General features: G+C 64.8%; 46 protein-coding genes and 2 pseudogenes (2 of these 48 cut by a window edge). 23 read left to right on the forward strand and 25 right to left on the reverse strand.

Going from position 1 to position 57,671, the window contains the following annotated elements; all coding sequences use genetic code 11:
* Positions 1-593: the 5' portion of an arylesterase gene (locus tag OU800_RS13720; RefSeq protein WP_268177843.1), read on the reverse strand. 13 nt of this gene lie to the left of the window's left edge; the window shows 593 of its 606 coding nt (coding positions 1-593); the start codon lies at positions 591-593; its stop codon lies off the left edge, out of view.
* 10 nt (positions 594-603) lie between these two features.
* Here OU800_RS13720 and OU800_RS13725 point away from each other — a divergent pair, with 10 nt between their 5' ends.
* The 3 genes from OU800_RS13725 (at position 604) to greB (ending at position 4,486) form a co-directional block, all read left to right on the forward strand.
* Positions 604-1,287 carry an ABC transporter ATP-binding protein gene (locus OU800_RS13725; RefSeq protein ID WP_268177844.1) on the forward strand — a complete coding sequence of 228 codons (684 nt, stop codon included), beginning with the start codon at positions 604-606 and terminating at the stop codon, positions 1,285-1,287.
* Entirely contained in the window at positions 1,287-3,791 is a 2,505-nt protein-coding gene (locus OU800_RS13730; RefSeq protein ID WP_268177845.1) for an ABC transporter permease, read from the forward strand. The genes OU800_RS13725 and OU800_RS13730 overlap by 1 nt, the downstream gene beginning before the upstream one ends.
* A 197-nt stretch (positions 3,792-3,988) precedes the next feature.
* Positions 3,989-4,486, forward strand: a complete 498-nt coding sequence (gene greB, locus OU800_RS13735; RefSeq protein ID WP_268177846.1) for a transcription elongation factor GreB — start codon at positions 3,989-3,991, stop codon at positions 4,484-4,486.
* A gap of 83 nt (positions 4,487-4,569) precedes the next feature.
* Here greB and OU800_RS13740 read toward each other — a convergent pair whose 3' ends face one another.
* The gene (locus OU800_RS13740; RefSeq protein ID WP_268177847.1) at positions 4,570-4,878 is read right to left on the reverse strand and encodes a class I SAM-dependent methyltransferase; all 309 of its coding nucleotides are present in this window, start codon (positions 4,876-4,878) and stop codon (positions 4,570-4,572) included.
* A gap of 485 nt (positions 4,879-5,363) precedes the next feature.
* Between OU800_RS13740 and OU800_RS13745 the strand changes: the two genes are divergently transcribed.
* Positions 5,364-6,326, forward strand: a complete 963-nt coding sequence (locus OU800_RS13745) for a triacylglycerol lipase (RefSeq protein ID WP_268177848.1) — start codon at positions 5,364-5,366, stop codon at positions 6,324-6,326.
* A 61-nt stretch (positions 6,327-6,387) separates the two neighbouring features.
* Positions 6,388-7,425, forward strand: coding sequence for a lipase secretion chaperone (locus OU800_RS13750; RefSeq protein ID WP_268177849.1), 1,038 nt, complete (start codon positions 6,388-6,390; stop codon positions 7,423-7,425).
* Between the two features lie 188 nt (positions 7,426-7,613).
* Here OU800_RS13750 and OU800_RS13755 read toward each other — a convergent pair whose 3' ends face one another.
* The 5 genes from OU800_RS13755 to OU800_RS13775 form a co-directional block, all read right to left on the reverse strand.
* Positions 7,614-8,741, reverse strand: coding sequence for an acyl-CoA dehydrogenase family protein (locus tag OU800_RS13755; protein ID WP_268177850.1), 1,128 nt, complete (start codon positions 8,739-8,741; stop codon positions 7,614-7,616).
* Positions 8,742-8,825: 84 nt separating this feature from the next.
* Positions 8,826-10,016 (reverse strand): acetyl-CoA C-acyltransferase, encoded by a 1,191-nt coding sequence (locus OU800_RS13760; protein ID WP_268177852.1) that lies wholly within the window; start codon positions 10,014-10,016, stop codon positions 8,826-8,828.
* A 78-nt stretch (positions 10,017-10,094) separates the two neighbouring features.
* Positions 10,095-10,862, reverse strand: a complete 768-nt coding sequence (locus OU800_RS13765; protein ID WP_268177853.1) for a 3-hydroxyacyl-CoA dehydrogenase — start codon at positions 10,860-10,862, stop codon at positions 10,095-10,097.
* Positions 10,863-10,877: 15 nt separating this feature from the next.
* Positions 10,878-12,500 (reverse strand): acyl-CoA synthetase, encoded by a 1,623-nt coding sequence (locus OU800_RS13770; protein WP_268177855.1) that lies wholly within the window; start codon positions 12,498-12,500, stop codon positions 10,878-10,880.
* Between the two features lie 117 nt (positions 12,501-12,617).
* Entirely contained in the window at positions 12,618-13,646 is a 1,029-nt protein-coding gene (locus tag OU800_RS13775; protein ID WP_268177857.1) for an AraC family transcriptional regulator, read from the reverse strand.
* A 158-nt stretch (positions 13,647-13,804) separates the two neighbouring features.
* On the opposite strand from OU800_RS13775, the gene OU800_RS13780 reads away from it, so the two are divergent.
* The 8 genes from OU800_RS13780 (at position 13,805) to OU800_RS13815 (ending at position 24,070) form a co-directional block, all read left to right on the forward strand.
* Entirely contained in the window at positions 13,805-14,191 is a 387-nt protein-coding gene (locus OU800_RS13780) for a MerR family transcriptional regulator (protein ID WP_268177859.1), read from the forward strand.
* 49 nt (positions 14,192-14,240) lie between these two features.
* Positions 14,241-15,404: an isovaleryl-CoA dehydrogenase gene (locus OU800_RS13785; protein ID WP_268177861.1), complete on the forward strand. Its 1,164-nt coding sequence runs from the start codon at positions 14,241-14,243 to the stop codon at positions 15,402-15,404.
* 96 nt (positions 15,405-15,500) lie between these two features.
* Complete coding sequence (locus OU800_RS13790; protein WP_268177862.1) at positions 15,501-17,108, forward strand: carboxyl transferase domain-containing protein; 1,608 nt, start codon at positions 15,501-15,503, stop codon at positions 17,106-17,108.
* Between the two features lie 61 nt (positions 17,109-17,169).
* A complete protein-coding gene (locus OU800_RS13795) occupies positions 17,170-17,964 on the forward strand; it encodes a gamma-carboxygeranoyl-CoA hydratase (RefSeq protein ID WP_268177863.1) in 795 nt (264 codons plus the stop codon).
* A 2-nt stretch (positions 17,965-17,966) separates the two neighbouring features.
* Positions 17,967-19,895: an acetyl/propionyl/methylcrotonyl-CoA carboxylase subunit alpha gene (locus OU800_RS13800; RefSeq protein WP_330221388.1), complete on the forward strand. Its 1,929-nt coding sequence runs from the start codon at positions 17,967-17,969 to the stop codon at positions 19,893-19,895.
* Between the two features lie 216 nt (positions 19,896-20,111).
* Positions 20,112-21,011, forward strand: coding sequence for a hydroxymethylglutaryl-CoA lyase (locus OU800_RS13805; RefSeq protein WP_268177865.1), 900 nt, complete (start codon positions 20,112-20,114; stop codon positions 21,009-21,011).
* Positions 21,012-21,201: 190 nt separating this feature from the next.
* Positions 21,202-23,157 (forward strand): acetoacetate--CoA ligase, encoded by a 1,956-nt coding sequence (locus OU800_RS13810; RefSeq protein ID WP_268177866.1) that lies wholly within the window; start codon positions 21,202-21,204, stop codon positions 23,155-23,157.
* Positions 23,158-23,320: 163 nt separating this feature from the next.
* Positions 23,321-24,070: a substrate-binding periplasmic protein gene (locus OU800_RS13815; protein ID WP_268177867.1), complete on the forward strand. Its 750-nt coding sequence runs from the start codon at positions 23,321-23,323 to the stop codon at positions 24,068-24,070.
* On the opposite strand, the gene OU800_RS13820 is transcribed toward OU800_RS13815, so the two are convergent.
* Complete coding sequence (locus OU800_RS13820; RefSeq protein ID WP_268177868.1) at positions 24,067-25,269, reverse strand: PilT/PilU family type 4a pilus ATPase; 1,203 nt, start codon at positions 25,267-25,269, stop codon at positions 24,067-24,069. The two genes, OU800_RS13815 and OU800_RS13820, sit on opposite strands and share 4 nt — an antisense overlap.
* Before the next feature lie 147 nt (positions 25,270-25,416).
* Between OU800_RS13820 and OU800_RS13825 the strand changes: the two genes are divergently transcribed.
* The 3 genes from OU800_RS13825 to OU800_RS13835 all read left to right on the forward strand — a co-directional run bounded on the left by OU800_RS13825 (position 25,417) and on the right by OU800_RS13835 (position 29,926).
* Entirely contained in the window at positions 25,417-25,695 is a 279-nt protein-coding gene (locus OU800_RS13825; RefSeq protein WP_017362973.1) for a peptidylprolyl isomerase, read from the forward strand.
* Positions 25,696-25,936: 241 nt separating this feature from the next.
* Complete coding sequence (locus OU800_RS13830) at positions 25,937-27,832, forward strand: patatin-like phospholipase family protein (RefSeq protein WP_268177869.1); 1,896 nt, start codon at positions 25,937-25,939, stop codon at positions 27,830-27,832.
* Between the two features lie 1,155 nt (positions 27,833-28,987).
* Complete coding sequence (locus OU800_RS13835) at positions 28,988-29,926, forward strand: L-threonylcarbamoyladenylate synthase (protein ID WP_268177870.1); 939 nt, start codon at positions 28,988-28,990, stop codon at positions 29,924-29,926.
* Positions 29,927-29,940: 14 nt separating this feature from the next.
* Here the strand turns inward: OU800_RS13835 and OU800_RS13840 are convergent, their stop codons facing one another.
* Together OU800_RS13840 and OU800_RS13845 are read right to left on the reverse strand one after the other, a co-directional pair.
* On the reverse strand, positions 29,941-32,385 hold the full coding sequence (locus OU800_RS13840; protein WP_268177871.1) for a YbcC family protein: 2,445 nt from the start codon (positions 32,383-32,385) through the stop codon (positions 29,941-29,943).
* Positions 32,382-33,920, reverse strand: a complete 1,539-nt coding sequence (locus tag OU800_RS13845) for an NADH-quinone oxidoreductase subunit L (protein ID WP_268177872.1) — start codon at positions 33,918-33,920, stop codon at positions 32,382-32,384. The genes OU800_RS13840 and OU800_RS13845 overlap by 4 nt, the downstream gene beginning before the upstream one ends.
* Before the next feature lie 102 nt (positions 33,921-34,022).
* Between OU800_RS13845 and OU800_RS13850 the strand changes: the two genes are divergently transcribed.
* Complete coding sequence (locus OU800_RS13850; protein ID WP_268177873.1) at positions 34,023-34,883, forward strand: LysR family transcriptional regulator; 861 nt, start codon at positions 34,023-34,025, stop codon at positions 34,881-34,883.
* A gap of 34 nt (positions 34,884-34,917) precedes the next feature.
* Here OU800_RS13850 and OU800_RS13855 read toward each other — a convergent pair whose 3' ends face one another.
* From OU800_RS13855 to OU800_RS13880, 6 genes are read right to left on the reverse strand one after another with little or no spacing between them, the layout of a single operon-like run.
* Positions 34,918-35,859 carry a D-2-hydroxyacid dehydrogenase family protein gene (locus OU800_RS13855; RefSeq protein ID WP_268177874.1) on the reverse strand — a complete coding sequence of 314 codons (942 nt, stop codon included), beginning with the start codon at positions 35,857-35,859 and terminating at the stop codon, positions 34,918-34,920.
* A gap of 20 nt (positions 35,860-35,879) precedes the next feature.
* Complete coding sequence (locus OU800_RS13860; RefSeq protein WP_268177875.1) at positions 35,880-37,397, reverse strand: tripartite tricarboxylate transporter permease; 1,518 nt, start codon at positions 37,395-37,397, stop codon at positions 35,880-35,882.
* 3 nt (positions 37,398-37,400) lie between these two features.
* The gene (locus OU800_RS13865; RefSeq protein ID WP_268177876.1) at positions 37,401-37,853 is read right to left on the reverse strand and encodes a tripartite tricarboxylate transporter TctB family protein; all 453 of its coding nucleotides are present in this window, start codon (positions 37,851-37,853) and stop codon (positions 37,401-37,403) included.
* Between the two features lie 48 nt (positions 37,854-37,901).
* Positions 37,902-38,882 (reverse strand): Bug family tripartite tricarboxylate transporter substrate binding protein, encoded by a 981-nt coding sequence (locus OU800_RS13870; RefSeq protein ID WP_268177877.1) that lies wholly within the window; start codon positions 38,880-38,882, stop codon positions 37,902-37,904.
* Between the two features lie 41 nt (positions 38,883-38,923).
* The gene (locus OU800_RS13875; protein WP_268177878.1) at positions 38,924-40,168 is read right to left on the reverse strand and encodes an OprD family porin; all 1,245 of its coding nucleotides are present in this window, start codon (positions 40,166-40,168) and stop codon (positions 38,924-38,926) included.
* Positions 40,169-40,207: 39 nt separating this feature from the next.
* Positions 40,208-41,284, reverse strand: a complete 1,077-nt coding sequence (locus tag OU800_RS13880) for a 4-oxalomesaconate tautomerase (protein ID WP_268177879.1) — start codon at positions 41,282-41,284, stop codon at positions 40,208-40,210.
* A gap of 213 nt (positions 41,285-41,497) precedes the next feature.
* On the opposite strand from OU800_RS13880, the gene OU800_RS13885 reads away from it, so the two are divergent.
* On the forward strand, positions 41,498-42,436 hold the full coding sequence (locus OU800_RS13885; RefSeq protein ID WP_268177880.1) for a LysR family transcriptional regulator: 939 nt from the start codon (positions 41,498-41,500) through the stop codon (positions 42,434-42,436).
* Between the two features lie 4 nt (positions 42,437-42,440).
* Here the strand turns inward: OU800_RS13885 and OU800_RS13890 are convergent, their stop codons facing one another.
* Positions 42,441-43,370 carry a LysR family transcriptional regulator gene (locus OU800_RS13890; protein WP_268177881.1) on the reverse strand — a complete coding sequence of 310 codons (930 nt, stop codon included), beginning with the start codon at positions 43,368-43,370 and terminating at the stop codon, positions 42,441-42,443.
* 142 nt (positions 43,371-43,512) lie between these two features.
* On the opposite strand from OU800_RS13890, the gene OU800_RS13895 reads away from it, so the two are divergent.
* Positions 43,513-43,908 (forward strand): RidA family protein, encoded by a 396-nt coding sequence (locus OU800_RS13895; RefSeq protein ID WP_268177882.1) that lies wholly within the window; start codon positions 43,513-43,515, stop codon positions 43,906-43,908.
* Positions 43,909-43,951: 43 nt separating this feature from the next.
* Here the strand turns inward: OU800_RS13895 and nfsB are convergent, their stop codons facing one another.
* The 3 genes from nfsB to OU800_RS13910 all read right to left on the reverse strand — a co-directional run bounded on the left by nfsB (position 43,952) and on the right by OU800_RS13910 (position 46,226).
* A complete protein-coding gene (gene nfsB / locus OU800_RS13900) occupies positions 43,952-44,602 on the reverse strand; it encodes an oxygen-insensitive NAD(P)H nitroreductase (RefSeq protein ID WP_268177883.1) in 651 nt (216 codons plus the stop codon).
* 62 nt (positions 44,603-44,664) lie between these two features.
* Entirely contained in the window at positions 44,665-45,537 is an 873-nt protein-coding gene (gene pdxY / locus OU800_RS13905) for a pyridoxal kinase PdxY (RefSeq protein ID WP_268177884.1), read from the reverse strand.
* Between the two features lie 359 nt (positions 45,538-45,896).
* On the reverse strand, positions 45,897-46,226 hold the full coding sequence (locus OU800_RS13910) for a four-helix bundle copper-binding protein (RefSeq protein ID WP_268177885.1): 330 nt from the start codon (positions 46,224-46,226) through the stop codon (positions 45,897-45,899).
* Between the two features lie 466 nt (positions 46,227-46,692).
* Between OU800_RS13910 and OU800_RS13915 the strand changes: the two genes are divergently transcribed.
* Together OU800_RS13915 and OU800_RS13920 are read left to right on the forward strand one after the other, a co-directional pair.
* Positions 46,693-47,676: an SDR family oxidoreductase gene (locus OU800_RS13915; RefSeq protein WP_268177886.1), complete on the forward strand. Its 984-nt coding sequence runs from the start codon at positions 46,693-46,695 to the stop codon at positions 47,674-47,676.
* A 593-nt stretch (positions 47,677-48,269) separates the two neighbouring features.
* Positions 48,270-49,856: an ABC-F family ATPase gene (locus OU800_RS13920; protein ID WP_268177887.1), complete on the forward strand. Its 1,587-nt coding sequence runs from the start codon at positions 48,270-48,272 to the stop codon at positions 49,854-49,856.
* Positions 49,857-49,926: 70 nt separating this feature from the next.
* On the opposite strand, the pseudogene OU800_RS24380 reads toward OU800_RS13920, so the two are convergent.
* The 3 genes and pseudogenes from OU800_RS24380 to OU800_RS13930 form a co-directional block, all read right to left on the reverse strand.
* Positions 49,927-50,925 (reverse strand): annotated as a pseudogene (locus OU800_RS24380) (methyl-accepting chemotaxis protein); the annotation flags it as partial.
* 156 nt (positions 50,926-51,081) lie between these two features.
* Positions 51,082-51,609: pseudogene (locus OU800_RS24385) on the reverse strand (cache domain-containing protein); the annotation flags it as partial.
* Between the two features lie 118 nt (positions 51,610-51,727).
* Entirely contained in the window at positions 51,728-53,047 is a 1,320-nt protein-coding gene (locus tag OU800_RS13930) for a Na+/H+ antiporter family protein (protein WP_268177889.1), read from the reverse strand.
* 202 nt (positions 53,048-53,249) lie between these two features.
* Here OU800_RS13930 and OU800_RS13935 point away from each other — a divergent pair, with 202 nt between their 5' ends.
* Positions 53,250-55,394 carry a methyl-accepting chemotaxis protein gene (locus OU800_RS13935; protein ID WP_268177890.1) on the forward strand — a complete coding sequence of 715 codons (2,145 nt, stop codon included), beginning with the start codon at positions 53,250-53,252 and terminating at the stop codon, positions 55,392-55,394.
* Positions 55,395-55,482: 88 nt separating this feature from the next.
* Positions 55,483-56,079 (forward strand): NADPH-dependent FMN reductase, encoded by a 597-nt coding sequence (locus OU800_RS13940; RefSeq protein WP_268177891.1) that lies wholly within the window; start codon positions 55,483-55,485, stop codon positions 56,077-56,079.
* Positions 56,080-56,322: 243 nt separating this feature from the next.
* Here the strand turns inward: OU800_RS13940 and OU800_RS13945 are convergent, their stop codons facing one another.
* Both OU800_RS13945 and OU800_RS13950 read right to left on the reverse strand, forming a co-directional pair.
* A complete protein-coding gene (locus OU800_RS13945) occupies positions 56,323-57,636 on the reverse strand; it encodes a sensor histidine kinase (RefSeq protein ID WP_268177892.1) in 1,314 nt (437 codons plus the stop codon).
* Positions 57,633-57,671: the end of a response regulator transcription factor gene (locus OU800_RS13950; RefSeq protein ID WP_268177893.1), read on the reverse strand. The gene runs 630 nt beyond the window's last position; only the last 39 of its 669 coding nucleotides appear in the window; its start codon lies beyond the right edge, outside the window; its stop codon occupies positions 57,633-57,635. The genes OU800_RS13945 and OU800_RS13950 overlap by 4 nt, the downstream gene beginning before the upstream one ends.

A 57,671-nucleotide genomic window follows, 5' to 3' on the forward strand; every position in this document is an offset into this window, starting at 1 on the left:
TCGAGAGCTGGCCAAGCGTTATCGAGCAGTACTGGCTGAGCCGCGACATTCGGATGGATGCCATCGGCCTGCATCATCCCCGGCACCCCGCCGACGCCCTCGAGGAAGAACGGCACCAGGGCGACCTGATACGCCTGCGCCACGTCATCGAACACCTGAGCGAAGGCGGCGGTGTAACGCGCGCCATAATTCGGTGGCAACCTCATCCCCAAAATGAGTACCTTGGCCCCAGCCTGCTGCGACTGCTCGACCATCGACGCAAGATTCTGTTGCAATTGCGCAGGCGGCTGGCCACGCAGGCCATCGTTACCTCCCAATTCGATGATCACCACTTCAGGGTGATGCTCAGCGAGCAGCGCTGGCAGCCGCGCCAAGCCGCCTGCGCTGGTATCGCCACTGATCGAGGCATTGACCACGCGATGGTCGAAACCCTCGTCCGAAAGGCGTTTTTCCAGCAACGCCAGCCAACCCTGGCGACTATCCAGGCCAAAAGCGGCGCTGATACTATCGCCGACCACAAGCAGGGTGCCTGCAACCGCCCCCTGGGCCCAGAACAGCAGGGCCAAGGCACCACTCAGCCACCATGCACGCATTGGATTCTCCATGACTTCGAGCATTCTCGCTGCGCGGAACCTTAGCAAAGTGGTCAGCAGCGCGGAAGGCGAGCTGACCATCCTCCATGATCTCGACCTGAACCTGGAAAAGGGCGACAGCCTGGCCATCGTCGGCAGTTCCGGCTCGGGCAAGTCCACCCTGCTCGGCCTGCTCGCCGGGCTAGACCTGCCCAGCGCCGGCAGCGTGCTGCTGGCCGGCCAGGACCTCAGCCAGCTCGACGAGGATCGGCGCGCCCGCCTGCGTGCCGAGCATGTCGGCTTCGTGTTCCAGTCCTTCCAGTTGCTCGACAGCCTCAATGCGCTGGAAAATGTCATGCTGCCGATGGAGCTCGAAGGCCACGCCGATGCCCGCCAGCGTGCCCGCGCCCTGCTCGAACGAGTCGGCCTGGGCCAGCGCCTGTCGCACTACCCGCGCCAGTTGTCCGGTGGCGAGCAGCAGCGCGTGGCCATCGCCCGCGCCTTCGCCGCAGACCCGGACGTGCTGTTCGCCGACGAACCCACCGGCAACCTCGACACCCAGACCGGCGAGCGCATCAGCGATCTACTGTTCGCCCTCAATCAGGAGCGCGGTACCACCCTGGTGCTGGTTACCCATGACGAACGCCTGGCTCATCGCTGCCAGCGCCTGATCCGCCTCGAAGCCGGCCACCTGATCGACCAGGTACAGCCCTGATGACCCGCCTGTCCTTCGCCCGCCTGCTGACACTGGCCAGCCGCCAGTTGTGGCGTGAGGCTCGCTCCGGCGAGTTGCGCGTACTGTTCTTCGCCTTGCTGGTGGCCGTGGCAGCCAGTAGCGCCATCGGCTATTTCAGCGCACGGCTGAACGATGCCATGCTCCTGCGCGCCAGCGAGTTCCTCGCCGCCGACCTGCGCCTGAGCGGCAGCACGCCGGCCACGGAAGAACAGATCGAGGCCGGCAAACGCCTGGGCCTGCAGCACTCACACCTGGTCGAGTTCTCCAGCGTGGTGGCCGCCGGCGACGGCATTCAGCTTGCCAGCATCAAGGCAGCCGACGAGGCCTACCCCCTGCGCGGCGAGTTGCGCAGTGCCGCCGCCCCCTACCAGGCACAGCGCCCCGGGCAGCTTCCCGCCCCCGGCGAAGCCTGGGCCGAAGCGCGTCTGATGGTGGCCTTGGGCATTGCCGTGGGCGACGAGATCGAGATTGGCGCCAAACGCCTGCGCCTGAGTCGGGTGCTGACCTACGACCCAGCCAACGCTGGCGACTTTTATAGCCTCACGCCGAGAGTGCTGATCAACCTCGCCGACCTGGCTGCCACCGAAGTGGTGCAACCAGGCAGCCGCGTCACCTACCGAGAACTCTGGCGCGGCGACGGCCAGGCCCTGGCAGCCTATCGGCAAGCCGTGGAACCCGGCCTGCAACCCAACCAGCGCCTGGAGGACGCCCGCGTCGGCAATCGCCAGGTGGGCGGTGCCCTGGGCCGCGCCGAGCGCTATTTGAATCTGGCCAGCCTGGCCGCCGTACTGCTCGCGGGGGTTGCCGTGGCCCTGTCGGCCTCACGCTTCGCCAGCCGACGCTTCGATGCCAGCGCCCTGCTGCGCTGCCTGGGCCTGTCACGCCGTGAAGCCCTCGGCCTGTTCAGCCTGCAACTGGCCTTGCTGGGGCTGCTGGCCTGCCTGCTCGGCGCCCTGATCGGCTGGTTCGGCCAGTACGTGCTGTTTCACCTGCTGCGCGGCCTGGTGCCGGATGATCTGCCGCCTGCCGGTATCTGGCCGGCGCTGGCGGGCATGGCTACCGGTCTGGTGGCGCTGGCGGGCTTCGCCCTGCCGCCACTGGCCGCGCTGGGCCGGGTGCCACCGCTGCGCGTGCTGCGTCGCGACGTGCTGCCAGTACCGGCCAGTTCCTGGTTGATCTACGGCGCAGCTTTGCTGGCGCTGGGCCTGATCATGTGGCGCCTGAGTCTGGATCTGCGCCTGACCCTGGCGCTGCTCGGCGGTGGGCTAATCACCACGCTCCTGCTCGGTGGCTTGCTGCTCGCCGGCCTGCAGAGCCTGCGTCGCCTGCTGCAACGCTCCGCCCTGCCCTGGCGCCTGGGCCTGGGCCAGTTGCTACGCCACCCGCTGGCAGCAGCCGGGCAAGCCCTGGCCTTCGGCCTGATCCTGCTGGCCATGGCGCTGATCGCCCTGTTGCGTGGCGAGTTGCTCGACACCTGGCAGGAACAGTTGCCCGCCGATGCCCCCAATCATTTCGCCCTCAACGTGCTGCCAGCCGAGCGCGATGCCTTCGCCGCGCGCCTGGCCGAACTGTCGCCACACCCAGCGCCGCTGTACCCGGTGGTACCGGGCCGCCTGGTAGCGATCAACGACGAGCCGGTCAGGCAGATCGTCAGCAAGGACAGCCGTGGCGAGCGCGCCGTGCAGCGCGATCTGAGCCTGACCTGGGCCGAGCAGTTGCCGAGCAGCAACCGCATCAGCAGCGGCCAGTGGTGGTCGCCGGAAAGTCACAGTGAACTGCCAGGCGTATCGGTGGAAGCCGAACTGGCCGAAAGCCTGAAACTCAAGCTGGGTGACCGCCTGCGCTTCAACGTCGGCGGCATCGAGCGCGAAGCCCAGGTCAGCAGCCTGCGCGAGGTGGACTGGGACAGCTTCCAGCCCAACTTCTACATGATCTTCGAGCCGCAGACTTTGCAGGATCTGCCGACCACCTACCTCACCAGCTTCTACCTGCCGCCCGGCCATGATGCTGACCTGGTCGCCCTCAGCCGCGCTTTCCCCAGCGTCACCCTGCTGCAGGTCGAGGCCGTGCTGGGGCAACTGCGCAGCATCCTCGCCCAGGTCACCCTGGCCATCGAATACGTGCTGTTGTTCGTCCTGGCGGCCGGCGTCACCGTGTTGCTCGCGGGCCTGCAATCCACACTCGACGAGCGCATCCGCCAGGGTGCCCTGTTGCGTGCCCTGGGGGCCGAGCGGCGCCTGCTGATGCAGGCCCGAAGGGCCGAGTTCGGCCTGCTCGGCGCGGCGGCGGGACTGTTGGCGGCACTGGGCTGCGAGCTGGTGAGCCTGCTGCTGTACCGCTATGCCTTCGATATCGCCTGGCAACCACACCCCTGGTTATTGCTGCTGCCTGTGATCGGCGCCTTGCTGGTAGGCAGCGCCGGTGTACTGGGTACGCGCCGTGCGCTCAACGCCAGCCCGCTCAACGTGTTGCGCGAAGGTTAAGGCTAGCAGGCTGTTGAAAAACTACCTACGTTGCCATTGCTGCGTTAAAAACAGCCTCAAAATGCTCATTTACAACACGTAAACTGCGCTTTTTCGGCTGTTTTTGCCTTGCACTGACTGCCTCACCTACGTTTTTTCAACGGCCTGCTAGACAAGGGGTTTGCTAGACTGGCGCCCCCTTCAGCAGCCGAGTCGCCATGAGCCGTTATCGCCCCCCCCGCCCTGCCGGTACACCGCTGATCACCCCCGAAGGCGAAGCGCGCCTGCGCGCCGAGCTGCACGAGCTCTGGCATGTGCGTCGCCCCCAGGTAACCCAGGCCGTCAGCGAGGCCGCCGCACAAGGGGATCGCTCGGAGAACGCCGAGTACACCTACGGCAAGAAGATGCTGCGCGAGATCGACAGCCGTGTGCGTTTTCTCAGCAAGCGCCTGGAAAAGCTCAAGGTGGTCAGCGAACGGCCATCGGATCCCAACAAGGTCTACTTCGGCGCCTGGGTCACCATCGAGGACGAAGAAGGCGAACAGTCACGCTACCGCATCGTCGGCCCGGACGAGCTGGATCTCAAGCTGGGCCTGATCAGCATCGATTCACCGCTGGCGCGCGCCCTGGTCGGCAAGCCCCTGGACGCCGAAGTGCGAGTACACACGCCAACCGGCGAGAAGACCTGCTATATCGTCGAGATCGACTACCCCTAGACTCCGGGAGCGAGCCCGATTCGCGAACATTGGCGCTCATGAAGCTTCGCGAGCAGAACTCGCTCCTACACCTAGGGCAAGGATCAGCGCCGGGTGATCAGCCCCTGACGCGCCACCCTGACCAGCTCGGCGATGGTCGCGTCCCGCTGTTCGGCGGTGGGTGCCTGCACCACGGCCAGGTCGAAACTGTCACGCGCAAAGCGTGCCAGCGATTCGTCGTTCTGCACGAACTGGATGCGAAAGGCATGGGGCCCGCGCCAGCGCTTGGGCCAACCCTCGAGATAGCGCAGCAGCGTGGGCTGATGGCTACCGCCAAGGAGAATGCGTGGATTGCGCAGCGGCAGGCCCGAAGTGATGGGCGCCAGGCGAATATGCAATTGGGGACAGGTCATGGTCGAGTCTCCGCCTCTTCTTCCCGCTGGGCAGCGGTGAGAGGCGACACCGAACCAGCGCTTTAGCGGAATTTCAGGCGTCTCGCGACTCCCTCTGGCGCCCCGCAAGTAGCTGTTTAAATCGGCGCAGAGCGGCATCCTAGAGAAGCCACATGGCAGCGTCAAGATGACAGCCGAAACACCAATCACCGCCAATACAGCCAACCTTCGATTGGCTCACCCCTTCCGAAGCACCCTACAGCCTTCAAGTGGTTCCCAGTCCCCTACACGCCTTGTCAGGTGCGGCGTTTCTGGGTGTAACAAGAAGATGCCTGCACGATCCCCACAGTAAACTCGCCAATACCGACAAAGCCGCTCCAGCCGGCCATTCCCCGGAGATGCCGTGATGATGGCACGTTTCCTGCCGTGCCATTGTCAGCAAGGAAGGCCACGAATCAGCACAGGATGTGCCTGCAAAGTGCCCCCAATTCAACACGAGAGCACCCATGAACAAAAACAAGACCCTGCTCGCCCTCTGCCTCGGTGCCGGCCTGTTGACCTGCGCTCAGACGCAGGCTGCCTGGTTCGGCGCCTCTGGCTCCACCGGCTATACCCAGACCCGCTACCCCATCGTCCTCGGTCACGGCATGCTCGGTTTCGACGACATCTACGGCGTCGATTACTGGTATGGCATTCCTGATGCCCTGCGTCGCGACGGCGCCAGCGTCTACGTCACCGAAGTCAGCCAGTTGGACACCTCCGAAGCCCGTGGTGAGCAATTGCTGCGGCAGGTCGAGGAAATCGTCGCCATCAGCGGCAAGCCCAAGGTCAACCTGATCGGCCACAGTCATGGCGGCCCGACCACCCGCTACGTTGCCGCTGTACGCCCGGATCTGGTCGCCTCGGTCACCAGCGTCGGCGCTCCGCACAAGGGCTCGGCTGCCGCCGACTTCCTCAAGGAGCTCAGCGAAGGCCCTATCGGCCCGGCTGCCACCCCGATCCTGGTAGGTATGGTCAACGGCCTCGGTGCGATGATCAACTTCTTCTCTGGCGGCCCCAGCGACAGGGAGCAGAACGCCCTGGGCTCGCTGGAGTCGCTCAACAGCGAAGGGGCGGCACGCTTCAACGCCAAGTTCCCACAAGGCCTGCCGACCAGCGCCTGTGGCGAAGGCGCCTATAGCGTCAATGGCATTCGCTACTACTCCTGGAGCGGCACCAGCCCGCTGACCAACCCGCTCGACCCCAGCGACCTGCTGCTCGGTTCCGCCGCGCTGACCTTCAAAGGCGAGGACAACGACGGTCTGGTCGGGCGTTGCAGCTCGCACATGGGCCAGGTGATTCGCGACAACTATCGGATGAACCATCTCGACGAGGTCAACCAGACCATGGGCCTGACCAGCCTGTTCGAGACCGACCCGGTAACCGTCTACCGTCAGCACGCCAATCGTCTGAAGAACGCCGGGCTGTAATCCCCCCACGAGGGCCAGTCAGCACGGCTGGCTGGCCCTTTGTGCTGCTCAGGACGCTTTCGTGAAAAGACTCGCTCTGCTGCTTCCCCTGCTCTTCGCCGCCAGCCTGGCACTGATGCTCTATCTGCAACCTGCGGCCGATACCGAACATGAGGCCGTCGCCAAGCCTGTCACTGCCCAGGTGACGCCGCCAGACGACAGTGCACCCATCACCCGCAACGCACCCACGCCCACTCAGACGAGCACCAGCCAGGCCAGCAAGCTGAATCTGCCGCGCTCGTTCATCGGTACCGAAGTCGATGGCAGCCTGCGGGTAGACGCTGCCGGTAACCTGATCATCAGCGAAGATATCCGCCGTCTGTTCGACTACTTCCTCGCCAGTATTGGCGAAGAAAGCCTGGCTGCCAGCGTCGGGCGTCTACGTACCTATATCGACAGCCAGCTCGCCGAGCCGGCGCGCTCGCGTGCCCAGACCTTGCTCGATCAGTACCTCGACTACAAACGCGAACTGGTCTTGCTCGAGCGTGACCTGCCACAACTCCCCAATCTGGATGCTCTGCGCCAGCGTGAGAATGCCGTGCAGACCCTGCGCGCACGCCTGTTCGATGCCGAGACGCACCAGGCCTTCTTCGCCAATGAAGAGGGTTACAACCGCTTCACCCTGGAGCGCCTGGCCATCCGTCAGGACACGAGCCTAAGCGACGAAGCCAAGGGCCAGGCCATCGACCGCCTGCGCGCCAGCCTGCCAGCAGAGCTGCAGGAGGCCGTGCTGCCCGAGCTGCAACAGGAACTGCGCCAGCACACCGCGCGCCTGCAGGCCGAAGGTGCCAGCGCCGCACAGATCCGCCAGATGCGCCAGCAACTGGTGGGTGCCGAGGCCACTGCACGCCTGGAGGCGCTCGATCAGCAACGACAGCAATGGCAAAAGCGCGTGGACGACTACCTGGCTGCCAAGGCACGCATTCAGAACAATGAAGGCCTCAGCGCCAGCGACCGTGCAGCGGCCATCGACACGCTGGCCGCCGAGCGTTTCGACGAGCACGAACGCCTGCGTCTGCAAGCCGTCGAACAGCTAGCCAAATCGCGCAAGGAAGGCTGAACGGCAGCGGCTCGGCAATATTTCGATTGAAGCGAGGTTCTAGGGTGCGCCGTGCGCACCACCTGAGCGAGCGCCGAGACTTGAACACGACGCAAATCCGCGCCCCTCTCCCACTTGGGAGAGAGGGGTTGGGGAAGAGGGTTTATTGCCCTCGGCAACGGCGCAACCCCCGGTGCGCATAGCGCACCCTACAAACCGCGTGCGATCACCATGCGTTGTACATCGCTGGTGCCTTCGTAGATCTGGCAGACACGAACGTCGCGGTAGATACGCTCGACCGGGAAGTCCTTGAGGTAGCCATAGCCGCCCAGGGTCTGGATCGCCGCCGAGCACACCCGCTCGGCCATCTCCGAGGCGAACAGCTTGGCCATCGAGGCCTCGCTCAGGCAGGGCTGGCCCGCCTCGCGCAGGCTGGCGGCGTGATGCACCATCTGCCGCGCCACGGCGATCTGCGTGGCCATGTCGGCCAGGCGGAAGGCCACCGCCTGGTGCTCGATGATCGGCTTGCCGAAGGTCACCCGTTCCCGGGCGTAATCGCGCGCCGCCTCGAACGCCGCTCGCGCCATGCCCACCGCCTGTGCGGCAATGCCGATGCGCCCGCCTTCCAGGTTGGCCAGGGCAATGCGATAGCCCTCCCCCTCCTCACCCAAGCGCAGGCTGGCCGGAATACGCACACCATCGAGCTGCAGTTGGCAGGTATCGGAGGCATGCTGGCCGAGCTTGTCCTCCACCCGCACCACGGAGAAACCGGGGGTATCGGTGGGCACGATAAAAGCGCTGATGCCCTTCTTGCCCGCTTGCGGGTCGGTGACGGCGAAGACGATGACCATGCTGGCGTGATTGCCGGAAGTAATGAACTGCTTGGCGCCATCAAGCAGGTAATGCTCGCTGTCGCGCCGCGCACGGGTGCGCAGGTCGCTGGCATCGGAGCCGGCTTGCGGCTCGGTGAGGGCGAAGGCGCCAAGCATGCGGCCTTCGGCCAGCGGGCGGAGAAAGCGCTGTTTCTGCTCTTCGCTGCCGTATTTGAGGATCGGCATGCAACCCACCGAGTTATGCACGCTCATGATGGTGGAGCAGGCGCCATCACCGGCAGCAATTTCCTCCAGCGCCATGGCGTAAGCCAGATGCCCCGTCTCGGCACCGCCCCACTGCTCGGGCACCAACATGCCCATGAAACCCAGTTGGCCCATCTCGGCGATGGCCTCGGCGGGGAAACGATGCTCGCGATCCCAGTCGGCAGCGAAGGGTTTCAGCCGCTCCTGAGCGAACTGGCGGGCCATATCGCGGATGAGGATTTCTTCTTCTCTGGGCAGCATCGCTGGCTCCGGGCGTAGGGTGCGCCGTGCGCACCACTGGTTGGCGGAAACACTCGGTGCGCACAGCGCACCCTACGGGTCGATTCAATACAACTCGATGGCCACGGCAGTGGCCTCGCCGCCGCCGATGCACACTGAGGCAACCCCACGCTTGAGCCCGCGCTGCTGCAGCGCCGCCAGCAGGGTCACCAGAATGCGCGCGCCGGAGGCGCCGATGGGGTGGCCCAGGGCGCAGGCGCCGCCGTGTACGTTGAGTTTGTCGTGGTCGATGCCCAGCTCGCGCATGGCCACCATGGGCACCACGGCAAAGGCCTCGTTGATCTCGAACAGATCGACCGTCTCCAAGGCCCATTCGGTACGCGCCAGCAAACGTTGGATCGCTGCCACCGGCGCGGTGGTGAACAGGTTCGGTGCCTGTGCATGACCGGCATGACCGACGATACGCGCCAGCGGCTTCAGACCGCGCTCCTGCGCCTCGGACAGACGCATCAGTAGCAACGCGGCGGCGCCATCGGAAATGGAGCTGGCATTGGCCGCCGTCACCGTACCGCCTTCGCGGAACGCCGGTTTCAGGCTGGGAATCTTGTCCGGCCGGGCTTTGGGCGGCTGCTCGTCGGTATCCACCAGGCGCCGCTCACGCCCTTGCGGCGCCTCCACGGCAACGATCTCGCCTGCGAACGAACCGTCCGCTATCGCTAGCTGGGCGCGGCGCAGCGACTCCAGGGCATAGGCGTCCTGTTCCTCGCGACTGAAGCGATACTGCTCGGCGCAATCCTCGGCGAAGGTGCCCATCAGCCGGCCACGTTCGTAGGCGTCTTCCAGACCGTCGAGGAACATATGGTCGAGCACCTGGCCATGGCCCATGCGATAGCCGCTACGGGCGCGCGCCAGCAGGTATGGCGCGTTGGACATGCTCTCCATACCGCCAGCCACCAGCACGTCGGCGCTGCCGGCGAGCAACTGGTCATGGCCGAGCATCAGCGCCTGCATGCCGGAGCCGCACATCTTGTTCAGCGTGGTGCACTGCGCCGCCTGGCTCAGCCCGGCACCCAAAGCAGCCTGACGCGCCGGGGCCTGGCCCTGGCCGGCTTGCAGCACGCAGCCCATCAGCACGGTATCCACCGCTTCGGCGGCGAGGCCGACACGCTCCAGTGTCGCTCGTATGGCCGCTGCACCGAGTTCGGCCGCCGTAAGGCCGGCCAAATCACCGAGAAAGCCGCCCATGGGGGTGCGCGCGGCGCTGACAATGACGATGGGATCGAGTTGCTGATTCATGAGTTCACCTGCAGATCCTATGGCCCGGATGCAATCCGGGAAATGTGTGGGACTCCCCGGATGGCATCCGGGCTACCGTTACTTCGCCGCCATGCGCAGTGCGCCATCGAGGCGGATCACCTCGCCATTGAGCATGGCGTTCTCGACGATATGCCGCACCAGTGCGGCGTATTCGTCGGGCCGACCCAGGCGCGGCGGAAACGGCACGTTGGCCGCCAGCGAGTCGCGCACCTCCTGCGGCATGCCGGCCATCATCGGCGTCTCGAACACGCCGGGAGCAATGCACATTACGCGGATGCCGGAGCGCGCCAGATCGCGCGCCGCCGGCAGCGTGAGCGCCGCCACCCCGCCCTTGGACGCGGCATAGGCCACCTGGCCCATCTGCCCGTCGAACGCCGCCACCGAGGCGGTATTGATAATGACCCCACGCTCGCCGCCCGCGTTCGGCGTGTTCTGCGCCATGGCCGCGGCAGCCAGGCGCAGCAGGTTGAAGCTGCCGATCAGGTTGACCTCGACTGTGCGACGAAAGCTATCCAGGCCATGGGCGCCATTACGTCCCAGCACCTTCTCGGCCGGCGCGATACCGGCGCAATTGACCAACCCGTGCAGCGCGCCGAAGGCCTCCAGCGCCTGTGCCACGGCTACCTGGCCGTCTTCTTCACGGGTGATATCGGCGCTCACGAAGCTCGCAGCGGCGCCCAGTTCGGCAACGGCCTGCTGACCGGCCTGCTCGTTGATATCCAACAGCAGCACCTTACCGCCCTGCCCGACCAGTTCACGGGCCGTGGCCAGGCCAAGGCCGGAGGCACCGCCGCTGATCAGGAATACGCAATGTTCGATCTGCATGATGGGGTTCCTCGATCAGTGGCTGCCGGCGGCCGCCTGGGCCTTGGCGATTTCCTGGTTACGCAGCAGAAAGCGCTGGATCTTGCCGCTCGGGGTCTTGGGCAGCTCGCTGACGAACTCGATCTCGCGCGGGTAGGCATGGGCCGACAGGCGCTTGCGCACGTATTGCTGCAGCGCCTCGGCCAGGGCATCGTCTGCCGCGTGGCCGGCATGCAGCACGACGAAGGCCTTGACCCGCTCGGTACGCTCCGGGTCGGGCTTGCCGATCACCGCGGCCTCGATCACTGCGGGGTGCTCGATCAGCGCGCTCTCCACGTCGAAGGGACCGACGCGGTAACCGGAGGTGGTGATCACGTCGTCGGCGCGACCGACGAAGCTGATGCTGCCGTCATCGTTGAGCTCCACCGTGTCGCCGCTCAGGTAGTAGTCACCGACGAAGGATTTGGTCGCCATGCCGCGATAGCCAGGGAACCAGAACAGCGGCGAGCGCGCCATGTCCAGCGCCAGAATGCCGGGCTGACCGGCCGGCAGCTCGCGCTGCTGCTCGTCCAGCACCACCACACGGTGGCCCGGCATGGCAAAGCCCGCCGCGCCGAGGCGTACTGGATGCTGCAAGGCATGGTGGTTGCACAGCACCATGCCCAGTTCGGTCTGCCCGTAATGGTCATGGATGGTGCAGCCCAGGCCCTCGGCGAACCAGCGAATCACTTCCGGCGTCAGCGGCTCGCCGGCACTGCTCACCGCGCGCAGGCGCCCCTTGATTGCCGTCTCCACTTCATCACGCGCGGCCAGCAACAGGCGATAGGCCGTGGGCGAGCCGGCCAGATTGGTGATGCCGTATTCGCGAATCACCCGGCAGGTGCTTTCGACGCTGAAGGCGCCCTCGTAGAAGGTGGTGGCATGCCCCATCGCCAGCGGGCCGGTCACGGCGTAATACAAGCCATAGGCCCAGCCGGGATCGGCCAGGTTCCAGAAGCGATCTTCGGCGCGCAGATCCACTGCCTCGCGCATATAGCCGACGAAGGCGACGATGGCCTTGAGCGGCACCTGCAGTGGCTTGGCCAGGCCCGTGGTGCCGGAGGTGAACATCAGCAGGAAGGGATCGTCGCCCCGGCGCATCACCGGCTCGAAGCGATCCGTCTGCTGCTCCAGCTCGGCCCAGAAATCCTCGCCCACCACCAGCACGGGCGGCGCCTGCTCCACCTCGTCGAGCTTGCCACGGTTGAGTACATCGGTGACCACCAGCTTCGAGCCGGCCGTGTGCACCCGATGCTCGATGGCCTTGGGGCCGAAGGCGGTGAACAGCGGCTGATAGACGGCCCCGGCACGCCAGGTGCCGAGAATGGTGATCAACAGCTCCGGGGTGCGCGGCAGAATGCCCGATACGCAATCACCAGCGCCGATACCACGGCTGGCCAGCAGGTTGGCGAAACGTGCCGAGGCGGTCTGCAACTGCTCGAAGGTCCAGGTGGCGCGCTCGCCATTGCGCCCCTCCCAGATCAGCGCCGTCTTGCCATCGCCGACGTGGCGATCGCAGCATTCCACACAGGCGTTGATGGCATCCAGCCGACCGGCCAGCGTATCGGCAACGGCAGCCTCGAAATCGAACTCGCGGGCAGCGGTGAAGTAATCGCGCATCGGGGTGATCTCCCGGATTGTTCTTATTGGATGCTGCGATCTTTACCCCGCGCCCGCCCGCCGGCAATGTCGAAAGGTCTCAATCTGAATGAGCAGAAATGACAAAAGCGCTGTTGCTCAAAGATTTTCTGGGTTGATCAGCGCACGGTACTGGCCCGGCGTGGACCCCGTCCACTTCTTGAAGGCCTTGTAGAAGGCACTGGTATCGGCGAAACCCAATTCGCTGGCCAGCTCGCTGAAATTGCTCTCGTCATTGTCCAGGCTGGCGATGGCCAGGTCGCGCCGCACCTGATCCTTGAGCCCCTGATAGGACTGCCCGTGCAGCGACAGCTTGCGCCGCAGGGTCGAAGGCGCCATATGGAAATGCCCGGCCAGCGCCTCCACATCCGGCCACTGTTCCGGTGCCAGGCTGCGCAAGTGGGCCTTGATCCGCGCCCCCAGGCTCTGCGGGTCGCGATAGCGCACCAGAATATTGCCCGGTGCTCCGGCGAGAAAGCGCTTGAGCTCATGCGGGCTGCGTCGGATCGGCACCTGCAGGCTGTCGGCATTGAACAACAGGCGGCTCTGCCCGCGCGCGAACTGCAGATTGCGGGTGAACATCACCTGGTAGTCCTCGATATAGTCAGGCTGCGGGCAGCGTAGCTGGATGCCGAGTACATCGATGCGCCGCCCGGCCAGCCAGCAGCTCAGGCCATGGATGATCAGCCACAGGGTGAAATAGCCGAAGGCGCGGCAATTCTGCTCCGGCGCCTCGTCGACGACGATGGCCGCCAGGCCATCGCGCACTTCCAGCCTCGGGCTGAAGTCATCGAAGACCAGATGCAGAAAGCGCAGCGCGCCTTGCAAGGCCGCGCCCAGGGTCGGTTCCTTCACCGCGGCGCGGGCCATGTAGGCGAAACTGCCCACCTTCATGCGCCGTGGGTTCATGCCGAAGAACTCATCGTCCATCTGCCGGGCGATGGCCAGCCAGAGCTGGCCATAGGCCTCGGACGACACCCTTGCGTCGAGCTGCGCCAGCAGCTCGCCGTCGATCCCGGCCACGGCCAGCAATGCCGCCTCGTCGACGCCTTGGCGGCGCAGCTCGCACAGTGCTTCGAGCACCAGGCGCACGGAAATCGTGCCTTTTTCAGCGGACGCACCTGCCATGAGTTGCCTTGCTTCGTGGCTGTCGACAAGAGCGGCATTCTAGAGGCTTTGCCGTAGCGCCTGTCCAGCCGGTGGAATCGATCCGGCCAACGGCAGCGTTGACAGTCTGCAAAAGCAGACTTAACGTTTACGTAAAGGTAAACAACAAGAACAGTGCCATGCCCACCACCTACAGCATCTCCGACCTGGCCCGCGAACTGGACGTGACCCCGCGTACCATCCGCTTCTACGAGGAACAGGGCATGCTCGCCCCCGAGCGCCGTGGCCAGGAGCGCATCTATCAGCCCAAGGACCTGGTGACCCTGAAGCTCATCCTGCGCGGCAAGCGCATCGGCTTCTCCCTGGCCGAATGCAAGGAGCTGATCGACCTCTACGACCCCAGCAGCGGCAACCACAAACAGCTCAATACCTTCCTCGCCAAGATCGCCGAGCGTCGCCTGCAGCTTGAACAACAGTTGCTGGATATCCAGCAGATGCAACTGGAACTGGATACCGCCGAGGAACGCTGCCTGGCCGCCCTGGCCGACACTCACGCGCACCACTGAATCCGTCCCGGTGCGCACGGCGCACCCTACGACAACCATAGGTGACCCCATGAGCTACCCCACCCTCAACTTCGGCCTCGGCGAAACCCTCGATATGCTGCGCGACTCGGTGCACCAATTCGCCCAGGCCGAGCTGGCGCCGCGCGCCGCGCAGATCGACCGCGACAACGAATTCCCCATGGACATGTGGCGCAAGTTCGGCGACATGGGCCTGCTCGGCATGACGGTCAAGGAAGAGTACGGCGGCACCGACATGGGCTACCTGGCCCATGTGCTGGCCATGGAAGAAATCAGCCGTGCCTCGGCCTCGGTCGGCCTGTCCTACGGCGCGCATTCAAATCTGTGCGTCAATCAGATCCACAAGAACGGCAGCGAGGCGCAGAAGCACAAGTACCTGCCCAAGCTGTGCTCCGGCGAGCATATCGGCGCCCTGGCCATGAGCGAGCCCAACGCCGGCTCCGATGTGGTGTCGATGAAGCTGCGCGCGGAGAAGCGCGGCGACCGCTACGTGCTCAACGGCAACAAGATGTGGATCACCAACGGCCCTGATGCCCACACCTACGTGATCTACGCCAAGACCGACATCAACGCAGGCTCGCGCGGCATGACCGCCTTTATCGTCGAGCGCGACTTCAAGGGTTTCTCCCGCCACCAGAAGCTGGACAAGCTGGGCATGCGCGGCTCGAACACCTGCGAGCTGGTGTTCGAGGATTGCGAAGTGCCGGAGGAGAACATCTTAGGCGTCGAAGGCGGCGGCGTGCGCGTGCTGATGAGCGGCCTGGACTACGAGCGCACCGTGCTCTCCGGCGGCCCCACCGGGATCATGAGCGCCTGCATGGACGTGGTGCTGCCCTACGTGCACGAGCGCCAGCAGTTCAAGCAGTCCATCGGCGAATTCCAACTGGTACAGGGCAAGCTCGCCGATATGTACGCCGGCATGAATGCCTCCAAGTCCTACCTGTACAACGTCGCCCGCGCCTGCGATCGCGGCGAAGAGTCGCGCAAGGATGCTGCCGCGGTGATCCTCTACACCGCCGAGATGGCCACCAAGATGGCCCTGGACACCATCCAGTTGCTGGGCGGCAACGGCTACACCAACGAGTACCCGGCCGGGCGCCTGCTGCGTGACGCCAAGCTCTACGAAATCGGCGCCGGCACCAGCGAAATCCGCCGCATGCTGATCGGCCGCGAGCTGTTCAACGAAACGAAATAAGCGGCAAGCCACAAGCTTCAAGCGGCAAGTAGCAGCGCTTTGGTGCTCTTGCTTGTAGCTTGCGGCTTGAAGCTTGCAGCTCCTACGGAGTAGGCCATGACCATCCTGCACACCCAGATCAACACCCGCTCACCCGAGTTCGCCGCCAATAGCGCGGCCATGCTCGCCCAGGTGGATGAACTGCGCGCCCTGCTCGCCCGCATCCACCAAGGCGGCGGCGCCAAGGCGCAGGAGCGCCACACCTCGCGTGGCAAGTTGCTGCCGCGCGAACGCATCAACCGCCTGCTCGATGCCGGCTCGCCCTTTCTCGAGATCGGCCAGCTCGCCGCCCATGAGGTGTACGGCGAGGACGTGCCCGCCGCTGGGGTGATCGCTGGCATCGGCCGCGTCGAAGGCGTCGAGTGCATGATCGTGGCCAACGATGCCACGGTAAAAGGCGGCAGCTACTACCCGCTGACGGTGAAGAAGCACCTGCGTGCCCAGGCCATCGCCCGAGAAAACCGCCTGCCCTGCATCTACCTGGTGGACTCCGGCGGCGCCAACCTGCCGCGCCAGGACGAGGTGTTCCCGGATCGCGAGCACTTCGGTCGAATCTTCTTCAACCAGGCCAATATGAGCGCGCTGGGCATCCCGCAGATCGCCGTGGTCATGGGCTCCTGCACCGCCGGTGGCGCCTACGTGCCGGCCATGAGTGACGAGACCATCATGGTGCGCGAACAGGCCACCATCTTCCTCGCCGGCCCGCCGCTGGTGAAGGCGGCTACCGGCGAAGTGGTGACCGCCGAAGAACTGGGCGGCGCCGACCTGCACTGCAAGACCAGCGGCGTGGCCGATCACTATGCCGAGGACGACGAACATGCCCTGGCCCTGGCGCGCCGCTGCATCAGCAATTTGAACTGGCGCAAGCTGGGCCAGCTCGACAGCCGCGCGCCCATCGCCCCGCGCTACCCGGCCGAGGAGCTGTATGGGGTGATTCCGGCCGATGCCAAACAGCCTTTCGATGTGCGCGAGGTGATCGCGCGGATCGTCGACGACTCGCAACTGGATGAATTCAAGGCGCTGTTCGGCACCACCCTGGTCTGCGGCTTCGCCCGCATCAACGGTTACCCGGTGGCGATCCTGGCCAACAACGGCATCCTCTTCGCCGAGTCAGCGCAAAAAGGCGCGCACTTCGTCGAACTGGCCTGCCAGCGCGGTATCCCGCTGCTGTTCTTGCAGAACATCACCGGCTTTATGGTCGGGCAGAAATATGAAGCCGGGGGAATTGCGAAACATGGCGCCAAGCTGGTCACCGCAGTGGCCTGCGCCCAGGTACCCAAGTTCACCGTGATCATCGGCGGCAGCTTCGGTGCCGGCAACTACGGCATGTGCGGCCGCGCCTACGACCCGCGATTCCTGTGGATGTGGCCCAACGCGCGCATTGGCGTGATGGGCGCGCAGCAGGCCGCCGGCGTACTGGTGCAGGTCAAACGCGAACAGGCGCAGCGTGCCGGCCAGCCGTACTCCGACGAGGACGAACAGCGCCTCAAGCAGCCCATCGTCGAGCAGTACGAGCAACAGGCGCACGCGTTCTATTCCAGCGCCCGCCTGTGGGACGACGGCGTGATCGACCCGGCGCAGACCCGCGAGGTGCTGGCCCTGGCCCTGTCCGCCAGCCTCAACGCCGCCATCGAACCGACCCGCTTTGGCGTGTTTCGTATGTAGGGTGCGCTGTGCGCACCAAATTCAATGTATCGGTGCGCACAGCGCACCCTACGGAATGACCATGACCGACTTCACCACCGTACAGCTTGAAAAAGACCCGCGCGGATTCGCCACCCTCTGGCTGAACCGCCCGGAGAAGAACAACGCCTTCAACGCCGAGATGATCCGCGAGCTGATCCTCGCCCTCGACGCCGTCGGTGAAGACAAGAGCCTGCGTTTCCTCCTGCTGCGTGGCCGTGGCAAGCACTTTTCTGCTGGCGCCGATCTGGCCTGGATGCAGCACGCCGCCACCCTGGATTACAACGCCAACCTGAGTGATGCCCGTGAGCTGGCCGAGCTGATGTACAACCTGCACGGCCTGAAGATCCCCACACTGGCGGTGGTGCAAGGTGCGGCTTTCGGTGGCGCGGTGGGCCTGGCCAGTTGCTGCGATATGGCCATCGGCGCCGAGGATGCGCTGTTCTCGCTGTCCGAGGTGCGCATCGGCCTGGCCCCAGCGGTGATCAGCCCCTTCGTCGTGCAGGCCATGGGCGAGCGCGCGGCCAGGCGCTACGCGCTGACTGCCGAGCGTTTCGACGGCAAGCGCGCCAGTGAGCTGGGTCTGCTGGCCGAATGCTTCCCGGCCGATGAGCTGGACGCCGAGGTCGAAGCCTGGGTCGCCAACCTGCTACAGAACAGCCCACAGGCCATGCGCGCCAGCAAGGATCTGCTGCGCGAGGTCGGCAGCGGCGAGCTGACCCCCGCCCTGCGCCGCTATACCGAAAATGCCATCGCCCGCCTGCGCGTCAGCGCCGAGGGCCAGGAAGGCCTGCGCGCATTCCTGGAAAAACGCCAACCTTCCTGGCAGGAGCAATGACCATGATCGATACCCTGCTGGTCGCCAACCGTGGCGAGATCGCCTGCCGCGTGATGCGCACGGCCAAGGCCATGGGCATCCGCAGCGTGGCCGTGCACAGCGCCATCGATGCCAGCGCACGGCATGTGCGCGAAGCCGACGTGGCGGTGAACCTCGGTGGCGCCAAACCTGGCGAAAGCTACCTGCTGATCGACAAGATCGTCGCCGCCGCCAAAGCCAGCGGCGCCCAGGCCATCCACCCTGGCTACGGTTTTCTCTCGGAAAATGCCGGCTTCGCCCGCGCCATCGAGCAGGCCGGGTTGATTTTCCTTGGCCCACCCGCCTCGGCCATCGAAGCCATGGGCAGCAAGTCGGCGGCCAAGTCGCTGATGGAAGCTGCCGGCGTACCGCTGGTGCCCGGCTACCACGGCGACAAGCAGGATCTCGACACCTTCCGCGAGGCCGCCGCACGCATCGGCTACCCGGTGCTGCTCAAGGCTGCCGCTGGCGGCGGTGGCAAGGGCATGAAGGTCGCCGAATCGGAAGCGCAGCTCGCCGAGACGCTGGAATCGGCGCAGCGCGAAGCGCAATCGGCCTTCGGCGACTCGCGCATGCTGGTAGAAAAATACGTCCTCAAGCCGCGCCATGTGGAGATTCAGGTGTTCGCCGACCAGCACGGCAACTGCCTGTACCTCAACGAGCGTGACTGCTCGATCCAGCGTCGCCACCAGAAGGTGGTGGAGGAGGCGCCAGCGCCGGGCCTCAGCCCCGAGCTGCGTCGCGCCATGGGCGAGGCGGCGGTCAAGGCCGCGCAGGCCATCGGCTACGTCGGCGCTGGTACGGTAGAGTTTCTGCTGGACGAGCGTGGCGACTTCTTCTTTATGGAGATGAACACCCGCTTGCAGGTGGAGCATCCGGTTACCGAGGCCATCACCGGGCTCGATCTGGTGGCCTGGCAGATTCGCGTCGCCCGTGGCGAGCCGCTGCCGATCAGCCAGGCGCAGGTGCCGCTGAACGGCCACGCCATCGAGGTGCGGCTGTACGCCGAAGACCCGGATCACGACTTCCTCCCTGCCACCGGCACCCTGGCGCTGTACCGCGAGGCCGCCAGTGGCGACGGGCGCCGTATCGACAGCGGCGTGGCCGAAGGCGATAGCGTTTCGCCCTTCTACGACCCGATGCTCGGCAAGCTGATCGCCTGGGGCGAGAACCGCGAACAGGCGCGCCTGCGCCTGCTGGCCATGCTCGACGACACCTTGGTTGGCGGGGTGAAGACCAACCTGGCGTTCCTGCGCCGCATCCTCGCCCATCCGGCCTTCGCCGCCTGCGAGCTGGATACGGACTTTATCCCGCGTCATCAGCAGCAATTGTTACCTGCCCCCAGTGAGTTGCCGGAGACCTTCTGGCAACTCGCCGCCGATGCCTGGGTACAGAGTGAGACGCCGCTAGAGCGCGACGATGACCCGCATTCGCCCTGGTCAGCCCGTAATGGTTGGCGCTCCGGCAGTCCAGCGGAAATCGAGCTACACCTGAGCTGCCAGGGCGAGAGCCGCAAGGTGCGCGCGAGCAACCTGGCCCACTTGCGGGGCGAAGCACTGCTGGCAGAGATCGACGGCACGCGCCAGCGCCTGCGTGCCATCCGCCGTGGCGACACGCTTTACTTGCAGTGGCACGGCGAGCTGCATGCCCTCACCCGTTTTGACCCCATCGCCGCCGCCGAGGCCAGCCATGCCCAGCATGGCGGTTTGAGCGCGCCGATGAACGGCAGCATCGTCCGTGTGCTGGTCGAGCCAGGCCAGGCGGTCGAGGCCGGCGCGACCCTGGTGGTACTGGAGGCGATGAAGATGGAGCACAGCATCCGCGCACCCGAGGCCGGCACGGTCAAGGCGCTGTATTGCGGCGAGGGGGAGATGGTCAGCGAAGGGGCGGTGCTGGTGGAGCTGGAGCCGTAGGATGGATCACGCTTTATCGATCCACCGCCAGGCAATTCCCTTATCAGAGGGTGGACATGAAAAGCGATGTCCACCCTACGCCGCTCCGTAGGGTGGGCTTTAGCCCACCGATTCAGCTCAGCTCCATGTAGGACGAGTGCAACCCGCCCTATAGCTACCACGTCTTGCCGCAAGCGGTGCGCACGGCGCACCCTACGATGAACACGAGGACACCCGATGAACCTGCCCCAATCCGTACGCCTGGTGGAAGTCGGCCCGCGCGACGGCCTGCAGAACGAGAAACAGCCGATCAGCGTGGCCGACAAGGTACGTATGGTCGACGATCTCACTGCCGCCGGCCTGCGCTATATCGAGGTGGGCAGCTTCGTCTCGCCCAAATGGGTGCCGCAGATGGCCGGCTCCGCCGAGGTATTCGCGGGTATCCAGCGCCAACCGGGCATCACCTACGCTGCCCTGACGCCCAACCTGAAAGGCTTCGAGGCCGCGCTGGAGGCCAAGGTCGAGGAAGTGGCAGTGTTCGCCGCCGCCAGCGAGGCCTTTTCGCAGAAGAACATCAACTGTTCCATCGCCGAAAGCCTGCAGCGTTTCGTGCCGCTGATGGAGGCGACCAAGGCCGCGAACCTGCGCGTGCGCGGCTACGTCTCCTGCGTGCTCGGCTGCCCCTATGACGGCGAGGTCGATCCCACACAGGTCGCCAGCGTCGCACGTGAGCTGTATGCCATGGGCTGCTACGAGGTGTCGCTGGGTGACACCATCGGCACCGGTACCGCCGGCAAGACACGCAGGATGTTCGAGGTCGTCGGCCGCGACATCCCGCGTGAGCGGCTGGCCGGGCATTTCCACGACACCTACGGCCAGGCATTGGCCAATATCTACGCCAGCCTGCTCGAAGGCATCGCCGTGTTCGACAGCTCGGTGGCCGGTTTGGGTGGCTGCCCCTATGCCAAGGGCGCCACTGGCAACGTCGCCACGGAGGATGTGCTGTATCTGCTGCAGGGTCTGGGCATCGAAACCGGCGTGGACATGGATAAGCTGATCGCCGCTGGCCAGCGCATCTGCGAGGTGCTGGGCAAGGCCAATGGCTCGCGTGTCGCCCGCACCCGCCTGAGTCAATAAGCGCCGTAGGGTGGATCACACCTCACCGATCCACCACAACGGTGGATGAGAAAAGCGTCATCCACCCTACGCCTGGCACTACGGGCGCGCGTAGTAAAGGTCGGTGCAATGCCAGCAAAGGTCGTCTGAGTTAAAGTCCAAAGGCCTGCACGGACTAAGCTCAAGCCCACAAGAACGACGAGGACTCACCATGCCGCAACCTCTGTGGACACCTTCGCCCGAGCGTATCGCCGCCAGCCGGATGGACGCCTTTCGCCGTTTCGTCAACCAGCGCCACGGTATGCAACTGGCAGATTACCCTGCCCTGCACGCCTGGAGCGTCGAGCAGCGCGAAGCCTTCTGGCAGGCCATAGTCGATTTCTTCGAGATTGCTTTCCATGCCCCCGCCGAATGCGTGCTGCGCGAAGGCCCGGCGATGCCGGATGCCCAGTGGTTCCCCGGCGCCACGCTGAATTTCGCCGAACACCTGCTGCGCCGCCGCGACGGTCATCCGGCGCTGGTAGCCATCAGCGAGGACGGCAGCCGCGAGCAGCTTAGCCATGCGCAACTGGCCGCCCATGTCGCCGGCCTGCAACGGGCCCTGCGCGACGCTGGCGTGGGTATTGGCGACCGCGTCGCGGCCTTCATGCCCAACACCTGGCAGACCGTGGTAGGCATGCTCGCCAGCGCCAGCCTCGGCGCCACCTGGTCGAGTTGCTCGCCGGACTTCGGTACCCAGGGGGTGATCGACCGTTTCGGCCAGATCGAACCCAAGGTGCTGATCGCCGCCGCCGGCTACCGTTACGCCGGCAAGACCATCGACCTGACCGACAAGCTCAACGAAATCTTGTCGCAACTGCCCAGCCTGGAACGGCTGGTGATCCTGCCCTACTCACGGGAAGAGGCCAGCCCTAGCGATTACACGTCAGTTGCTCCAGTCAGCCTCTGGCAGGACTTCTACCAACCCGGCGGCGCGCCGCAGTTCACCCCGGTAGCCTTCGACCAACCGCTGTACATCCTCTACTCCAGCGGCACCACCGGTGTGCCGAAATGCATCGTCCATGGCGTCGGCGGCACCCTGCTGCAGCACGTCAAGGAGCATGGCCTGCACACCGACCTGGCTGCCAGCGACACCCTGTTCTACTACACCACCTGCGGCTGGATGATGTGGAACTGGCTGATGTCGGGCTTGGCCCTGGGCGCCACCCTGGTACTCTACGACGGCTCACCCTTCCACCCCGAGCCAACACGGCTGATCGACCTGATCGACGCCGAAGACATCTCCATCTTCGGCACCAGCGCCAAGTTCATCGCCGCGCTGGAGAAGGCCGGCGTCAAACCACGCCAAAGCCATAGGCTGAGCAGCCTAAAAGCCGTCCTCTCCACCGGCTCGCCGCTGGCCCACGAGAGCTTCGACTACGTCTACCGCGACGTAAAGCGCGACCTGTGCCTGTCGTCGATTTCCGGCGGCACCGATATCGTTTCCTGTTTCGCCCTGGGCAACCCGACCCTACCGGTCTGGCGCGGCGAACTGCAGTGCAAGGGCCTGGGCATGGACGTGCAGGTATGGAACGACAGCGCCCAGGCGGTGACGGGAGAAAAGGGCGAACTGGTTTGCGCCCGGCACTTCCCCTCGATGCCAGTGGGCTTCTGGAACGACGCAGACGGCGAGAAATTCCATGATGCCTATTTCGCCAGGTTCCCCGGCGTCTGGGCCCACGGCGACTATGCCGAAGAAACAGAGCACGGCGGCCTGGTCATCCATGGCCGCTCAGACGCGGTGCTCAATCCGGGCGGCGTGCGCATCGGCACCGCGGAAATCTACCGCCAGGTGGAAAAGGTGCCGCAGGTGCTGGAGTCCATCGCCATCGGCCAGGACTGGCAAGGCGATGTGCGCGTGGTGCTGTTCGTGCGCCTGCGTGATGGCGTGACGCTGGACGACGCCCTGCGCGAGGAAGTCCGCCAGGTGATCCGCGCCAACACCAGCCCACGCCACGTGCCGGCAAAGATCGTCCAGATTGCCGATATCCCCCGAACCCTCAGCGGCAAGATCGTCGAACTGGCGGTGCGCAATGTGGTTCATGGCCGCCCGGTAAAGAACACCGATGCCCTGGCCAACCCCCAGGCGCTAGCGTTATATCGTGATGTGCCAGAACTGCAGAACTAGATGAAAGAGCATCAGGCGGCCTGCGCCCTGGACATTCTCGGTGTCCAGGATCATTGCGCCCATATGCGTCACGCGGCGCCACTCATGGTTGGAGCGGGCGGCATCGGTTGTCGCAGGTGGACATCGGCAGCAGGCTCTATACTTTCCTCATCCAAGCCCGTGGATGTCGGCCGTGCCCATCATCTTCTGCCTGCTTGCCCTGTTGCTGCTGCCCCGCTACCTGGCCGCGGGAGAGACGGTGCTGCTCTACATGCCCGACGCCCCGCCGCTGACCCTGCACGAATATCAGGGTGGCTATGGCATGGTGGGTGATGTGGCGCTGGCGGCCATCGCCCGTAGTGGCCGGCTGAGCCAACTCATGGATGAGCCCTGGCCCAGAGCACAGGCCAGTGTCGCCGATGGCGAGGATCTGCTGATCATCCCGCTGTCGCGCACGCCGGATCGGGAAGAGCGCTATAGCTGGATCGCCCCGATCATGCCGCTGGAGCGGGCCTTCTTCAGCCTGGACACCCCCGTGCACAGCTTCGCCGAGGCCCGCCAGCGCTATAGCCGCATCGGCGTCGGCCTGGGCACGGCGCAGGTGGAGATACTGCGGCGCGAGGGCTTCGCGGACAGCCAGGTGGTGCAGCTCAAACTGGGCGAGAATCCGGCGCGCCTGCTGGAACTGGGACGCATCGATGCCTGGTTCACCGGCATACCGGAAGCGCTATACATCTGGAACAAATCCAGTGAACGCCAGAACGATCTGCAGATGAGCCCGGCGCTGGCAAGAACCGACCTCTACCTGGCCTGCTCCAGGCTGTGCGACCCGCAGCTAATCGCCGAACTGCGAACGGCAGTGCTGGAGCTGGAAGCGGAAGGCGTCAGCCAGCGCTTGCGCCAGGCCTATCTGCCTGCGCCCCTCTACCCCTAGATGCCGTGGCGCCCCGGATCTTCCGGGGGCTGCTCCTGCTCAATCTCCTCCAGCTTCAGCTCCCACTCACTGGCTGCTGCCGCTTTCGCAGGCGCCGCGGGTGCAGCGGCGACAGGCGCCGGCTTGGCATTGGCTGGATTGTCGCGGTGCAGCTTGAGCTTGAGGCGCACGTTGTTCGCCGAGTCGGCATTCTTCACCGCCTCTTCCTCGTCGATGGCACCTTCGTGCACCAGGTCGATCAACGCCTGATCGAAGGTCTGCATGCCCAGGTTCTTCGACTTCTCCATGATTTCCTTGAGCTCGGAGAACTCGTTGCGCTTGATCAGATCGCGCACCGTCGGCGTGCCCAGCATCACCTCCACGGCGGCGCGACGCTTGCCATCGGCGGTCTTGACCAGGCGCTGGGAGACGAACGCCTTGAGGTTGTTGCCCAGATCGTTGAGCAGTTGCGGACGACGTTCTTCGGGGAAGAAATTGATGATGCGATCCAGCGCCTGGTTGGCGTTGTTGGCATGCAGGGTGGAAATGGCCAGGTGGCCGGTGTCGGCGAAGGCCAGGGCGTGCTCCATGGTTTCGCGGTCACGGATCTCGCCGATCAGGATCACGTCCGGCGCCTGACGCAGGGTGTTCTTCAGCGCGGCATGGAAGCTGCGAGTGTCCACCCCAACTTCGCGCTGGTTGATGATCGACTTCTTGTGCCGGTGCACGTACTCCACCGGGTCTTCGATGGTGATGATATGGCCGCCGCTGTTGCGGTTGCGGTAGTCGATCAGCGCCGCCAGGGAGGTGGACTTGCCCGAGCCGGTGCCACCGACGAACAGTACCAGGCCACGCTTCTCCATCACCGTGCTGAGCAGCACTTCGGGCAGCTTGAGATCCTCGAAGCGCGGGATGTCCAGCTTGATGTTGCGCGCGACGATGGACACCTCGTTGCGCTGCTTGAAGATATTGATACGGAAACGCCCGACGCCCGGCAGCGAGATCGCCAGGTTCATCTCCAGCTCGCGCTCGAATTCCTCGCGTTGCGCACCGTCCATGATCGACTCGGCGATGGCCGCCACGTCGCCGGACTTCAAGGGCTCCTGGCTGAGCGCCTTGAGCACGCCATTGAACTTGGCGCAAGGCGGTGCGCCCGTGGAGAGGTACAGGTCGGAACCATCCTGAGTGGACAGCACCTTGAGCATTGCATGGAGATCCATGGCGGCATTCCCGTGAAGACAGTTGAATTACCATAGCCACGATTGACCGCCCGCTGAGTGGCGAGCCATGGCTGCAAACTGGCGTCATTCTGCTGGCGCAACGAATGCTGGCACAATACGCGCCCGGTGAATATGAGGACTGCATCAATGGCAAAGGCAATGGCCCGCCACATTCTGGTCAAGACCGAAGCGGAAGCCGCGGCGCTGAAAAAGCGCATCGCTGCCGGTGAGGCCTTCGATGTGCTGGCGCGCAAGCACTCCACCTGCCCCTCCGGCAAGAAAGGCGGCGACCTGGGCGAAGTGCGCCCCGGGCAGATGGTCCGCGCCGTGGATCAGGTGATCTTCAAGAAGGCCCTGCGCGAGGTGCACGGCCCGGTGAAGACGCAGTTCGGCTATCACCTGATCCAGGTGTTCTATCGCGACTGAAGGGCGCCTCTAAAAACTACCTGCGTTGCCATCGCTGCGTTAAAAACAGGCTGGAACGCCAGCCCGGTCAAATGCTCATTTACAGCTCGTAAACTGCGCTTTCTCGCCTGTTTTTGCCTTGCGCTGGCTGCCTCGCCTACGTTTTTAGAGGTGCCCTGAACGCAGCGGCACTGGCACATAGCCTTTATCGGCGCGTTATCATGCCGGCTCCCGCCAACGTGCGCTTTCCTCAGGAGCCGTGATGAACGCCAGCCGCCCCGCCGTTTTCGCCCGTGAGTGCGACCTGGTCATGAAGGGCGGCATCACCAGCGGCATCGTCTACCCCCTGGCCATCAGCGAGATCGCCAAGGCCTTTCGCCTGCGCAGCATCGGCGGCACCAGCGCCGGAGCGATCGCCGCCGCCGCCGCGGCCGCAGCGGAACTCGGTCGCCAACGCTTCCAGGCCGGTGAACTGAGCGAGGATCCACAGGGTTTTGCCGAGATCGAACGCCTACCCCAGCACCTGTGCCTGCTGGCAGCGAGCGGCCAGGGCACCAAGCTGCTGGCACTGTTCCGCCCGCAGTCCAGGCTCCGTGGCCTGTTCGACACCTTCACCGCCATGCTCGATGCCCGGCGCAAGCCCCTCGGCCTGCTGCGCGCCGTGCTACGTCATTACGGCTTGGCGGCAGTCCTCGGCGCCCTGCTCGGCGGCGGCCCGTTATGGCCGCTGGCATTCGGCGACCATGGCTGGCTGCTCTGGTTGTGGCTGCTGCTCAGCGCACTGGTCGGAGCCCTGGTGGCCGTCGCTATCTGCCTGCTGCGCCAGCTCGGCCGCGAACTGCCAGCCAATGGCTTCGGCCTGTGCAGCGGCATGTCCAGCTCGGACGACATCGCCCCAGGTGAAGCGCTGCCCCCCTGGCTGAGCGACTACCTCGACCGCCTCAGCGGCCAGCGCCAGGCCTGCGCGAACGAAGCCAAGGCAGTGCAGTGCACCCGTCCCCTGACCTTCGGTGACCTGCGCCGGCATGGCATCGATCTGCAGATGATGACCACCTGCGCCAGCATGGCCCGCCCCTTCCGCCTGCCCTTTGGCAACGACGGCCGGGTACGCGAGAACAACCAGTTCTATTTCTCCCGCTCGGAATTCGCTGCCCTCTTCCCCGCGCGTGTCGTCAACTGGATGTGCGCACGCCAGCGCCCGGAGCAGCAAGGCGAGCGCAGTGACGGCCTGTATCGCCTGCCGCTGCCGGACGACCTGCCCGTGGTGGTGGCGGTGCGCATGAGCCTGAGTTTTCCCTTGCTACTCAGTGCCGTGCCGCTGCATGCCGTGGACTACCGGCACAAAGACAAACCCATGGAGCGCTGCTGGTTCACCGATGGCGGTATCGCCTCGAACTTTCCCATTCACTTCTTCGACCAGGCCCTGCCGACCCGGCCCACCTTCGGCCTCGACCTGGGCAGCACCGAGGACGCCCGCAGCCAGCGCGTACACTTCCCCACGAGCAACAACGACGCACGCCTGTCCTACTGGCGGCGCTTCCCCGGCAGCGGCCTCGGCGCCCTGGGTGGTTTCCTGCGCATCGTGATGAACGTGGCCAAGGACTGGAACCACGAGACCCTGTCGTTGCTACCGGGGTTTCGCGACCGTATCGGCCTGATCCAGCTGACCCGCGAGGAAGGCGGCCTGAACCTGACCATGCCGCCCGAGCGCATCGCCCGCCTGACCGAATACGGCCGCCAGGCCGGCATCGAGTTCGTCCGTCGCTTCGGCGATCCGGCTTGCTGGCAGGCCGGCGCGCAGGCCACCAAGATGAACTGGGAGAACCACCAGAGCATTCGCCTGCGCCTGATGCTGGCTAGCGTCGCCGAGCAGCTCACCAGCCTGGAACGCGCCTGCAGCAGCCTGGCGCAGACGTCCGAGGACTATGCGCGCTTCTTCCGCGAGAAACACAGCTACGCACTGCAGGGCCTCGGCAACCTGGCTGCCAACGCTGACGGCCAGTACCCGAGCCAGGCGGCGCTGGCCCTGGCGCAACTGGATGCACTGCGCGAGCTGGCTAGGCTGATCGAGGCGCAAAGCCAACGCCGCCCTGCCCTGCATCCCGCCGAGGGCGCGCCGAAACCGACGCCGGAGCTGAAATTGCGTCCGCGTGTCTGAAGTACGTTTCTAGGAATCTAGGCGAGGCAGCCAGCGCAATACTGATGCTGGTTCTATGAAACACCGGAGCGATTCACGCCGGGCAGGCAAGTTTGTGTTTTGGTTTGTTGGTTGTTCGGGGATCTGTTCCGGATTGCCGCGTTTTTGTTGATGTTTTTGGTTTCGCCCTCCCGGGCGAGTCACTTTGCGGGCAAAGTAACCAAACCCTCCGCCCTGTCATCCGGCCCTGGCTGCGCCAGGGTTCGCTCACTCCATCGCCGCTCCAGAGGCCCGCCGCGGTGGGCCATCCCTGGCCCATCGTGGCTCTCGGCTTTGGCATCCTGCGTCGCTCTACCTCCTGCATCCATGCAGTCGTCGCGACATCCATGTCGCTCAACCTCTTCCACGACGATTCCGTTCGCCCTCCTGGGCGGGCTCTGCACGCGCCTGAAACTCCGGTAACTCTTTGGGACTCTGTGTGCTTGAACATGAGGTCAGCCTTAGGGCTGACCAGAATGCCGGCTGCAAGCCGGCAAGCTATTCAAGCGAATGAAACTACGCGAATGAAAGTTTTGGTTTAACTCGATGGTCCAGTCGCGATTTCACAACCACTAGAACACGCCGAGCATACTTTGGAATGCCCGTTCGTTCAGGCGCGCTAACTCCCCCTTCAGGAGGCCGAACGCAGGCATTGCGCAGGGGGCGAGCGGCATGGATGCCGCGAGAGGCGTAATGGGCCAGGGATGGCCCATGTACGCCGACCCCGGAGCGGTGCCGGAGTGAGGGAAGTCGAGCGCAGCATGACGGGGACGCCTAGTTCCGGATGGCGGGGGTGCGTTTCTTTTGCTTACTTTTCTTTGCGCTGGGCGGCATTCCGATTTCAAAGAAAAGTGAGTCGCCCGAGGGGGCGAAACCCGGAATATCTGAAGACACCCAAAGCGGCGTCCAGACGACAACACAAGCCAACACACAAACTTGCCAGTCCGCTATCAACCAAGCCCTCCCCCTAAAATCCGAAGAACCTGTTTTTAACGTTGCGATCACAACGACTGCATAGGGCAGGAAGCCCAAGCCGAGGCAGTGCTCAGAGGTGCTCTTGAAACTGCCCATCTACCCCACAAATCCCCTAGAATCGCCCGCTGCCTACGGGATGAATACCACGAGCCACCTTTACCCATGCCCACCATCACCCACGACATCGAGCGCTGCGCGCAGCAGCTACAGAGCGGCGAGCTGGTCGCCATGCCTACCGAAACCGTCTACGGCCTGGCCGCCGACGCCCGTAACGGCGACGCCGTGGCCAAGGTGTTCCAGCTCAAGCAGCGCCCGGACAGCAACCCGCTGATCGTCCACCTGGCCGATGCCAGCCAGGCCGTGAATTGGGCCAGCCAGATTCCGCCGCAGGCCCAGGCCCTGATGGAAGCCTTCTGGCCGGGGCCGCTGACCCTGGTGCTGCCGGCGCGCGACGAGGTGCTGCGCAGCGTCACCGCCGGGCAAGACAGCGTCGCCCTGCGCGTACCCGCCCACCCCGGCGCACGCGTCCTGCTCCAGGCCTTCGGCGGTGGGCTGGTGGCGCCCTCGGCCAATCGCTACATGTCCATCAGCCCCACCAGCGCAGCCCACGTTGCCCAGCAATTCTCAGACAGCGAGTTGCTGATCCTCGACGGCGGCCCCTGCCGGGTGGGCCTGGAATCGAGCATCGTCGCCCTGCTGCCCGGTGACGCCCCGCGCCTGCTGCGCCACGGCATGCTCGACCAGCAGCGCCTGCAGCAGGTGCTCGGGCAAGACCTGGAAACCCGCGACGGTGGCCTGCGTGCCCCAGGCCAGCACCGCCGCCACTATGCACCGGGCACCCAGGCCAGCACCTTCGTCGAGGTGCCCGAGGCGGCGCTGGATGCCCCCGACTGCGGCTGGATCTGGTGCGGTCAGGCGCGGCCGAGCCAAGGTCCTGCCATCGACCTCAGCGCCGACCCGGAACGCTACGCCGCCGGCCTGTATGCCGCCCTCTACCAGCTCGACGCCATGGCCCTGCGTCACCTGCATATCGCCCTGCCGCCAACGGGCGCGGCCTGGGCCGCGGTGCACGAGCGCCTGCAACGGGCCACCACCCAGTAATCCAGCCTGACGGCTCAGCCTGCCGTCAGCGGGCGCCAGCCCCGCGCATCGCGTAGCTGCAGAGGGGCGCCAGGCTGGTCATCCAGTTGCAGCAGATACAGCCAGGCGTTCTCCACCAGCTCACGCACCACCTGATGCTCGGCGATCACCTGATCGATCATCGCGCGCGGCGCAGCGATCACCACGCTCAGGCGTACTGGCCGATGCACCCAGCGCTGACCATCGTGCAGCGACTGCCGCGCCAGGCCGATGCGCAGGTCGCCGCCGTTGCCCTCGAACACGCCGATATGCCCGCCCACCACGTTGTGCAGCACCTTGTTGCCGCTGCCGAAGCGCAGGTTGTCGGTGGTCGAGGTCAGGTACTGCAGGTTGATCCAGTGCGTCACCAGCATGGGCGCGGTCATGATCTGCTCCAGCACCTTGCCGCCCTCGTCCGCACGCCAGTCGTAGTCATGCAGGAAGGCTCGGCCCTGCAGGTCGAGGCCGCGACTGCGCGCACGCGGCGCGACGATGAACGCGGCATTGCCGGCCAGGCCCCACTCCGGACGGGTCTGCGCCCAGTCATTGGCGCGTCGGCGCAGCGCCGTCAGCAGGCGTGCGGGGCGTTGGCCCAGGTGTTCGAGGCCAAGCTGGCTGGCGCGGCTCTGGCGTACCTTGACCGCAGCGGCATCCAGGGCTTCGCGCAGACGCTGCCAGTGCGCCGTGAAGGCTGACGGCAAGCGTTCGCTGGCGAACACCTGCACCTCGTCGGTGGTGGTGTTGTGCAAACCGGCCAGCACATGGCAGTCAGCCGGCAGCTCGATGCCCTGCGCGGCCAGCCCTTGGCGCACCTGCGGGTCATTGAGCAATTCGGCCAGCACGCGCGCATTGACCTCGCCGCTCTGGCCGCAGCAGGCGCCGCAATCCAGCCCGGCCGCCTGGGGGTTGTTGGCACTCTGGCTGCCATGGCCGAGCAACAGGATCAGCGGCGGAAAATCCCGCGTCAGGCTCATCGCCCGCAGAATGCGCGCCGCCAGTTGTACCCGCTGCTCATCGGCCAGGGGCGCCAGTACCGGTTGCAAGCGCTGCCATTCACTGGCCTTCAAGGCCACGCGCTCGGCCGGGGTATGGCCCCGCAGCAGCCCACCGGTGTGACCAAGCAGCGCGGCGGCATGCCCCAGGCCGATGGACTCGACCAGGGTGAAGGCCGAGGCCGGCAAACGCCCGAACAGGCGCCAGCCACCCTGGCGGCCCAAACGCGCCTGGCGCCGTCCAGCCAGCTTGGCGTCGCAGTCGGCATCGCCGCAACTGTCGCTGACCGCCAGTTGCGGCGCCAGCAAGCCCGGCAATTGCGGGCGCGTGGCCGCCGTGCCCAGCGGGGTATAGGCGATGGGCAGGCCGAAGAAGCCGGCGAAACCGCCGGTCTGCACCTGCGGGCAAACCGCTTCCAGGGCTCGCCGCAGCGGCTCGGAGCGCACGTCGATGCAGAAGTAGACCCTGGCCAGCGGAGCCTCTGCCGCGGGTACATGGGTGCTCAAGAGCTGCTGCAGGTGCTCCTGCCAGGCCAACTCCTCGGCACGCTGCCAGAGCTGCAGTGCCTGCCAGGTGGCTGATGGCCGGCGACCACGCGCCAGTTGCCAGGCCTGACGCCAGGCGCTCCAGCGGCTGCCGGCGCCGCGCTGGTGGTCGTCCACCAGCCATTCCCAGGACGCGCGTATGGCCAGCAGGTCGAGCAGCGTGGCATCGTCGCCACCGGACAGGCGCGCCTGCCAGCGCCGGTAGGCGCACCAGGAAGCCCAGCCCAGGCTGCGCAGCAGCAGGCAGTCGAACCATTCATCCAGCTCGTCGACACCGAGCCCGAGGTGCTGCACCACGCTTTCCAGTGCCGCCTGTGGCTGTGGTGGCAGCTTGGCGATGCGCGCGCCCAGCTCAGGGCAGGCACTGAGCACGCTGAGGCCGCGGTCATCCTGCATGGCCTGGCGCCAGGCCTGGTACAGACCGTCCTGGCGATGCGGATGCCAGTCGGCCTGCGCCTCGTCGAACCAGGCGGCGCAGCACTGGCCGATCTGTTGGGTGATCAGCGTCGGCCAGCCCGGCAAGGCGATCTCGGCGTCGGTCATGTCCTCCAGCAGCGGCAGGCTGCGAGCTTCCTCGTGGACTGCGTGCAAGGCCTGCAACAGATCCGCGACCGTCAGGCCCTGGGGGTTGTCGGCCAGCACCTGCTGCAGATGACGTTCGCCGATCTGCCCATTGGCCCAGGCCTGGCTATAGTCCTCGGGCTTCAGGGTCAGGCGACTGCCTACACGGCGCCAGAGCTGCTCGGCCACCTCGCCCCAGTGCTGCTGGCGCCGCTCCCACAGGGGGCTGACGGCGATCATGCGATCCAGCGGCCAGGTCGGGGCGATACGCTCGCAGGCCCGGTTGGCAGCGGCATGCAGGGTGTCGCGGTCGATCACGGCGAAATATTCGATGGCGGTCATGGGCGCTCTCCGTTGACGGATACGGTGGCTTGCGGCGGGCGTACCGGCCACAGGCGAAAGGTCAGGCGGGTGAAATGTTCATCGAGGAAGAAGCCGGCGAATGCGGCCGGATACAGGCGCCGCGCCAGCGCCCCTTGCGGCCTCGCGACTATCCAGGCCTGCAGCAGGTAGAGGGCGAGGAACAAGCCCAGGGCCAACAGGCTCAGGGCCAGCGGCGCACCTGGCAGTTGCGGGCCTAGGTCAAGAATCCAGCTCGCCGCCAGGTGCCAGAGCAGGTACAGGCCCATCAGTGCCACCAGCATCGACCCGGCATGCAGCGCATGGCCACGGCGCAGGCACCAGGGGGCCAGGCCCACGGCGAGAATGATCAGCGCCTCCAGCGGCAGCGGGTGCGCCGGCACGAAATGCCGCCATGCCTGATCGAGCCCGATCACGGCCAGCGCTGCCAGCACCAGCGCCAGCAGCAAGGCAGCCAGGCCCGGCGCCGGGCGAGACGGCTGCAGCGCCTGCTGACGCACCTGCAGCACCGTCTCGCCGGAGGCCAGGAAGGCATGCGCCTTGTACAGCGAGTGTGCCAGCAGGTGTACCAACGCCAGTTCGTAGAGGCCCAAACCGCATTCCAGCAGCATGAAGCCCATCTGCGCGCAGGTCGACCAGGCCAGACGCACCTTGATGCTGATGCGGGTCATCATCACCAGCGCCGCGAGCACGGCGGTCAGGCCGCCGATCAGTACCAGCAGCGTCTGTGCCAGCGGCACGGCCGAAAGCAAGGGAGCGAAACGCAGCAGGACGAAGCCACCCAGGTTGACCACCCCGGCATGCAACAAGGCGGATACCGGCGTCGGCGCCTCCATCACCTGGATCAGCCAGCCATGCACCGGCAACTGCGCGGACTTGAGGATCACCGCCAGCACCAGCAGCACGGTCGCCAGTTGCACATCCCAATCCAGAGTGCCGTCCGGCTGCAGGTGCGCCGTCACCTGTTCGAGAATCGCCGCCATTTCACTGCTGCCCGCTGCCCGTACCAGCAGCACGCTGGCCAGCAGCAGGCAGACATCGGCCAGGCGGCTGGCGAGGAATTTCTTGTGCGCCGCCACCTGCGCCTGAGGCCGCTCGGGGTAGAAGGTCAGCAGTTGATGCAGGCACAGGCTGGAGACGATCCAGGCCGCCACCAGCAGGTACAGATCGCGGCTGGTCACCACCATGGCCACGGCTGCCAGGGTGCCCAGCAGCGCCAGCAGATAGCGACGCTGACCGGGTTCACCTTGCAGGTAGCGAGCGGAGAACTCGATGATCACCCAGGCCAGCAGGCTGATCAGCGTGGCCATGGCCAGCCCCAGGCGGTCGGCGGGCTGGTCATCGAGTCCAGCCTGTAACAGCGCGGCCAGTACCAGTGCGAAGCCTGCCGCACCGGCCAGACGCCCCGGCAGCCACAGACGGCTGCCCTGCCGTTGCGGCCACAGTGCCACGGGCAGCAGCGCCAGGGCGTACAACCAGGGCAGCCAGGTGGCCAGTTCAGAATAAAGCGGGAGCATGAGCAATCTCCGAAGCGAGAAGATGGCTCTAGTCTCCGTTAGCGCTTTATTTATTTAAAATAGATTGATAAGAATTGAACATTCTTTTTTAGAGAACAAAAGATGCGCCGCCTGAATTTCCATCACCTGCATTATTTCTGGGCCGTGGCCAAGGAAGGTAACCTGACCCGCGCCGCTCAATCCCTGCACGTCGCCCAGTCGGCGCTGTCGACGCAGATCCGCGCGCTCGAGGAGCAGCTCGGTCACGCCCTGTTCATCCGCTCCGGGCGCAACCTGCTGCTGACCGAAGCCGGGCAACTGGTGCTGGATTATGCCGACAGCATCTTCGCCCTCGGCAGCGAGCTGCAGATGACCCTGCAGGGCGCGCTGCAGGCCAACCAGCGGCTGCGCATCGGCGCCGTGGCCACGCTGTCGCGTAACTTTCAGGAGAACCTGCTGCGCCCCTTCCTCGGCCGCCGCGAACTGCGCGTCACCCTGGAATCCGGCAGCCTCGGGGAGTTGCTGGAGCGTCTGGCCCTGCACAAGCTGGACGTGGTGCTGAGCAACCAGGCGGTGAGCAGCGACGCCCAGCGCTCCTGGCGCTGCCGCTTACTGGATAGACAGAGCGTGTGCCTGGTCGGCCCGCCACGCAGCGCCAGCTTCGACCTGTACCGCGACCTGCAACAGGCGCGCCTGATCGTGCCGGGACGCAGCAGCGACATTCGCAGCCAGTTCGAGCTGTTCTGCGACAGCCATGGCCTGCGCCCGGACATCTGCGCCGAAGTGGACGACATGGCCATGCTGCGTCTGCTGGCCCGCGACTCCGGCGACATGGCGCTGTTACCGGCGGTGGTGGTGCAGGACGAGCTGCAGGCCGGGGTGCTGCAGCTCTATGCCGAGATTCCGGAGATCGCCGAGCAGTTCTTCGCCGTGACCCTGCAGCGGCATTTCAACCTGAGCATTCTCGACGAACTGCTGGGCTGAACGCTGCAACTCGCCGAGCGAAGCAGTTGCCCCACTACTGTTTCGTGAGCGCCTGATAGAACGCCCGCACATTGGCGAAGGCCTCGCCGAAATAGGCCTCGTAGCTGTGCCTCTCGACATAGCCCAGATGCGGCGTGCAGAGCACGCGCGGGTGAGTGAGCAGCGGATGGTCGGCCTGCAGGATCGGCTCCTGCTCGAATACGTCCAGCGCCGCCTGGCCGGGCCGACCACGTTCCAACGCTTCGAGCAGCGCCCCCGGTGCGATCAGCTCGGCGCGGCTGCTGTTGACCAGCAATGCATCAGGCTTCATCCGCGCCAGGTCGGCAGCGCTCACGCAATACCGCGTGGCCTCGACCAGACGCAGGTGCAGGCTGACGATATCGGCCTGCGCGAAGAAGGCCTCACGCGTCGGCGCGGCCTCATGACCATCGGCCACTGCCGCCTGGCGCGACGCCTCGCTGCCCCACACCAGCACCGGCATGTCGAAGGCCCGCGCATAGCGCGCCAGGCGCTGGCCGATCCTGCCGTAGCCCCAGATGCCCAGCGTCTGGCCGTACAGGCGTTGGCCCAGGTTGACCTGCCACTGCCCGGCGTACAGACCGTTCATGGCCTCACGCAACCCGCGCCGGGCATTGAGGATCAGCGCCCAAGTCAGCTCGGCGGCGGCAATCGGCGAGCCGGTGCCTTCGGCAACCGTCACACCACGCTCGCGACAGGCTTCCAGATCGAGATGCGGCCCTGCCCGCCCGGTCTGGCTGATCAGCTTGAGCCTGGGCAGGCGCTGCAACAGCGCGGCATCGAGGCGCGTGCGCTCACGGGTCAGCACCAGCGCGTCGGCCTCGGCGAAGCGCTCGGCCAGCACGTCCACGTCACTGACGGCATCGTGATACACGCGGACATCGAAGCCCTCCAGCAGGCTGAAACACTCGAGCCCCTGCACGACGCGCTGATAGTCATCGGGTATCACGATACGCATGCGACTTTCCTCTAGCGGTATCAGGCGGCGCTGGCGACGCCGGCCTTCTGCTCACGACGCGCACGCCAGGCACGCCAGAACGGCAGCACCACCATCACTGCCACCAGCGCCCAGACCACCCAGGTGATCGGGCTGGCGAAGAGGATACCGACATCACCGCTGGACAGCGACAGCGCCCGGCGCAGGTTCTGCTCCATCATCCCGCCCAGGATGAACCCCAGCAGAATCGCCGACAGGGGGAAATCCAGCTTGCGTAACACGTAGCCGAACAGACCGATGGCGATCATCAGATAGAGGTCGAAGGTGGTCGCGTGTACCGCGTACACGCCGATGGCAGTGATGATCGCCACCGCCGGCACCAGCGCCCAGTAAGGCACGGCGAGCACCTTGGTGAAGATCTTGATCATCGGCACGTTCATCACGATCAGCATGATGTTGGCGACGAACAGCGAGGCGATCAGGCCCCAGACGATGTCCGGCTGGTGCTGGAACAGCAACGGCCCCGGGGTGATGTTGTACAGCGTCAGGGCACCAAGCATCACCGCGGTGGTGCCCGAGCCCGGCACACCGAGGGTCAGCATCGGCACCATGGAACCGCAGGCGGCAGCGCTGTTGGCCGTTTCCGGTGCGGCCAGGCCGCGCAGGTCGCCATTGCCGAACCTGTTGTCCTTGACCGCCATGCGCTTCTCGCTCATGTACGACACCGCACTGGCCAGTGTTGCGCCGGCACCCGGCAACACGCCGAGGACGAAGCCGACCACACCACTGCGCAGGTTGGTAGCCAGCACGTAACCACCTTCTTTCAGGGTGAACAACATGCGGCCGCTGGCCTTGATCGCCTTCTGCCCGTGGTGGGTACGCTCGAGCAGCACCAGCAACTCACTGACCGAGAACAGCCCCAGCACCAGCACCACGAACTGAATCCCGTCGGCCAGCCCCAGGCTGCCGAAGGTGAAGCGATAGACGCCGCTGTTGGCGTCGATGCCCACGCATGACAACAGCAGGCCGATCAGCGCAGCCACGCCGGTCTTCAACGGTTTGCTGCCGGCCATCCCAGCCAGGCAGGTAATGGCAAAGACCATCAGCACGAAGTATTCGGCCGGGCCGAAGGCCACCGCCCATTTCGCCAGCAGGGGCGCGAACAGCACCACACCGACGGTGGCGATCAGACCACCGATGAACGAACTCCAGGCCGACAGCGACAGGGCCACGCCAGCCTGCCCCTGACGGGCTAGGGGGTAACCGTCCAGGGTGGTCATCACGGCGGACGCCTCACCCGGAATGTTGAGCAGGATCGAGGAGATACGGCCGCCGTACTCGCAGCCCAGATAGACCGCTGCGAGCAGGATCAACGCCGTTTCCGGCGGCAGGCCGAGGGCGAAGGCCACGGGAATCAGCAGCGCCACGCCGTTGATCGGGCCAAGCCCCGGCAGCAGGCCGACCACCGTCCCGATCAGGGTTCCGCACAAGGCGGTGAGCAGATTGTAAGGACTCAACGCCACGCCAAAGCCATGGCTGAGATAACCGAGCGTTTCCATGGGTCAGCTCTCCAGATTCGCGAGAATGCCGAGCGGTAGCGGTACCGCGAGGGCTTTGTCGAACAGCAGGTACAGGCCGATGGCGAGTACCACGCCACTGATCAGGCTGTGCGGCCAGCGCCCGCCATACAGGCGCGCCATGCCCATGCCGAACAGCAGGCTGGCGAGAATGAAGCCGAGGATCTCGAACAGCATGGCGTAACCGAGCATCAGGCCGAGGAAGGTCAGTGACTTGACCAGCACCGCCCGATTGAGCGGCGGCTCCTCGCCTTCGGCAGGCGCAGGCGGCTTGAGCAGCAGTTGCACGCAGCCGAGGGCGATCAGCAACAGCAGCAGCAATGGGAAGGCTTTCGGCCCGACCGGTTCATAGGAAAAAGGCGCGCTGTAGCCCCAGGCCAGAACGGCCAGCACACAGCAAAGCAGCAAGGTGACCCCTGCAAAGATACGATCATGCATGGTGTTGCTCCGCAGCGATGCGCCGCCCGCAGACGGCGCATGGGACTATCACTCAACCAGGCCGAATTCTTCGCCCAGCTTGCGGTATTCCTGTACCTGTGCCTTGACCAGCTTCTCCAGCGCCGGGCCGGTCACGTAGTCGGGCAACACGTCACGATCGACCAGATAGTTCTGGAAGTCCTTGGAAGCGTTCAGCTTGTCGAACTGCGCGTGCCACCAGGCGACGTCTTCTTCCTTCACGTCCGGGCCGAGGAAGTAGCCACGAATCAGCGGCCATTGAATGTCGTAACCCTGCTCGCGAGCAGTGGGGATGGAGGCTAGATCGCCGTCCAGGCGCTTCTCGCTGAACACCGCCAGGGTACGAATCTTGTTGCCCTTCTGCGCACGGATCTCGCTGGCGCTGCCGGTGACCAGATCGACGTGCCCACCCATCAGCGCCATATAGTGCTCGGCTCCGCCCTCGAAGGCGGCGTAACGCAACTCACGCGGATCAACGCCAGCGGCACGGGCCAGCAGCGCGATCTTCACCCAGCCCTGGCCGCCGATGCTGCCGCCACCGCCCACGATGATGCTCTTGGGATCCTTCTTCAGCGCCTGCACCACGTCGTCGAGGTTCTTGTAGGGCGAGTCGTCGCGCACGGCCAGGGTGCCGTAGTCGTTGCCGATCACCGCCAGCCACTTCACCGCGTTCTCATCGAATCGGCCGTATTTACCCAAGGCCAGGTTGAGCAGCGAGGCGCCCGAGAAGGCCACCAGAGTGCCCGGCTCGGCACGGCGGTTGGCGGCGATGGAGTTGTAGGCCACGGCGCCGATGCCACCGGGCATGTAGGTCACGCGCATGGGCGACTCGAGCAGGCCTTCATCCTTGAAACCGGCCTGGGCCAGCTTGCAGGTCAGGTCGAAACCACCGCCCGGTTTGCTCGGGGCAATGCATTCCGGACGCGACGGCTCGTTGGCCAATGCGGAGGTACAGGCCAGCAGAGCGGCCAGGGAAAGCGGCAGGATACGGCGAATGGAACGGGTGATCATTGTGGGTTCCTCTTATTAGATTTGTCGGCAAGGGCGCTGGGTTACCACAGCGGCAGGATGTAGCTCAGGATCAGGCGATTCTCGTCCAGATCACGGACGAAGCTGGAGCGATAGGTGGCATTACGCCAGGTCAGGGTCAGGTTCTTCAGCGCTCCCTGGCCGAAGGTGTAGGCGATATCGGTATCACGCTCCCATTCCTGACCTTCGCCGGCGGCGAGGTCGACCTGATCGCCACGCACGTAGCGGGTCATGAGCCTCAGTCCGGGAACGCCGACGCTAGCGAAATCGAAGTCGTAGCGCAGTTGCCAGGAACGCTCATCCGGCCCGGCAAAATCGTTGATCTGCAGGAAGTTGGTCAGGTAGGGCGTGGCACCATCGACATAGGTGAAACCGTCGTCGCCGCGCATCTTCTGGTAGCCAAGCCCCAGTGCATGGCCGGCGAGGCTGTAGGTGAACATGGCGTTGAGCGCCTGGTTGTCGATCTTGCCGGCCCGCTCCTGCCCTGCCTCACCGTTGTTGAAGTAGCGCAGATCACTCTTGAGCTTGCCCGCAGGCAACGACAGCCTGTGCTGCAGCCCGGCGAAATGCTGGCGGTAGACATCGCTCAGTTCGGCATGGTGATAGCTGACCAGCAGTTGCGGAGTGAGCGCATAGTCGACACCGGCGAAGCGCAGTTCGTCACTTTCCGGGCTGCCACCGAAACGGCCGTTCTTGTTGTTCAGGGCCAGCCTCTCCGAGCCGGATGCATCTCGCTGCACCACCCGGTTGATCTCACCCAGGGTGAAGGTGGCACGCTCGAGATCCTTGCTCTGCAACTGCCAGCCTTCGTACACCTGCGGCAGCAGGCGCGAGTTGCTGAATTGCAGGTACGGCATCTTCGGCATCAGCGTACCGATACGTAGCTGGCTCTCGGCGAAACGCACCTTACCGGTCACGCCCAGCTTGCTGTAGTCGTCCTCGGGGCGATTCTTGCTGTCGCGCGGCAACAGGGCGGTGCCACTGCGATCCTTCGAGGAATCCAGCTTCAGGCCGAGCATGCCGATGGCGTCGACACCGAAGCCGACGGTGCCCTGGGTGAAACCGGACTGCAGATTGAGGATGAAGCCCTGCGCCCACTCCTCACGTTTGTTCTGCCCCGGGAACTGGCGGAAGTCACGGTTGAGGTAGAAGTTGCGCAGTTCCAGGCTGGCCTTGCTGTCCTCGATGAAGCCGGCCGCCTGCAGACTGGGCAGCGACAGTGCCGACACACCGCAGGTGGCCAGCGTCAGGAGGGTCTTTCTTGTCATTGTGATCAAGCCCTTGATGTGGTGGTGAGTGAAGCGGTGTCAGGTTCCCGTTCGGCGACTGAGCGGGATGTAAACCTCGCCGGAGAACAGCCGGCGTGCGGTGCGCACCAGCGAGGCGCGCATGTTCTGTGGCTGCCCGTCTGCTGCGGGCTGCAGGGAGACTTCGATCTGCCCGCCGGGATGTTCCAGGCGTACCAGCGCTTCGCCGGCGATGGGCGCGATGTCCTGGGCAACGCTGCCGGGCACCGCACAGGCTGTCGCCAGGCCGATGGCGCCGGTGGCGGCGACCGAACGGTGGCAGTTGTGCGGCATGAAATAGCGCACGCCGAGGGTGCCGCCATGGCGTGCCGGCGCCAGCAGCACCGGCTTGGGAATCACCATCTGCGAAACGTCACCCAGGCCCATGGCCAGACCAGCCTGCAGGCGGATGCGCTCCAGGCGCTGGAGGAATAGCGGATCGGCATCCAGTTCGGCCGGCGACTCGTAACCGGTCTTGCCCAGTGCCTCGGCATGCAGCAGCACCATCGGCATGGCCATGTCGATGCAGGTGGCCTCTACCCCGTCGAACTGGTCACGACTGCGGCCGGTGGGCAACAGGCTGCCGGTCTTGGCACCCGCGGCATTGAGGAAGGTCAGTTGAATCGGCGCGGCGGTGCCTGGCACTCCATCGATGGCAGTGTCGCCGTCGTAGCGCACGCGGCCACCGGGCGTCATCACGTCGGAGTCGACGAAGGTGTTGGTGTTGAGGTTGCGGATGCGCACGCGGGTCATCGGCGAGCTGGCGTTGACCAGGCCATGCTCGATGGCAAAGGGGCCGATGGCGCAGAGCATGTTGCCGCAGTTGGGGGCGGTGTCGACACGCCGCTGAGTGACCATGACCTGCACGAACAGGTAATCGACATCGGCATCCGGATGGGGTGAGCGGCTGACGATCGCCACCTTGCTGGTCTGCGGGCTGCCACCGCCGATGCCATCGATCTCCAGCTCATGGCCCGCCCCCATGAGATTGATCAGCAGCTCGTCGCGTTGCAGCGGGTCACTGGGCAAGTGATTGGCCAGGAATACCGGCCCTTTCGAGGTGCCGCCTCGCATGAGTACGCAAGGTACTGTCCGCATGATGCCTCCAACGCATTAAAAATGGTGATTGTTGCTTTGCGTTGATTATGAAGAGGCCAAGTTTCTTCTGTAAAATGCATATATTTCGATATTTATTCCTATACATGCATTAATGCATCAGCCAAGTGTTCTGACTTGCCAGCCACAAGCGAAATGACTAGGGTTCATTGGTAAATTTCAGGCAAAAATAAAGAAGACTAATAACGAGCACGCATGAATTACGAACTCCAGGATATCCGTGCTTTCGTGAAAATCGCCGAATTCGGCAACTTTCACGAAGCCGCCAACGCCATCCATCTGTCTCAGCCTGCGCTGACCCGGCGCATGCAGAAGCTCGAAGAGAGCCTGGGCACGCAATTGCTCGATCGCACCACCCGGCGCGTCAGCCTGACCGCCGTTGGCCGCGACTTCCTGCCCAAGGCGCAGCGCCTGCTGGACGATTTCGAGCGCTCCATCCTCGGCATTCGCGAGCTGGCCGAGCGCCAGTCCGGCCAGGTCACCCTGGCCTGCATCCCGACCGCCGCGTTCTACTTCCTGCCCACGGTGATTCGCGCCTTCAACCTGCAGTATCCGAAGATCCGCATCCGCATCCTCGACCTCAGCGCCCATGAAGGGCTGGAGGCGGTGATCCGTGGCGAAGCGGATTTCGGCATCAACATGCAGAGCGGCCAGAGTGCGGAAATCGACTTCACCCCGCTGGTCAACGAGCCCTTCGTACTGGCCTGCCGGCGCGACCACCCCCTGGCCAAACAGTCGGAAGTGGCCTGGCGCGAACTGAGCGACTATCGCCTGATCGGCGTCGGCCGCCTCAGCGGCAACCGGGTGCTGCTCGACCATGGCCTGGCCCATCTGGACTGGCGCCCGAGCTGGTTCTACGAGGTGCAGCACCTGTCGACCTCACTGGGCATGGTCGAAGCCGGCCTGGGCATCGCCGCCCTGCCTAGCCTGGCCATGCCCGCCGAGGATCATCCGATACTGGTCAGACGGCCGCTGGTCGATCCGGTGATCAGCCGTACCCTGGGCCTGGTACGGCGCCGTGGCTCGTCGCTGTCACCGGCGGCCGAACAGTTCGTCGAAACGCTACTCAGACAATGGCCTGGCTATACCTCACTGGGTACCGCCAGTGAATCGAGCGTCGGCAAAGCAGAGTAAGGCCTCAAGCGCTCAAAGGCCGTGGCGCTACCGGCGCATGCTCGGCCAGCAGCGCCACGATCCAGTCGATGAACACCCGCAGCTTGGCACTGACATGGCGGTTCGGCGGGAAGGCCAGGTACATGGGCATAGGCGCCATCTGCCAATCCTCGAACAGAGGCACCAGTTCGCCACTGGCCAGATGCGGCTTGGCCATGTAGTCCGGGAGCCAGAGCATGCCCAGTCCTGCCAGCCCCGCCGCCAGATAGGCATTGCCATCGTCGACGGTGAGCAGCGGCCGGCCCTGGCTCTCGACACGCTCCTCCCCGCGCTGCATCGCATAGGGCAAGACCTTGCCCGTGCGCGACCAGAGAAATCCCACGGTGCTGTGCCCGGCGTCCTCCAGCTCGCGCGGATGCAGCGGCGTGCCGCTGCGTTGCAGATAGCCCGGCGTGGCATAGATACCAAGCTGCAGATCGCCCACGTGCCGGGCGATCAGCGATTGATCGGTGATCTCGCCGCCGCGTACCACGCAATCGACGTTCTCGCCGATGATGTCAACGATGCGATCGCTCACCCCCAGGGTCAGCTGGATTTCCGGATAGCGCGCGTAGAAGGCCGGCAATGCCGGGATCAGCAGCAGGCGCGCGAAGGGGCTGGGCACATCCACGCGCAGCCGCCCACGCGGGGCCAGAGCTGCGCTGGACAGGCTGGTCTCGGCATCGTCCAGCTCGGCCAGCAGACGCACCACCCGCTCGTAGTAGGCGGCGCCATCGGCGGTGACATTGACCTTGCGCGTGGTGCGGTTGAGCAGGCGCACACGCAGGCGCGCCTCCAGTTGCTGGACGAGCTGCGTCACGCTGCTGCGATTGATGTGCAACGTTTCGGCCGCCTTGGTGAAGCTGCCGGTCTCCACCACACGGGCGAACGCCTGCATTGCATCGAAACGATCCATCTCGGGTTTCTCTTTTGCTGCTGGATTGTTTGGATTCTACAAACAGTCATGACCCGAGGTGCGTGTTTATCCCGGTCAGGGCTCTTCCTAAAGTGGCTCCATCATTCACCACGGCCCAAACGGGTTCGGATGGAGGCAGGCAATGAGCAACAAACGTGATGTGGTTTTCCCGGCCGAGCGCCATGCGCTGTACGAGCTTCACCGCTATTCTCCGGCGATTCGCAGCAACGGCTTTCTGTTCGTCTCCGGTCAGGTCGGCAGCCGTAAGGACGGCTCACCGGAGCCGGATCTGCGAGCCCAGGTACGCCTGGCCTTCGCCAACCTCAATGCGATTCTGGCCGAGGCCGGCAGCAGCTTCGATGACGTGGTCGATACCACTCTGTTCATGCTCGATCCGCACGCTCAGTTCGAGACCATCTGGGAAGTCGCGGCCGAATACTGGGGCCAGGCCCCCTACCCGACCGTTACCGCCCTCGGCGTGACCTGGCTGGCCGGTTTCGATTTCGAGATCAAGGTAATCGCCAAGCTGCCGGCGTGAGAGATACTGCGCCCGGCCATGTAACTGAGCGCAGCAGACAAGCTCAGAGGTAGGTGAACACGCGCTCGGCCGGCAAACGCGATTTCGGCAACGCGGCGTTGAAATCGCTCTCGCTGTGATAGCCCAGCGCGACCATCACCAGGCTGCGCAGGCCGCGCTCGGCCAGGCCTAGCTCGGCATCCAGGGCATCGCGATCGATGCCTTCCATCGGCGTGGCATCCAGGCCCAGGCTGGCCGCGCCGAACAGCAGCGTGCCGAGCGCCAGGTAGGCCTGCTTCTCCATCCAGTGCGACATGTCGCCCAGTTCGCGATGCAGCTTCACGTAGCTGTTGCGGGTGTTCTGCTGGGTGGTACGGGCGGCATCGTCACGGAAGCGGCCATCGGCGCCCTCCTGCTCCAGCAGCGCCGCCAGGTGCGCCTCGCTCATCTCGCGCAGGGTGCAAATCAGGATCACGTGCGAGGCATCGAGCACCTTCGGCTGGTTGTAGACGAAGCCACCCTGAGTGCCCTTGGCCAGGCGCGCCTTGCCTTCGGTGGAGCTGGCCACGACGAAGTGCCAGGGCTGCGAGTTGACCGACGACGGCGCCAGGCGCAGCAACTCCAACAACTCATCGATGCTCGCCTGCTCCACCTGGCGGGTCGCATCGTAGGCCTTGGTGGTGTAGCGCTGGCGCGCGAAGGAAACGGGGTTCATGAAAGATCTCCTCGGTAAAGGTGGTAAGGGAATGAAGATCAGGCCGAATCAAGCAGACCGGCTCAGCCCAGCGCCCGTGCGCTGAAACGCGGCGCCGGTGCCACGATCTGCTCCTGCGCCGCCACCAGCGGCAGATCGCGCGCACCTTCTGCAGTCTGCTCAACCAGGGCATAGAGCGTCGCAGTGGCCAGTTCCAGAGCCTGTGGCAGTGCCTGCCCGGCCAGCAGGCGACCAAGCAAGGTGGCGGAGAACACGTCGCCCATGCCATTGGGCAATGGATGCAGAGCCAGGCGCGGGGTGCTTACCAGCCAGGCGCCCTCGCCGTTCACTGCCAGGGTGCCCAGTTCGCTATCGGGAATATCAGGCGTCGCCAGGCTGGTGATCACCACGATATCCGGCCCACGACCACGCAGTTGCCGGGCGACTTTCACCGCTTCCTGCAGGCTGCCCAGTTTCGCGCCGGTGAGCAGCTCGAACTCGAACTGGTTGGGGGTGATGATGTTGGCGAAGGGAATGGCCTGGTCACGCAGAAAGTCCGGAATCGCCGGATTGACGAACACGCCCCGACCGACATCGCCCATCACCGGGTCGCACAGGTAGCGCACGCGGGGATTGTGCTGGCGGATCTCACCCACCGCTTCGAGAATCACCCGGCCGCTGTCGGCATCGCCCAGGTAGCCCGACAGTACCGCCGACAGGCGCGGCAACACGCCCCGCTCACGCAGCCCCAGCAGCACCTCGCGCACATGCTCGGCACCAAACACCTGGCCACGGAACTGGCCGTAGCCGGTGTGGTTGGAGAACTGCACGGTATGGATCGGCAGCACCTCGAAGCCCAGGCGTTGCAGCGGGAAGACCGCCGCGGCATTACCGACATGACCCCAGGCGACATGGGATTGGATCGATAGAACCAGCGGTGGCAGGACGGCACTCATCAGGGGCTCCGGCAGTGAAGGGACGGGTGGCGATTATTGGTCATGTCGAGGCCGCAAGGCCACTGCCGGCTCAGGCAGTGACCCGGGTTCCAACGCTCCACCATCGGCACGATGCCCCTAGCTGATCATCAGCCTGGAAACCCCAAGCAGGGCGAGAAAAGGCGCGACCAGGCCATGAAGTCTGAGTGGGCGCGACAACACACCGAGCAGCAGTACGATGCTCACCGCGAAAAACAGACTCTTGAAGCATTCCTCCACGCTCCCTCCGAGGCGCGTCCCGGGTCGCAGCGCCCCTCTCGGCTGCCAGGCGCCAGCCGTACGCATGAGTATGAGCTCCGGCAGGGCTCATCAGGCAGGCATCAGGCGGCCATGCGGCGACAGGCCTCGGCGCAAGCCTTGCAGGTCTTGGCGCAGTCCTGGCAGTGCTTGGCCTCATGCCGGCTGCACTCTTCGCCGCATTGGCTGCAGATCTCGGCGCAGACGCCACAGAAAGCCGCTGCCAGCTCGCTGCCACTGGCCATCAGCGACGCCGCGAGGCGGCACACCTCCGAGCACTCGCGATCTAGCTGGATGCACTGGGCCATCATCTGCACCTGGCCTTCGCTCAGGCAGGCGGCAAAGCAACGGTCACAGGTCACGGCACAGTCCAGACAGGCCTTGATGCAGGATTCGATATCAGCGTTATTCATGAGCATTCTCCACTCGTGGTAGGTCTGCAATCGTCAGTCGATACCCGCACCCGAGGCAGAGTCTCGGGCGACCACGGGCGCCAGGGCCGCGCACACCGGGTTCGACTCGTGACATCGCACTGTGGCCCTGCATGGCACCTCGGGGCTCACCGAGCAGCACGTCAGTCATCAGCAACGTCGAGGGAAATCCTCGCTTCCCTACCCATGCCGGTTTCAGTGGCGATGTGCGCAGTGGACAGAGGCAGGCAAAGCCAGGTTCAGGGAGTTTTCCGCCCTGCCCCTTGCCTCGCTCACCAGTGGCGCTGGGGTTCCGGGCCACGACCCGGCCATGAGCAAAAACAGGCTGAACTCCCTACGAAGCTCCTCAGTCCCCATTACAGGAGCCATCGCCCAGCGACTGGCGCTACGCAACCTCGCTGGCAATTGGCGCATCGCCAACCCGTTCCACCGACTGCAGGAGAATCCAATGGCAAGCATTCAACTGAACGACGCACTGGTGGTGATCACCGGCGCCTCGAGCGGCATCGGCCGCTGCGCCGCCCATGCCTTCGCCCGGCATGGCGCGCGCCTGGTGCTGGCGGCCCGTGATGAAGCGGCACTGGCCACAGTCGTCGAAGAATGCGAGCGAATCGGTGCCCGCGCCCTGGCCGTGCCTACCGACGTCACCCGTAACGAATCGATGCAGCACCTGGCCGAACAGGCCGCGGCCTTCGGCGATGGGCGCATCGATGTCTGGGTCAACAATGCCGGCGTCGGCGCGGTGGGCAGCTTCGAGGACACTCCGCTGAACGCTCACGAGCAGGTGGTGCAGACCGACCTGCTCGGCTACCTGCGCGGCGCCCATGTCGTGCTGCCGTATTTCAAGGCGCAGACCTCGGGCATCCTGATCAACACCCTGTCGCTCGGCAGTTGGGTCGCCCAGCCCTACGCGGCCGCCTATTCCGCCGCCAAGTACGGCTTGCGCGGGCTCACCGAGGCGCTGCGCGGCGAACTGGTGCGCTGGCCGCACATCCATATCTGCGACCTCTACCCAGCGGTGATGGACACCCCCGGCTTTCGCGATGGCGCCAACTTCACCGGCCACCAGCTCAGCCCGCCGCCGCCACGCTACGATCCGCGCCAGGTCGCCGATGCCATGGTGGAACTGGCCCTCGATCCCCGCCCGAGCCGCACGGTGGGGCGAGCCGCCACCCTGCTGCGCCTCGGCCACTTCCTCCTGCCGGGCTTCGCCCAGCTCTCCGGGCTGGTGGTGGGCAGCGCGCTGAAACGCGGGCCACGCACGCCGCACTCCACCGGCAACCTGTTCCAGCCAGCGACTGGGGAGCGGCGCATCGACGGCGGCTGGCGCAGCAGCCCGGCGGATAGCCGGATGCCGGCCCTGCTGACCGGCACGGCGGCCGTGCTGCTGGTCGGCTGGGGGCTGATGCGCCTGCGTAGCGGCTCTCGCTGAGCCGCCCGACCTGACTGGGCCGCAGCCGACACCCTGGACTTTCTCAGTGAGATGCAGAGGGTGCTGTTTCGCGCCGTGATGAGCTGGGCCTGCCGGCCAGCGAGCATTCGGCCAGGCGCCAGCGCCAGTTCGTGGCCTTGATCGAAGGGGCTGGCAGTATCGGCTTGGGACAACTGCGCGGGCGAGCAGAAGTCTTCTGTACGGAGTGAGTACTTCCCATCTGTACAGCAACATGCCCGGCCTGGCGCCGCTGGTAGCGTGGTCGCCCTCGCAGTAAGTAAATCTGTCCCGTTTTCCTTGTTCAATGGTGCGCGCGGCGCACCCTACCCTTGTGCGCCGCGATGGCTGAAGTTACAGATGCCAAGTGATACCATTGCGCGCTTCGACGCCGCCCTGGGTACCATCAGGCTGCGGCGCCACGATACCCGACACACCCACCCATGCCGAGCAGCCCCAACGGCTCGTCTGCCGGCAGGGTCGTAGCCCTCACTCATCTGCGCAGGTTCGTCTTCCTCGGTTCGGGCCGGGTTGCAAGGCTCGAAGCGGTATCACCCGTTCAACAGCGCGCCTCAAGTTACTGATAGGTAAGCCCTTTGATTTCCACCGCTAACATCACCATGCAGTTCGGCGCCAAGCCGCTGTTCGAGAACGTTTCCGTCAAGTTCAACAACGGCAACCGCTACGGCCTGATCGGCGCCAACGGCTGCGGCAAGTCGACTTTCATGAAGATTCTCGGCGGCGATCTGGAGCCGTCGGCCGGCCAGGTGATGCTCGAACCCAACGTGCGTCTGGGCAAGCTGCGCCAGGATCAGTTCGCCTACGAAGAATTCAACGTGATCGACACCGTGATCATGGGCCACGAGGAGCTGTGGAAGGTCAAGGCCGAGCGCGACCGCATCTATTCGCTGCCGGAAATGAGCGAAGAAGACGGCATGAAGGTGGGCGAGCTGGAAGGCGAGTTCGCCGAGATGGACGGCTACACCGCCGAGTCCCGCGCCGGCGAACTGCTACTAGGCCTGGGCATTCCGCTGGAACAGCACTTCGGCCCGATGAGCGAAGTCGCCCCCGGCTGGAAGCTGCGCGTACTGCTGGCTCAGGCGCTGTTCGCCGACCCGGACGTGCTGCTGCTCGACGAACCGACCAACCACCTGGATATCAACACCATCCGCTGGCTGGAAAACATCCTCACGGCGCGTAACAGCACCATGATCATCATTTCCCACGACCGCCACTTCCTGAATGCGGTCTGCACACATATGGCCGACCTGGACTACGGCGAGCTGCGCCTGTTCCCCGGCAACTACGACGAGTACATGACCGCTGCGACCCAGGCACGCGAGCAACTGCTGGCCGACAACGCCAAGAAGAAGGCGCAGATCGCCGAGCTGCAGACCTTCGTCAGCCGCTTCTCGGCCAACGCCTCCAAGGCCAAGCAGGCCACCAGCCGCGCCAAGCAGATCGATAAGATCCAGCTCGCCGAGGTCAAGCCGTCCAGCCGCGTCAGCCCGTTCATCCGCTTCGACCAGAACAAGAAGCTGCACCGCCAGGCGGTCACCGTCGAGAAGCTGTCCAAAGCCTTCGACGACAAGGTGCTGTTCAAGAACTTCAGCTTCACCATCGAGGCCGGCGAGCGTGTGGCCATCATCGGCCCCAACGGCATCGGCAAGACCACCCTGCTACGCAACCTGGTCGGTGAGATGACCCCGGACGCCGGCGCGGTGAAATGGACCGACAGCGCCGAGGTGGGCTACTATGCCCAGGATCACGCCCACGACTTCGAGGCCGACGAAACCCTGTTCGAGTGGATGGGTCAGTGGACCAGCGGCGAGCAGAACATTCGCGCCGCCCTGGGCCGCATGCTGTTCTCCTCCGACGAGATCCAGAAGTCGGTCAAGGTGCTCTCCGGTGGTGAGCAGGGCCGCATGCTGTTCGGCAAGCTGGCCTGCCAGAAGCCCAACGTGCTGGTGATGGACGAACCGACCAACCACCTGGACATGGAGTCCATCGAGGCGCTCAACCTGGCGCTGGAGAACTACCCGGGCACGCTGATCTTCGTCAGCCACGACCGTGAGTTCGTCAGCTCCCTGGCCACGCGCATCATCGAGCTGTCGGACAATGGTGTGACCGATTTCAGTGGCAGCTACGACGACTACCTGCGCAGCCAGGGCGTGATCGTCTGACGTCTGCTTCAGAAATGAAAAAGCCCGCGACTGCGGGCTTTTTCATGGCCGCTCGATCAGGCCATAGGCGTCAGATGCGGAACTGACGCACCAGTGCGTTGAGGCGATCGCCTAGCCCAGCCAGGCTGCGCGCGGTCTGCGCGCCCTGCTCCGTCTCGCTGGCGACGCTGTCAACCGCTCCGGCGATCTGGTGCACGCTGCGGTTGATCTCCTCGGCCACAGCGGTCTGCTCCTCGGCCGCACTGGCGATCTGCGCGTTCATCGCGTTGATGGTGGCGATCAGTTGCGCGATGGCATCCAGCGAGGCGCCGGCCTTGTTCGCCTGTTCACTGGTCAGCTCGCCGGCATCGCTGGAGCGGCGCATGGCCGTGACCGAAGCCTGGGTGCCCTGCTGCAGGCGGTCGATCATGCCCTGGATTTCCCGAGTGCTTTGCTGGGTGCGGCTGGCCAGCGCTCGCACCTCGTCGGCCACCACGGCGAAACCGCGCCCGGCCTCCCCGGCCCGCGCCGCCTCGATGGCCGCATTGAGCGCCAACAGGTTGGTCTGCTCGGCGATGGAACGGATCACGTCGAGCACGCTGACGATGGACTGCACGTCCTGCTGCAAGCTGTCCAGCGACGCGCCGCTGCTGCGGATATCCTCCACCAGGGCATGAATGCTCTGGATGCTGCCGTCGACCACGCGCTTGGCCTCCTGGCCTTCATGGTCGGTCTGCTGGGCAGCCTCGGCCGCGTTCTGCGCACTCTTGGCCACCTCATGCGCTGCCGCCGACATCTGGTTGATCGCCGTGGCCACCTGATCGGTTTCATGGCGCTGCTGCGCCATGGCCTGCTCGGAACGCTGCGCCTGAGCGGACACCTGACCGACCAGGTCGGTGAGCTGGCCGGTCATTTCGGCGATCTGCCGCACCAGACCATGGATCTTCTCGACGAAGCGATTGAAGGAGCCGGACAGCTCGCCCAGCTCATCCTGGCTGGTAATGGGGAGGCGATGGGTAAGATCACCGTCGCCCGCGGCGATGTCATCGAGGTTCGCCTTGATCTGCACCAGTGGCCGTAGAAAGGCATTGCCCAACCACACCGCGACGATACCGACCAGCACCAGCAGCACCGCTGCCACGACGACAACACTGGTGATGATGGTGCTGATGCGCTTGTCGATGGCTGCCTGCACCTCGGCGATCTGCGCCTCGATACCGTCAAGATTGAGCGCAGTACCCAACGCCATGTCCCACTTGGGCAGGTAGTAGCTGTAGGCGAGCTTGGGCACCTGCACCGACTCGTTGCCCGGCAGCGGCGAGGAATAGTTCACGAAGTAGGTATTGTTCTTGGCGACATTGACCAGCTCGCGGTTGATGTAAACGCCGTTCACATCACGCCGGTCGATCAGGCTCTTGCCGACGTCCACCGGGCTGTCGCTGCGAAACAGGCGCACCACGTTGGAATCATGCGCGAAGAAGTAACCGTCAGTGCCGTACTTGATCTTCGAGAGAATGGCGATAGCCTGCTCGCGGCTGGCCATGTCGCCCTGACTGGCGTTGTCGTAGAGGCTCTTCACCGCCCCGACGGCGATCTGGATGTAGTTCTGCAGCTCGGTGCGCTTCTCCTGCAGCAAACGCTCTCGGGTCTCGGCCACCTCGTCGGCGGCCAGGCTCTGCAACACCTGGGCGGCGGTACCGCTGAGCACCAGTGCGAAGAGCATCACCGGCACCAGGGCCAGGAGTATTACCTTGGCTTTCAATGTCAGGCGCATTTCTTATTGTCCTTTAATGCTGCCAATGAAAAAACGGGGCTAGCGCTTGTATCGGCAGCCCCGCTGAAGAACTTGAAAGCGACCTGATGGACTGAAAATCCGAGCGCGGAAGATGCCCTCACAGAAGCATAGCTGCGGCCCAACCGAACGCTAGCAGCGGCAGGTTGTAGTGCATAAAGGTGGGCACCACGCTGTCCCAGATGTGGTTGTGCTGGCCGTCGATGTTCAGACCGGCGGTGGGCCCCAGGGTGGAGTCGGACGCCGGCGAGCCAGCATCGCCCAAGGCTCCGGCCGTGCCGACGATACTGACGATGGCCAAAGGGCTGAACCCCAGTTGCAGGCCCAGCGGGACGAAGATCGCGGCAATGATCGGCACGGTGGAGAATGACGAGCCGATGCCCATGGTCACCAGCAGCCCCACCAGCAGCATCAGCAGTGCGCCCAAGGCCTTGTTGTGGCCGATCAGCTCGGCCGCGCCATTCACCAGGGCCTTCACCTCGCCGGTCGCCTCCATCACCGCGGCGAAGCCAGCCGCCGCGATCATGATGAAGCCGATCATGGCCATCATCTTCATGCCTTCGGTGAACAGGCCATCGGCCTCGCGCCAACGCACCACACCGGAGATCGAGAAGATCACGAAGCCCGCCAGGGCGCCGATGATCATCGAATCCAGCCAGAGCTGCACGACGAAGGCAGCGGCGATGGCGACGCCGGCCACCAGCAGGCTCACGGGGTTGTATTGGACGTCCACCCGTTCGGCCTGTTCGATCTTCTTCAGGTCGTAGCTGCGTTTACCGCGGTAGCTGAACAGCACGGCGACCAGCAACCCACAGAACATGCCCAGAGCCGGAATCGCCATGGCCTGGGTGATGCTCACGCCACTGACGTCGACGCCGGCGTGGGCGACGTTGGCCAGCAGGATTTCGTTGAGGAAGATGCTGCCGAAGCCGACGGGCAGAAACATGTAAGGCGTGACCAGGCCGAAGGTCAGCACGCAGGCGATCAGTCGGCGATCCAGTTGCTGCCGGCTCATGACGTATAGCAGTGGCGGCACCAGCAGAGGGATGAAGGCGATATGGATCGGCAGAACGTTCTGCGAGGCGATAGCCACCAGGAGCAGCAGCGCGATCAGGCCCCACTTGAGCACAGCACCGCCACCTTCGTGCTGACTGTCGACCAGCCTCAATGCCTTGTCGGCCAGAGCATGAGCCAGGCCGGACTTGGCAATGGCCACGGCGAAGGCGCCCAGCAATGCGTAGGACAGCGCCACCTTGGCGCCACCGCCTAACCCCTGGTTGAACGCGGCCAGCGTGCCGTCAACGCCTAACCCACCGAGCATGCCACCGACCAGCGCACCGGCGATCAACGCCACGACCACATGGACGCGACAAAGGCTGAGCACCAACATGATGCCAACCGCAGCGATTACAGCGTTCATAAAAGAGCCTACCTGCCGGAATGCCGGCTGGGGCCGGCGCAAAAAGCCGCGTACTTTGAAGCAAGCGGGCTACGCTGTCAAAAACCACTTACCGTTCATTATATTAATCGTTTCGTGCATAATTTCGATCGATCGCTGTACCAGTCAAGAAGACCGCCCGTTTGCCGATAACTGCACCAGCCCTCGTAGAAAGGAACGCATCATGCCGTTCAGCCGTCTTTCGATCCAATGGAAGATCACCTTGCTCGCCGGCCTATGCCTGCTCGCCATCGTGATCCTATTGATCGGCGCATCACAGTACCAATCCAGTCGTAGCGCCACCCTGGTGCGAGATGCCAGCGCCACCATGATGGAGGAAAGTGCCAAGCAGCGCCTGAAGGCACTCGCCGAGCTGCAAGCGATTCGCATCCAGCGCTATTTCATGGAGTCCTACCAATACGGTAAGAGCTTCTCCCGGCAGTTCCTGTTCTTGCGAGAGCAGGCCAACAAACGCTTTCTCGATGCCTTTGATCTGCGTGAAGATCTCGCACGCCAGATGCGTACCAACCTGGAAGCCAATCCCGATCTGCTCGGTATGTACCTGGTATTCGACCCCAACTTACTCGACGGCAAGGACGAGCTCTTCGTCGATCAGCCTAAGCAGGGCGGCAACGATACAGGACGCTTTGCGCTGTACTGGTCACAGTCGACACCCGGCGAGCTTGCCTCCGAAACCATATCCGAGGAGCTTCTGGCGGACAGCACGCCCGGAGACAACGGTGTGCCCTACAACGCGTGGAATACCTGCCCTCGCGAAACGCGACAGCCTTGCGTGCTGGAACCCTATTACGATGTGGTTGGCGGCCAGAAGGTACTGATGACCAGCATCGCCTTCCCGCTGGAGCAGGACGGCAAGATCATCGGTGTGACGGGCCTGGACATCAGCCTCGACAGCCTGCAGAAAATCAGCCAGGAGGCCAATCGCGAACTTTACGAGGGCCAGGGCCACGTCAGCATTCTCAGCCCCTCTGCCCTGCTGGTTGGCCATAGCCGCGATGCCAGCCTGCTCAGCCTGCCGGTGGAACGCGCCTACCCGGAAAAAGCCGCTCAATTGCGCCAACTGATTCAGAACGGTACGGCTGCCGAACTCGATCACAGCGACATATTGCAAGAGCTGAGCCCGTTCCGACCGATTCCGGAAGCCAAGCCCTGGAGCGTGCTGCTCGAAGTGCCCAAGGCCATCTTGCTTGAGCGAGCCATTCATCTCAGCGGCCAGTTGGACGAGCGCCAGGCCAGCGACAAACTGTTCGCCCTGCTGCTCGGTCTAGGGGCCGCAGCAGCCGGCCTGCTGCTGATGTGGCTGACCGCACGTGGCGTGACCCGGCCCATCCTCGGTGTGGCCGCGATGCTCAAGGACATCGCCAGCGGCGAAGGCGATCTCACTCGCCGCCTGGGCTATGCCAGGCGTGACGAGCTGGGAGAGCTGGCGAGCTGGTTCAACCGTTTCCTCGACAAGCTTCAGCCCATCATCGCCGACGTCAAGAACAGCGTCGTCGATGCGCGCAGCACCGCGGACCAGGCCGCGTCCATCGCCAGCCAGACCAGCGCGGGCATGCAGCAGCAGTACCGCGAGGTGGATCAGGTTGCCACCGCCTTCCAGGAAATGAGCGCCACGGCTCACGACGTAGCTCACAACGCAGCGCAGGCGGCTGAGGCGGCACGCGGTGCCGATCAAGCCAGCCGCGAAGGCCAGCAGGAGGTCGACAGGACCACGAGCAGCATCGAATTGCTGGCCAACGAGATGAATGTCGCCATGCAAGAGGTCGAAGGCCTGTCCAGCAGCAGCGAAAAAATTGGCTCGGTGCTGGAAGTGATTCGCGCCATCGCCGAGCAGACCAACCTACTGGCACTCAATGCCGCCATCGAGGCAGCACGCGCTGGCGAGGCAGGTCGAGGCTTCGCTGTGGTGGCTGACGAGGTACGCAACCTGGCCCAGCGCACCCAAGGCTCGGTCGAAGAGATCCGCCTGGTCATCGAAGGCCTGCAGAATGGTACCCGTGAGGTGGTCAGCACCATGCAAAGCAGCTATCACCAGGCCCAGGGCAGTGTCGATCAGGTACAAAAGGCGGTCGCCGCGCTGCAGCGCATCAGCCAGGCGGTAAGCGTGATCACCGACATGAATCTGCAGATCGCCAGCGCGGCCGAAGAGCAGAGCTCGGTCGCCGAAGAGATCAACCGCAACGTCGCCGCGATTCGCGATGTCACCGAAGCCATTACCGCACAGGCAGGCGAATCGGCCCAGGTAAGCCAGAACCTAAATCGGCTGGCCAACCACCAGCAGGGTCTGATGGATCAGTTCCGCGTATGACGCCAGATCATCCCTGATCTGGCAGCGCCTCCCTTGCAGCGCAGGCGGTCAATGGCCTAGCCTGCGTTCTTTTTTTGAGGGAAGCAGCATGCTCAATATCGCCTTGGTCGCCGGCTCCAGCCGTAACAACAGCCAGTCGGGGAAGGTCGCACGTTTTCTGCGTCAGCGTCTGATCGAAATGGGTCATACCACCCAGGAATCAAGCAGCATCATCGACCTGGGTCTGGCGCCGCTGCCACTCTGGCCCGCCGAAGACGCCGGCCCCTGGGAGCTCTATCGCCAGCAACTGGCGGCAGCCGATGCCCTGGTGATCGTTGCGCCGGAGTGGAACGGCATGGCTTGTCCGGCAATCAAGAACTTCTTCCTCTACGCCAGCAAGGCGGAGCTGGCGCACAAGCCGGGACTGCTGGTGGGCGTTTCCTCGGGTATCGGTGGCGCCTACCCGATCAGCGAACTGCGCGCCTCCAGCTACAAGAACTGCCGCCTCTGCTATCTGCCCGAACACCTGATCGTGCGCCAGGTGGAGAAGGTGCTGAATGCACCACAGGCGCAGGACGAAGCCGATCAGCGCATCCACGAGCGCGCCGATTATGCCCTCGATGTACTGGTGCGCTACGCCCATGCTCTGCAGCCGGTACGCGCTGCCATAGGCTTCGACAATCAGGCGTTCGCCAACGGCATGTAAGGACGCTCAGCAGGCCGTTGAAAAACGTATGCGACGACTGCATGGATGCAGGAGGTAGAGCGAAGCAGGAAGCCCGAGCCGAGGCAGCCAGTGCAATACCGATGGCGGCCCCGCAAAAACAGGCGAAAAACGACCGGGGTCGCGCTCGACTTTACGAGCTGTAAATGAGCATTTTGATCGGACTCGCGCACGAGCCTGTTTTTAACGCAGCAATGGCAACGTAGGTAGTTTTTCAACAGCCTGTTAGCGGCTCGGCAGTTCGATGGCCACACGCAGCCCGCCCAGCGGGCTGTCCTGCAAGGTGATGGAGCCACCCCAGGCTTCGACGATATCGCGCACGATGCCCAGCCCCAGGCCATGCCCGGCGACTTGCTCGTCCAGGCGCGTGCCCCGCCCCAGCACCTCCTCACGGCGCTGCGGTTCGATGCCCGGGCCATCGTCATCGACATGGATCAGCAGCTTGCCAGGCGTCTCCTGTAACGCCAGGCGCACCTGGCCATCGGCCCATTTGCAGGCGTTGTCCAGCAGATTGCCGAGCAGCTCCAGCAGGTCTTCGCGATCGCGCTGCACCACCAGGCCGGCAGGTGCCTGCCAGTCCAGTTCGATGCCATGGTCATGAATCATCGCCAGGGTGGCGAATAGCCCTGGCAGTTCCTGGGCACAATCGAAGCGCGCGCCTGGCAGTGCCTCCCCTGCCAGGCGCGCACGGCCCAGCTCGCGGCTCAGGCGCTGTTCGATCTGTTCGAGCTGTTCGCGCAACGTGGCACGCAAGGCCGGATGGGCCGCCAATTCCTCGCGCCCGGCCAGGCTGATCAACACGGCCAACGGGGTTTTCAGGGCATGGCCCAGATTACCCAGGGCGTTACGCGAGCGCTTCAGGGTGTCCTCGGTATGGGCCAGCAGGTGGTTGATCTGCGCCACCAGGGGCTCCAGCTCTTCAGGCACTTGGGTATCCAGCTCGCTGCGCTGGCCTTGCTGCAACTGGGCGATCTGCTGGCGCACCTGCTCCAGAGGCTTCAGGGCTCGCCGCACCGTGTAGCGCTGGGCAATCAGGATCAGCACCAGCGCGGCGCCCCCCAGCCCTAGGCCCAGCCACTGCATGCGGCGAAAGCCCTGCAGGATCGGCGCGTAGTCCTGCGCCACGCTGATCGACAGGTTTTCCCCGTAACGCCGGTAGTCGGCGCGGTACACCAGCAGGCGCTGCCCTTGCGGCCCATCGCTGAGACCATCGTGCATGCCAGGGCCTGCAGGCTTGAGCAACTCACGATCCCACAACGAGCGTGAGCGCCAACTGTGATCAGTGAAATCGATGCGGAAATAATGGCCGGAGAACTGCCGCTGGAAGGACGGGTCGAGGCGCCGTTCATCCAGTTGCAGGCCCGCCGGGCCACGCACCAGAGCGGCCAGCAAGCCCTGCGCTTCGTCGCGCAGATCTTCCTCCAGGTAAGCGCGCAAACCACGGTCGAACACCCACAAGCCCGCCTGCGCCAGGGCCAGGCCAACCAGCAACAACACGGCCGCCAGGCCCAGGCTCAGGCGCCGCTGAATCGACCTCACCCACGCTCTCCGCTGAAGCGGTAGCCCTGGCCGCG

Origin of the sequence: Pseudomonas sp. GOM7 (genome assembly GCF_026723825.1) — a bacterium.
Lineage (GTDB): Bacteria > Pseudomonadota > Gammaproteobacteria > Pseudomonadales > Pseudomonadaceae > Aquipseudomonas.

Coding starts and splice junctions, on each gene's coding strand:
- OU800_RS13725 (WP_268177844.1), top strand. CDS start 604: ATGACTTCGAGCATTCTCGCTGCGCGGAACCTTAGCAAAGTGGTCAGC.
- OU800_RS13730 (WP_268177845.1), top strand. CDS start 1,287: ATGACCCGCCTGTCCTTCGCCCGCCTGCTGACACTGGCCAGCCGCCAG.
- greB (WP_268177846.1), top strand. CDS start 3,989: ATGAGCCGTTATCGCCCCCCCCGCCCTGCCGGTACACCGCTGATCACC.
- OU800_RS13740 (WP_268177847.1), bottom strand. CDS start 4,878: ATGACCTGTCCCCAATTGCATATTCGCCTGGCGCCCATCACTTCGGGC.
- OU800_RS13745 (WP_268177848.1), top strand. CDS start 5,364: ATGAACAAAAACAAGACCCTGCTCGCCCTCTGCCTCGGTGCCGGCCTG.
- OU800_RS13755 (WP_268177850.1), bottom strand. CDS start 8,741: ATGCTGCCCAGAGAAGAAGAAATCCTCATCCGCGATATGGCCCGCCAG.
- OU800_RS13760 (WP_268177852.1), bottom strand. CDS start 10,016: ATGAATCAGCAACTCGATCCCATCGTCATTGTCAGCGCCGCGCGCACC.
- OU800_RS13765 (WP_268177853.1), bottom strand. CDS start 10,862: ATGCAGATCGAACATTGCGTATTCCTGATCAGCGGCGGTGCCTCCGGC.
- OU800_RS13770 (WP_268177855.1), bottom strand. CDS start 12,500: ATGCGCGATTACTTCACCGCTGCCCGCGAGTTCGATTTCGAGGCTGCC.
- OU800_RS13775 (WP_268177857.1), bottom strand. CDS start 13,646: ATGGCAGGTGCGTCCGCTGAAAAAGGCACGATTTCCGTGCGCCTGGTG.
- OU800_RS13780 (WP_268177859.1), top strand. CDS start 13,805: ATGCCCACCACCTACAGCATCTCCGACCTGGCCCGCGAACTGGACGTG.
- OU800_RS13785 (WP_268177861.1), top strand. CDS start 14,241: ATGAGCTACCCCACCCTCAACTTCGGCCTCGGCGAAACCCTCGATATG.
- OU800_RS13790 (WP_268177862.1), top strand. CDS start 15,501: ATGACCATCCTGCACACCCAGATCAACACCCGCTCACCCGAGTTCGCC.
- OU800_RS13795 (WP_268177863.1), top strand. CDS start 17,170: ATGACCGACTTCACCACCGTACAGCTTGAAAAAGACCCGCGCGGATTC.
- OU800_RS13800 (WP_330221388.1), top strand. CDS start 17,967: ATGATCGATACCCTGCTGGTCGCCAACCGTGGCGAGATCGCCTGCCGC.
- OU800_RS13805 (WP_268177865.1), top strand. CDS start 20,112: ATGAACCTGCCCCAATCCGTACGCCTGGTGGAAGTCGGCCCGCGCGAC.
- OU800_RS13810 (WP_268177866.1), top strand. CDS start 21,202: ATGCCGCAACCTCTGTGGACACCTTCGCCCGAGCGTATCGCCGCCAGC.
- OU800_RS13815 (WP_268177867.1), top strand. CDS start 23,321: ATGTCGGCCGTGCCCATCATCTTCTGCCTGCTTGCCCTGTTGCTGCTG.
- OU800_RS13820 (WP_268177868.1), bottom strand. CDS start 25,269: ATGGATCTCCATGCAATGCTCAAGGTGCTGTCCACTCAGGATGGTTCC.
- OU800_RS13825 (WP_017362973.1), top strand. CDS start 25,417: ATGGCAAAGGCAATGGCCCGCCACATTCTGGTCAAGACCGAAGCGGAA.
- OU800_RS13830 (WP_268177869.1), top strand. CDS start 25,937: ATGAACGCCAGCCGCCCCGCCGTTTTCGCCCGTGAGTGCGACCTGGTC.
- OU800_RS13835 (WP_268177870.1), top strand. CDS start 28,988: ATGCCCACCATCACCCACGACATCGAGCGCTGCGCGCAGCAGCTACAG.
- OU800_RS13840 (WP_268177871.1), bottom strand. CDS start 32,385: ATGACCGCCATCGAATATTTCGCCGTGATCGACCGCGACACCCTGCAT.
- OU800_RS13845 (WP_268177872.1), bottom strand. CDS start 33,920: ATGCTCCCGCTTTATTCTGAACTGGCCACCTGGCTGCCCTGGTTGTAC.
- OU800_RS13850 (WP_268177873.1), top strand. CDS start 34,023: ATGCGCCGCCTGAATTTCCATCACCTGCATTATTTCTGGGCCGTGGCC.
- OU800_RS13855 (WP_268177874.1), bottom strand. CDS start 35,859: ATGCGTATCGTGATACCCGATGACTATCAGCGCGTCGTGCAGGGGCTC.
- OU800_RS13860 (WP_268177875.1), bottom strand. CDS start 37,397: ATGGAAACGCTCGGTTATCTCAGCCATGGCTTTGGCGTGGCGTTGAGT.
- OU800_RS13865 (WP_268177876.1), bottom strand. CDS start 37,853: ATGCATGATCGTATCTTTGCAGGGGTCACCTTGCTGCTTTGCTGTGTG.
- OU800_RS13870 (WP_268177877.1), bottom strand. CDS start 38,882: ATGATCACCCGTTCCATTCGCCGTATCCTGCCGCTTTCCCTGGCCGCT.
- OU800_RS13875 (WP_268177878.1), bottom strand. CDS start 40,168: ATGACAAGAAAGACCCTCCTGACGCTGGCCACCTGCGGTGTGTCGGCA.
- OU800_RS13880 (WP_268177879.1), bottom strand. CDS start 41,284: ATGCGGACAGTACCTTGCGTACTCATGCGAGGCGGCACCTCGAAAGGG.
- OU800_RS13885 (WP_268177880.1), top strand. CDS start 41,498: ATGAATTACGAACTCCAGGATATCCGTGCTTTCGTGAAAATCGCCGAA.
- OU800_RS13890 (WP_268177881.1), bottom strand. CDS start 43,370: ATGGATCGTTTCGATGCAATGCAGGCGTTCGCCCGTGTGGTGGAGACC.
- OU800_RS13895 (WP_268177882.1), top strand. CDS start 43,513: ATGAGCAACAAACGTGATGTGGTTTTCCCGGCCGAGCGCCATGCGCTG.
- nfsB (WP_268177883.1), bottom strand. CDS start 44,602: ATGAACCCCGTTTCCTTCGCGCGCCAGCGCTACACCACCAAGGCCTAC.
- pdxY (WP_268177884.1), bottom strand. CDS start 45,537: ATGAGTGCCGTCCTGCCACCGCTGGTTCTATCGATCCAATCCCATGTC.
- OU800_RS13910 (WP_268177885.1), bottom strand. CDS start 46,226: ATGAATAACGCTGATATCGAATCCTGCATCAAGGCCTGTCTGGACTGT.
- OU800_RS13915 (WP_268177886.1), top strand. CDS start 46,693: ATGGCAAGCATTCAACTGAACGACGCACTGGTGGTGATCACCGGCGCC.
- OU800_RS13930 (WP_268177889.1), bottom strand. CDS start 53,047: ATGAACGCTGTAATCGCTGCGGTTGGCATCATGTTGGTGCTCAGCCTT.
- OU800_RS13935 (WP_268177890.1), top strand. CDS start 53,250: ATGCCGTTCAGCCGTCTTTCGATCCAATGGAAGATCACCTTGCTCGCC.
- OU800_RS13940 (WP_268177891.1), top strand. CDS start 55,483: ATGCTCAATATCGCCTTGGTCGCCGGCTCCAGCCGTAACAACAGCCAG.